Origin of the sequence: Paraburkholderia sp. J63 (genome assembly GCF_905220245.1) — a bacterium.
Taxonomy (GTDB): Bacteria; Pseudomonadota; Gammaproteobacteria; order Burkholderiales; family Burkholderiaceae; genus Paraburkholderia.
The window spans coordinates 1-57,671 of sequence record NZ_CAJMZF010000047.1 but is presented as its reverse complement, the minus strand read 5'-3'; the positions used below and the strand labels follow the sequence as shown (position 1 = coordinate 57,671).

The following is a 57,671-nucleotide window of genomic DNA, read 5'->3' as shown; positions in this document are numbered from 1 at the left end:
AGGAATTTGCCGCGATCCTGCTCGATACGCCCGAACCCCAGGCGCGCATGGTCGCCGAACGGATTCGGCAAGCCCTGCAGGACACGTCCATCGAACTCGATACGGGCGCAACGCTATCGCAGACCTGCAGCATCGGGATTGCCAGCCATGAGGAAGCGGAAGACAACCTCGACGCCACGCTCAAACGCGCAGATGCGGCGCTCTATGCGGCCAAGCACGCGGGGCGCAATTGCGTCCGGCTCTGGCGTGGCGAGTCCTGAGCTTGCCCAAGGCCGTCCGGCGAGCCGAGCCGGGGCCGATCATCAGAAACTGAGCGCGAGCCCAAGCGAGGCGCCGGAAATGTCCTTGCCGAACGCATAACGCCCCACGATCCGCAGCCGCGAGAACAGCTTCGTCACCGCCCCCGTATCGATCTCGATGCCCGCGCCCAGTGAGGTCAGATGATTGAAGCCGAGGATATCGGCCTGGCTGCCGAGATAGGTCGAATGCGAGAGCTCGAGCACGTAGCGCAGCGGCCGGTGCAGCACCAGCAGCCCCGTCGGCGCGCGCCAGCGTGCATACAGGTTCGTCGATTCGGCGTTGGCCGATCCGCGCACGCCGCTCGACGAGCCGAAGCTCTGCAGATAGATGTCCGTAAAGCGCAGTTCGAGATCGAACTCGTAGGGCTCCTTGCGCGGATACCAGCCCAGCATCAGCGATCCGCCAAGACCATAGGCGTTGAGCGAACCATCTTCGATGAACTGAATGTTCTTGTCGACGCGGCGGTTGATCAGGAACTGGGCCGCCGTCGCGTCGCTCAGCACTTCGCCGAGCGAAAAGTTGAAGATCGGCCGGATCACCAGATTCTTGCTCTCGTTGAGCGGAAAGTCCCAGCCGATGCCGCCCGTGGCCGCCACGTTGGTCCAGCGCGTGGGCAGCGCGCGCTGCTGCTGGCCGTCCGAGACGAGAAAGGTCGGATCGTAGCGCGAGCCGCCGATCGCGCCTTCCAGATAGAGCGGAAAGCTCTGGCTCAGCGTGAAGCCGCCGCCGAGCTGGGTCATGTTCAGCGAGGGATTGCCGGTGTTGCCATTGCGGATGCCCAGCGAGCTCGCGGTCAGGTCCGGCGTGACCGTGAAGCTCAGTAGCGCGAGAACGGCGTTCGCGCGCTTCTGTACGTCGGGACCGGTAATGACCGGCGCCGACGGCAAGATTTGTGCACGGGCCGCCACGGGGAGAAACCACAACGCGCTCGCCAGCAGGCCGCCGAGCGCGGCGCGCGCGGCATGGAATCGCCCGCGCCGCGCGCGGGGCTGTCGAGAGCCGCGTCTCGACCTCACTCGCATGATGGTCCTCTCCCCTGAACGCCCAGGCAGGCACGGATGGCGTCTGCGGCCGCAACGCGGACGTGCGCCACCCCGCGCCTTGCCTCGACCTTACAGATCCAGCTGCGTGATCTTGGTGCTCGAAACCGAAAGGTCGCCCATCAAGCCGCTGTTCGTCAGGACGAAGACCTCGACCGGCTTGGTCGTGGTCGTGGTGTCGATCTGGCCATTGGCGCCCATCTTGACGACGGCAACCGAGGCGTCGCCGCCCGCCGACCAGCCATTCGAGTTGCGGAATTTATCGAGTGCTTCCTGCGTCATGAACAGATAGACCACTGCTTTGGACTGCACACCAAGTTGCGCGCCCACCGATGCCGACGAGAGGCTGTAATAGCCCGCCGTGCTGCCGCCCACGCGCAGTGCGCCGTCGCCATGCTCGCCGCCGATCACGACGCCGGCCTGCACGACGGACGGGAACACCAGCACGCCCCGGGCTTTCGCGACCAGCTCTTGCGCGCCGGGGGTCGTCTGATAGAGACGGGAAAGCGTGCCGTCGACGCCGGCGTCGATCGACTGGCGGCGCGACTCGGTGGAGGCCTGCGTGGCCGGTTGGTTACCCGTCGTCGTGCAACCCGAAAGCACCGTGCCCAGCACCCCGAGGGCAATGGCGGTCTTCAGCATCAAGTGACGTGCTTGCATTTTGTTCTCCGTTCGCGATTGAAGCGCCGGGCGCGGTGCGCACCGGCCATTTATCCGGGAGTTTCGTATGCGCCGCCATGCGATACCATAGGGGCACGGGGCAATCTGGATTGCCCCGGAGGGCAATCGGGCTTCCTCAACTCCGAATGGCAAGGCTGCCGCGACCCGGCAACAATCGGGCATGGGCCATAGAGATCCCTCGCAAGCTCGCCTGCCCGCATGACGTCTGCGTGCCCCCTGCGCGACGCTCGTTGAGATACTGGGAACAGCCATGCCGGACCACGACTCAGCCGGAACTGCGGGACGCAGCGCGCACCTGGCCGCGCTCGGCGTCTTGCTGCTCGCGCTTGCCTCGCCGCTGGCCTGGGCGGCGTCGGCCGGTTATCTGGGCGGCACGCGCGTGAGCCGGATCGATCAGAAAGACATCGACGCGCTCAACAGCACGGCACTCGTCGTACTGAACACGAAGAACGACGGCGAGACGAGCCAATGGACCCGGCCCGCGTCGCCCGATCATCCCGAGGTGAGCGCGACCCTCACGCCCGAAGGCACCTCGATCAAGCACCGAAGGACCTGCCGGTTCGTCGCCGTGACGGTGCAGGCCGGCCCCCACGCCATCAAGCTGCGTCCGCAATATTGCCGGACCGCGAAAACGCCTTGGGAGCTTCAGGGCGCGCAGTAAGGCCGGCGGCCAAACTTGCAGATACGTTTCGCTGCGGTACGCGAATATTCGCGAACAGAAAGGCCGTTGTATTCCTGATTGATTATTGCCCGATGGGGCAATCAGATTGCCCGAACTCCCTATAGTTTCGCCATGGCCGCTATGAGACAACGACCCCAGTCGGAATCGACGATCTGAAAACATCGTTACCAAACAACTGGAGGTGATCGTGTCTCAACCCGAAGATCCGGCAAAGACCGGTGGACGCAGAACTTTCCTGAAGAACGTTGCTGTCGCCGGCGTGGCCACCGGGCTTTCGGGCGTGGTCGGCGAGACGCTTGCGCAAACGGAGAAGCCGATGAGCGCGACGACGCCGCATTCGAAGCCCGCGACGGGCGCCACGATCGCGCTGAACCAGCGATACGCGGACTTCCTCTCGTTCGCTGACGCGCAGGACTTCGAAGACGCCAGCCGCGGACTCGTGGCCACGCTCCCGGAACCGGTCGTCATCAAGGGGCAAGGCGATATTCCGGCGTGGAATCTCGAGCAATTTGCCTTCGTGAAAGGCGGCCCGGAAAACAATTCGCCGCCGACGGTCAATCCGAGCCTTTGGCGCAACGCCAAGCTGAACATGCACCACGGCCTGTTCAAGGTGGTCGACGGCATCTGGCAGGTTCGCGGTTACGACCTCTCGGTGATGAGCATCATCCGCGGCGACAAGGGCTATCTCGTCGTTGACCCGTTTATCACGACCGAAGTGTCCTCCACGGTCTGGAAAGAACTCGTCATTCCGCATCTGGGCGACAAGCCGATCACCCACATCATCTACACGCACAGCCACGTGGACCACTACGGCGGCGTGCGCGGACTCGCCAGCGACGAAGACCTGGCCTCGGGCAAAGTGCAGGTCGTGGCGCCGGTGGGCTTTACCGAAGCCGCGGTCGGCGAAAACGTGATCGCCGGCAACGCGATGGGGCGCCGCGCGAGCTACATGTATGGGTCGCTGCTGCCGCGCAGCGCCACGGGCATCGTCGATGGCGGCCTCGGCAAGACCACGTCGGTCGGCACCATCACGCTGGCCCTGCCGACGATATACGCCGAAAAAACCGGCCAGAAGATGACGCTCGACGGCGTGGAGATCGAGGTGCTGATGGCGCCCGAATCCGAGGCGCCCTCCGAGTTCATGTTCTACATCCCCAAGTACAAGGCATTCTGCGCGGCCGAGGACGCCACGCACACGCTGCACAATCTCTATACGCTGCGCGGCGCCAAGATGCGTGACGGGCTGCTCTGGTCGAAGTACCTCCAGGCCGCGCACGACATGTTCGGCGGCGACGCCCAGGTGCTGTTCGCCTCGCACTACTGGCCGACCTGGGGCAACGACCGCATCGTCGCGTTCCTGCGCGCGCAGCGCGATATGTACCGCTATCTGCACGACCAGACCATGCGGATGGCCAACGAAGGCCTCACGCCGCTCGAAATCGGCGAGGCCATGCGCCTGCCGGACAGCCTCGCGAAGCACTGGTATTGCCGCAGCTACTACGGCACGGTGTATCACGACGCCGTGGCCCAGTACAACCTGCGTCTCGGCTTTTTCGACGGCGTGCCGGCAAATCTGCACCGGCTGCCGCCGACCGATGCTGGCAAGCGCTATGTGGAGTTCATGGGCGGATCGTCAGCGGTGCTAAAGAAGGCCCACGACTACTACGAGAAGGGCGAGTATCGCTGGGTTGCGGAAGTCACGAACCACGTCGTGTTCGCGGAGCCGCAAAACACCGCGGCCAGGCAGTTGCTCGCCGACGCCTACGAGCAGCTCGGCTACCAGTCCGAATCGGCGCCGTGGCGTAACTTCTACCTGACCGGCGCGATGGAGCTGCGTGACGGCGTCAGGAAGCTGCCCACTCCGCAGCCGCAGAGCCCGGACACCATCCAGGCCATGCCGCTCGACATGTTCCTCGACTATCTCGGCATCCGCCTGAACCCCGAACGCGCGGCCGGAAAGACTGTGAGCTTCAATCTCGCGCTGACCGACACGAAGGAAAATCGCGTGCTCGGCGTCGAGAACAGCGCGTTGCATTACTCGACCAGCAAGAGCTCGGGCACGCCGGACGCAACGATCACCATGAAGCGCTCGGACCTCAACGACATCATGATGGGCAAGACCAACATGCAGAAGCTCGTGATGGCCGGCAACGTCAAGATCGACGGCGACAGTCAGAAACTCGGCGAGTTCGTTTCGTGGCTCGACAACTTCGACTTCTGGTTCAATATCGTCACGCCTTGAGGTGCGAATATGTGCGCGGTCTGCGAATTCAAGATCGATTTCGGCGTCAGCCACCCGTCCGCGCTCAGCGTGGCGGTGGCGGCCCGAAAAGCCATCGAGTCGGGGCTGATTGCGCCCGTCGAGGCCAGCGAGGGCGCGCTCTCCGCGGCGCGCCTGCGCATGGCCTCGGTCGAGACGCTGAACCGGCTGCAAGCGCGTATCGAGGAAGCCCATAGCGAGGACGCGCTGCTGACGCTGCCAGACTTCTACGTTCTCCTGATCGAAAACGATACGTGGGGCTTCTTCCACGCCACCACGGAGGGTTTCGATCCGGACATCGTTCCGGAAATACCCGACGTGGCGACGGCCGATGAGGCGAAGCGCAGCCATATCCTCATCATGTCCGAGGCCGCGCTGCACGGCTGGCTCGATGGGAAGTTCGACACGCTCGCCGCCTTGCGCGATTCGCTCTTCATGGTCGACGCGCCCGAAGCTGCAACGGCGGCGCTGAAGCAGATGCTGGCCACGGCGGAAGCGAGCGTCGTCGCCTGACGCCGGAAGCCAGGCGCGGCGCCTGCGCGCCGCGCTCGACACGACAAACAGCCGGCCTGATGCACACGCCGGTTGCCGCTTCATGCAGGCTCAGAACATGTGCCGCAAGCCCACCATCATGCCGAGCTGCGTCGTCTGCGCCGCCGCGCTCAGGCCCACGAAGCCCTGCAACTGCGCCCCCACGAGCCCGCCGCGATACAGCGCGTAATCGCCTTCGAGATAAACGTCGGTGGCGCGCGACAAGCTGTAATCGGCCACGAGCTGAAACTGCGTGGCGTTGCCGTCGCCGCTCTGGGCCTTGCCGTCCTGCAATGTGCGCCACACATTGGCCGCCAGGTGCGTCGAGTTGCCGATCAGTTGCGAAACGCCGCCGAAGAACATCTCGCGCTCCGAGAACGTGTTGAACTTCAGCGCGCTCAGTTGCGGCGCCGTGAACGGGCCATTCGGGAAATTGCCCACGAAGCCCGGGTCCTCGCGGTTCATCGCCCATCCGAAGTTGACCGAGGTATCGCCGAACGTATAGGCGCCGCCAGCGGTCCAGGCCTTGAAGTGCGCCGAGGTGTTGACCGCGTCGCGCGCATCCAGATAGCCGGCCGCGAGGCGCAGCGGCCATTGCGGAATGTACGTGATCGACGCGCCGATCTGGCTACCCGCGCCGAATGCGCCCGCCTGGCCGCCGAACGCATACGAGAGTTCCAGCGTGATGTCCTTCCAGCGCGCCGCATACTTGGCCATGTTGCTGGTCCACACGCCCTCGGCCATCGCGACTTCGGGGCGGAACTGATACACCGTCGGCAGCCACGGCGAAGTCACGAAGGTCTTCAGCACGGCGTCGGCGAGCGGATTGGTTTGTCGGCCCAGCGTGAGGCGCCCGAACGTGGACGACACGAGCCCCACGTAGGCGGTATTGAACATCGGGTAGCCGGGGTCGGTTACGCCGGAGTTCGGGAAAAAGCGGTTCTCAAGCTGGAACACGACGCGGCTGCCGCCGCCGAGGTCTTCCGAGCCGAGCATGCCCCAGACGCTTTCGCTCAGGCCGCCGTTCGAGAGCTGGACCTTGTCGTCGCCCGCGGCGTTGGCGTGCGTGGTGTAGCGCACCGCCGTGTCGACGAGGCCATAGAGCGTGACCGACGACTGCGCGTGCGCCGCGGCCGCTGCCCCGCCGAGCGCCATGGCCACGGTGACGCGCGCCGCCGTCCGGTATTTGTTTCGCAGTGCTTTTCTTTTCAGCATGTCTCCCCCGTCTTGATCATGGGATTTATTGGCCGGAGCCGGTTGGAATGGAATTGCGTATCTGGCGGTGCTGGAGCGGCTTCACGCCGTGAGGCGGCGTGTCAGCCGCTCGAGCGAGCGCTCGGGGTTCAGCACCTTGAGGCCGCCCACGCCGAGCACCACGAGCAGCGCGCCCGTCAGCAACAGCCCTTGTTCGAAGCCCGCCGCCACGTTGTTGTGCGCGGCGCGGATCATCCAGCCCACGGCCGGCGGCGCGACGATACCGGCAATCCAGGCGACCGAGTATTCGATCGCGAGCGCCGCGCCGCGCTGCTCCGGCGGCGTGATCTGCGCGATCATGGCCGGGCCGAGCGAATAGATGATGGGCGTGGTGGAAATGGCCAGCGCGATCAGCACGACCTTCACGGCCGGGCCGATGTCGCATACGGCGGCCGCCACGAGCAGCACGCCGCCCACCGCGAGGCAGCCGCACACGAAGGCGCCGCGTGCGATGCGCGACGGCACGCCACGCGTCATGAGCCGCTGCGAGAGCGCGGAAAGCACGATCCCCACCGGGGCGCTCGCGACCAGCAGCGCGGCGAACAACTGGCCGGCGCGGCGCGGCGCATACCCGAGTCCTTCGCTGAGATACGCGGGCAGCCACGTGAGCACGAGTGCGAGCGTGAGGAACGCCGCGAAGTGCAGCGCGATGATGCAGATCACGGTACGGTCGGAGAGCAGCACGCGATAGCGAATGCGCGCACCGGCACCGGCCATGCCGCTGCGTTCCGTGGGGGATTTAGTTGCGCGCGCATCGAGCGGCCCTTCGCGGCCCGCCACGAGCCACAGGATCGCCCATGCGAGACCGAGCACGGCCAGCACGAGGAAGTTGGTGCGCCAGCCCCAGGTGGCGTCGATCCACGGCACGGCGATGCCCGCCACGACCATGCCGAGCACGGCGCCCTGCTGGAATACGGAAACGGGCAGATTGCGGCGCTCGTCGGGAAACCACTTGTAGCAGGCGTGAATCGCGATCGGCTGCGCGGGGCCCTCGCCCGCACCTAGCAGCACCCGGCAGGCCACCAGCATGCCCAGCGACGAACCATAGGCGATGGGCAGTTGCACGACGGCCCACAGCAAGGCCATCACGAGCAGCAGCCAGCGCGTGGGCAGGCGATTCGAGAGGAAGCCGCCCGCCACGCCGGTCAGCGCAAACAGAAAGAAGAAGCTTCCCGCGAGGAATCCGTACTGGGCCGGCGAGAGGCCCAGCTCTTTCATGAGCGGAGCGGCCACCAGGCCGAGCACGACCTTGTCGATGAAGTTGATGGCGACGAGCAGAAACAGCATCGCCGTCATGAACCAGGCGCGCGCCGGTTGATAGGTGGGTTGCATGCCAGAGATTTCCCGTGTCAGGACGCGCACGCCGCGAGAGGCGGCGTGGCGCATATCGAAGGACCGGTTGCCCGGTTCAGGGCCGCGCGCCGAAATACCAGCGCAGCACCGCGCGCTGCACGACGCGGCCATAGGGCGGATGAAACAGCTCGATGGGAAACCAGCGGTGCTCGGAGAACACGGCCTTCGCGTGCGAGAGCTCGCGAAAGCCTTCTTCGCCGTGGTAATTGCCCATGCCCGACGTGCCCGTGCCGCCGAAAGGCAGCGCATGATTCATCGCGTGCCAGCCCCAGTCGTTGAGCGTCACGCCGCCCGCGTGGGTTTCGCGCAGCACGCGCTTGCGCTCGCCGCCATCGGTGCCGAACCAGTACAGCGCGAGCGGCCGCTCGCCGTTGCGGACCCAGGCCAGCGCGGCGTCGAAGGTGTCGTATTCGATCACGGGCAGGAGCGGCCCGAAGATCTCTTCGCGTGCGATGCGCATCTGCGGACGAACGCCCGTGATGATGTGCAGCGGCACCTGCCGCGCGCTGCCATCGTTGCCCTCATCGCCCGCATTGTTCCCCTCGCCCCCATACGATCCGCACACCGTGACGGTCGCGCCCAGCGCGCGGGCATCCTCGATCAGCGCGAACATGCGGTCGCGGCCACGTGCGTCGATCATCGAGGTGTAGTGCGCGCCGTCTCCGGCGAGCGCGCCGAAGGCCTGCGAGGCCGCCGCCACGAACGCCTCCACGCGTTCGTGCGGCACCAGCGCGTAGTCGGGCGCGACGCAGATCTGTCCCGCGTTCACGGTCTTGCCGTGCACGATGCGCCGCGCGGCGCGCGGCAGATCGGCCGAGCGCGAGACGATGGCCGGCGACTTGCCGCCCAGTTCGAGCGTGACAGGCGTGAGATTCTCGGCCGCGGCGCGCATGACCTGGCGCCCCACCGCCGGCGATCCCGTGAAGACGAGATGATCGAACGGCAATGCGCTAAAGCGCTTCGCGCACTGAGCATCGCCCTCCACCACGCAGGCCAGATGCTCGCCCAACGCTTCGGAGAGCAGCGCGCGCAATGCGCGCGAAGACGCGGGCGCATACTCCGAGGTCTTGATCATGCAGCGATTGCCGGCGGCCAGCGCCGTCGCGAGCGGACCGAGCGCGAGATAGAACGGGAAGTTCCACGGCACCACGATGCCCACGACGCCCTTGGGCTGATACTGCACCGCCGCGCGATTCGTGCTGAACAGCAGCTCCGGCGAGCGGCGCGAAGGCCGCATCCAGCGCCGCAAATGCCGCAGCAGATGATCGATATGGAGCAGCGAAGGCAGCAGGTCCACGAGCATCGTCTCGGCGGTGGCGCGCACGCCGAAGTCCGCGGCCGCCGCGGCGGCGCAATCGTGCGCATGTTTGCGCAACGCCGCGCGCAGCCGGCGCAGCGCGTCGCGCCGCTGGGCGTACGAGGGAAACGGCGCTTCGGCAAACGCGGCGCGCAGCGCCGAAAATCGCCACGCGGTCTCGTCGCCGTCGCGCGCGGCGGGGAGCCATTCCTGTTCAGTCAGATTCATGAGATTCGCTCTGTACACTGAAAGGTCTACGCTACTCACACCGGCGTGTCGCCGATGATCGTCGCGCGCAGCATGCGCCGGCGCGCCGGGAAGTAGTCCTGAATGGCGTAATGCTGCGTCGAGCGGTTGTCCCAGAACGCGATCGTATTCGGACGCCACTTGAGGCGCACCTGATACTCGGGCGCGGCGGCCTGACGATAGAGGTATTGCAGCAGATCCATTTCGGCGAGGCGGAAGTCGAAGCCGAAGCGCACTTCGCTCTTCTCCATGAAATTCACCAGATGCGTGGTGAACGCCTCGTTCACGTAGAGCACGCGCTCGCCTGTTTCGGGGTGCGTACGAACGACCGGGTGAATCGCGGGCGGGAACGCAGCCCGGCGCGCTTGGCGCTCTTCGGGCGTCATGCGCGTGCCGAATGCCGGCAGCAGGTCATGCACCGCGAACAGACCTTCGAGCTGCTCGCGCACCGCTTGCGGCAGCTTCGCATAGGCGGCGGCCATGTTCACCCAGATCGTGTCGCCGCCTACCGTGGGGCACTCGATACAACGCAGCATCGAGCCCATCGAGGGCAGCGCGCGCCAGCTCACGTCCGAGTGATAGATGTTCTCGCGGCCCGGGATCTTGCTGTCGCCGCCCAGCACCACCAGCTCCGGATGATCGGGATGATGCGGAAACACCGGATGCACTTCGAGCTCGCCAAAGCGGCGCGCGAGCGCCACCTGCTGCTCCGCCGTGATGTCCTGATCGCGGAACACCAGCAGCTTGTGCTTGAGCAGCGCGGCGCGCAGCTCGGCGTACTGGTCGTCGTCGAGCGCAACCGTGAGGTCGATGTTGCCGATCTCCGCGCCGATCGCGGGCGCGATCGGCTCGACGCTAAACGAAGTCTTCAGGATGCCTGAACGCATGATCGAGGCGCCTTCGGCAATAGTGTGCCCGCTTGCTTGCATGACTCTCTCCAGAATGATTTGAACCGCAGGCTTAAAAGATACCGACGGGTATCGTTTTAAAAGATGCTATCGGGTATCATTTAGCGGGTCAACCGAGGGTTTTCCCATGTCGAATCCAATCGCCAAGCCACTGTCCGAATCGCTCGAAAGCAGGGACGGATTTGTGGCGCCCCGCTACCGCAGCGGCCAGCGCTCGGCGGACGCGTTGCTGGAAGCCGGACGCGCCCTGCTTGCCGATATCAGCTACGAGGCGCTGAGCATCAACGACCTGTGTGCCGAGGCCGGTCTCACGAAGGGCGCGTTCTATCGCCGCTTCGAGAGCAAGGACGCGTTTTTTCTGGCGTTGCAGCGGCTCGCGCTCGATGACGCGCAACGCATCCAGCAGGAACTCGTGGGCGCGATGGAGCGCACGCCGGCGACGCTAGCCGAATGCGCGCACGCGGTGGTGGACGCCATGCGCTTGTGGCATCTGCGCCATTGCGGGGTCATCCGCGCGTCGCTGCAACGGCGCGATCACACGTCGGACGGGTGGCAGCCGTTCAAGGAATACGCGCGCGGCTTCGTGAAGGACGTGGTCGCGCACGTGACGCGCTTGCCCGAGCTGCGCCGCAACAAGCGCGCGCTCGAACGCCTCACGGTGGCGTTCCAGATGGTGATCGCCACCATGATCAACGCGGCGCTCAACGATCCGGGGCCGCTCGGTCTCGCCGACGCCGCGATGACCCAGGCGCTCGCCGAGATGCTGGTGCTCTACGTCGCGAGCAATGCGGCCGATGCGGGGAAAGGGAGCGCTTCGGGCGCGTCTTCGAAAGCCTGATGGTTGGGGCGGGGCCGGTTCGTGCCGAGGCGCAGATTCATCCGGCCTCTTCGGCAGCGCGCATGCTGGCGTTCAGGACGATGACCGCTCGCCCGCGACCTTGGACGCGGGGGTGACGGCCGTCTCGCCTTGTCGCGCGACGTCGTCGGCCGAAGCAACAGCCGAAACACCCGCCGAAACCGCCGTGCGATGCGCCCCCTCCACAAGCGGCAGCCAGACGACGATCTGTGCGCCCCCGCCCCCGCCTCCGCGCAGCGCGGCGCTCACGCGTCCGTCGTGCGCTTCGACGATCGAGCGCACGATCGACAAACCGAGCCCCATGCCGTGCGGCTTGGTCGTATAGAACGGTTCGAACAGCTGCTCGGGGCAGACGACGCGAAAGCCGCTGCCGCGATCGGCGACAACGATCTCCACGCCTTCGCCCGCCCGCCTCGTCACGAGCGTGAGCACGCGATCGTCGGGCGCCGATTCCTGCATGGCGTCCATCGCGTTCACGGCAAGATTGAGCAGAACCTGCTGAAGCTGGACGTGGTCGCCCATCACCTCGAGATCGGCGGCCGCGAATTGCGCATCGATGCGGATGGTGCGCCGCCGCGCTTCAGGCTCGATAAGCGGCAGCGAATGCTTGAGCGTGGCATCGAGCGGGAGCGGCGCGAAGACAATGCTCTGCTTCTGCAGCAGGGCCCGCAGGCGCTGCACGACGTCGTTGGCGCGCAAGGCGTCGCGTTTGACGTCGGAGAGGATCTCCTGGAGCTCGCTCACGTCCAGGTGCTGCGAAGCCACGAGCAGCTCGGCCGCGTCCGCATTGCTCAGGATCGCCCCGAGCGGCTGGCCGACCTCGTGCGCGATCGAAGCGCTCAGCTCGCCCGCGGCGGCAAAGCGGGCCGCGCGCGCGAGCTCGCTGCCGCGCTCGGCGGCCACGGCTTCGGCGCTGCGCCGTTTGCGGCGTTGCGCGAGCAACGCGACGATGGTGAGCGCCTGCGTGAGCAGCACGCCCAGCAGCGTCAGCATCGTGCCGCGATACTCGCGAAAGATCGACGGCGGAAAATTGATGAGCTGGCAGCCTTCGGGCAGACCCGAAATCGACAAACCATAGCGCTCGGCCTCGGTGACGTTCGCCACGCAATGAGCGGGCATCGGCGGCAGATCGACACCCGCGGCGCTCCCGCCGTTCTTCAGGATGGCGACCGCCGCTTTCCCTGTATTGATGCCGTTTTCGGCAAGATCGTAGACGGCCCCGCCGGTGATGCCGCTCTCCACGTACGTCGAGTACCAGCCGTAGATGGGCGCCTTGCTCGCCCGCACCATGGGCTGCAGCAGCTGATACGGGAAGTAGCGGTGCCCCTCGCGGTCCCGGTAGACCGTCGTGTAGATCACTACGTCATGCTTTCCGAGTCCCGCTAGCCGCTTCTCCATCTCGCCGAGCGTGAGCCCTTCCCATCGCTCCACGGTTTTCCAGCGCCCCGGATCGCGGCCCGCCGCTTCGACCACACGCTCGATCATTTCCGCATCCACGTCGGTCACGCCGCCCACGACGATGAGGCGCCGCGCCTCGGGCTGGAGCGCCTGCGCGATCGCGAGGGTCTTGCCGACGTCGGTCGGGAACGGCAGCGCCGCGAACCCCGGCGGCAACGCGTGCTGCGTCATCCACTCTTCGGGCACGCTCGAAAGCAACACGGGCGTGCCGGGCCAGAGCGCCGCGCGATACTTCAACGCGAAGTCCGCGGCATGCACGCCGAGCACGATGATGAGGTCGATGTGCTGGCCGTTGTACTTCTTTTCCAGCAGCGCGAGGAATTCCTGCGTGAGATGCTCGTCGCCGAAGCGGAATCCGTCGATGGCGTCGAGATAGACTTCCGCGCCGCCCTGCAATTCGGCGTCGAGTACGCTGCGAATGGCGCGGATCTGCACGAATGCCGCTGGCTGGCTGGGATCGGCGCCCGTCAACAGCAGCACGCGCGCGGACTCGACGGCAAAGCTGGCCGATGCGCCGCCCATGCAGAAGAGAAAAAGCCCGAGCCGGATTGCGCTCGTCAGCGTCCAGGCCAGGCCATCCACGCGCGCCCGGACGCGCATCGTGCATAGCATGCCCCACTCAAGTGCGTGAAGCCGCACGCACGCGTGATACGTGCGCGCGAAACGCGCTTCAGCGGAATATCCGGGGCTCGTCTTCATTCGGTCAGTTTGGATATTGGCGCTTGTCCAGTTCGATCCGAAGCCCAGGCAGTCTAATTGAATAATGCTTCAAAAATTGCTTGAGCAATGAAATATCGGGAATAAGTCGTGCCAATGCCGACTAGCGTAAACCTGCGCCCCGCGAGCACCGTATGCGTAATGCGCGTTACATTAAACTTCGACTGAAATCGTGTCGAAATCAGGCAATTGCTGAACAGCTTATTCCGTATGCCGATTAGCGGCCCGGAATCATGGCGCAAGAACGCTATTGGAGGACCGGCAATCTCACCATCGATTCAGTGCGGCGCAGCAATTCGGCCAGCGTGGTGGCCTTGAACTTGTGCATCAGTCCCGCGCGGCAGCTTTTTATCGTGCGCTCGGAAAGTCCGAGCTGAGCGGCGATCTGCTTGTTGCGCAGCCCGGCAACGATGCCGCGCAAAACGGCCTTCTCGCGATCGCCGAGATCGACGGGCCGGGTTTCCGCGGGCGGCGGCGCGTCGGCCGCCGGTGCGCTCAGCGCCGCGTCGAGCGCGTCGAACAACGTATGACGGTCGAAGGGCTTGAGCAGGAAGTCCACGGCGCCCGCCTTCATGGCCTTGACCGTTCTGGGCACGTCGCTGTACGCGCTCATGAAAACGACGGGCAACGCGCGCGGATGGCGCAGCAGCGCCTGCTGGAGCTCGAGCCCGCTCGGCCCGCCCAGTTCGAGATCGAGCAACAGGCAGCCCGCGCGCGCATCAGGTTCGCTAACGAGATATTCGCCGGCAGACGCATAATCGCGCACGTCATAACCGGCGCCATGAAGCAGGCGCCTTAATGCAACTCGCATTGCCGCGTCGTCATCGACGACGTGAATCACCGTATTTTTATGCTCGATCACGGCACTCTCCAATTTCATGCGATCAATCCATTGCCATTCGGATCCCGACGCAATCTTAGACGATAAACACGCGAGTTGTAAGCTAACATCGCTTCAACCCGGTATTCGCCGCTGCACCTCATATTTATATCAGCAATTCAAAAAACAGGTTTGCCCGAGTGTGCATTTCCTCATGCGCTTTTTGCTCTGCACAATGCCTATGCCACATAGTGTAAGCGTCGATTGTGAACAATCGGAATCTTTCGCGCAAAAAGCGTCAATTAAGGGAATAAGAAAAGGGAATGCGCCGCGCTATTCGAATGAGCGTGCGGGAATTGAATCGAGGCGGCCGCCAGCACGGGCGAGCACCTCGCGTCACGGCGCGATTGCCGTGAAGAAGCGCACCGGAAGGCGGCGCGCCTGAAGTGGCATTTAGTTTGCGCCGCTGCGCAGCGCCGTCTTGGCCAGCTTCCCCGTGGGCGTACGCGGCAGCGATTCGCAGACGACATATTCGCGCGGCATCTTGTACTTCGCGAGCTGCGAAGCGAGGAAAGCGCCGATGTCCGCTTCGTCGAGCGCGGCGCCCGAGGCCGGCACGACGAAGGCCACGACGGTTTCGCCCCACTCCGGATGCGGGCGGCCGACCACGGCCACGTCGCGCACCGAAGGATGCGCGATCAGCACGTCCTCGACCTCCTTCGAGTACACGTTCTCGCCGCCGGTCACGATCATGTCCTTGCTGCGATCGACCACGAAGAGATAGCCGTCCTCATCCATGCGCACGAGATCGCCGGTCCGGTACCAGCCGTCGACGATGGCCTCGGCGCTCGCCTCGGGCGCATCGAGATAGCCCTGCATCAGCGAGGCGGCCTTGAGCCAGATTTCGCCGACCTCGCCGGGGCGCGCTTCTCGGCCGTTCTCGCACACCACGCGCATTTCGACGCCGGGCGTGGGCTTGCAGCCGATCGAGCCCGCCTTGGCGACCTGCTCCTCGGGATGGAGCACGGTGCCGGCCGGCCCGGTCTCGGTCATGCCGAACACCTGATAGAACCGCTCGCTGCGATAGGCGGCCATGAGCCGTCTCGCGGTCTCGGCCCCGATCGGACCGCCGCCGTAGACCCACGCGCGCACGGAGCCCAATTCGTAGTCCTCGATCTTCAGGCCCATGTGCAGCGGCAATAGATAGGACACCGGAGCGCCGAAATAGAGCGTGACGCGCTCCGCCTGCACGGTCTCGAGAAACACCTGGGGATGGTATTCGCGCTGCAGGACGAGCGTGCCGCCCATGTAAAGCGTGCCCAGCATCCAGTTGTTCAGCGGCGAGGAATGCCATAGCGGCATCGCAATGAGCGTGCGCTCGTCGTGCTTCATGCCCACGACTTCGGCGGCCGTCGCGGCCGCGCTGCAGGCGCTATGGTGGCTCAGCAGACAGCCCTTCGGGCGCCCGGTCGTGCCGGACGTGTAAAGCACCTCGGCGATCGAATGGTCGTCGGGAACGACGCCTTCGAACGGCGCAGCGGCCTCTACGAGCGCGTCGAACGACGCGTGCCCCGGCAGCGCGCTATCCGTGCCGAGCCGCACGCCCGGCGTGGTCAGCCGCTCGACCACGGGGTGCAGCGCACCATCGAAAATCGTCACGCCCACGCGCGCATGCGCGAGGATGTAATCGACTTCGGGCGCCTGCAGCTTGTGGTTGACCGGCACGACCGCCGCGCCCATGCGCCAGGCCCCGAGCATCGCGAACACGAAGCCTGGCGTATTGAAGCACATCATGGCGACGCGGTCGCCCGCGCCCACGCCGTGCTGGGCGAGCACGCGCGCGGCGCGGCGTGCGAGGTCGTCGGCCTGGGCATAGGTCCACGTACGCCCCGCGTAGCGCAGGAAGGGCTGGTCCGGTCGCGTGCGGACCTTGTCGTCGAAGAGGGAAACGATATTCATGAGTAAGCAGATCGATCTAACAGGTGCCGGGGCGCGTGCGCCCCGACGTTTTCAAACCGGCCACGCGCGGTCGATGATGGCCGCGCTGGCCACCTGACGCGGCAGCAAACCGAAGGTGCGCCCCCACTCCGGATCGAAGCGGCTCGCCATAAACGCGTCGCTCACCGCCGGTGGCGCGTATTCGCTCACGAGCCGCGCCTGGATCAGCAGGATGAGGCGCTGCGCCTCGCGCCGCGCCTGGGCCTCATAGGACGCATCGTCGAGGCCGAGCGCCGTCACGAACGCATCGAGCTGGCGCCGCAGCGCCGGTTCCGCGCCGCATGCGCCGCGCAGGTCGTCGACGAGCGCCGCCATGGCGTCGGGCTCGCGCCGCATCGCCCGCATCATGTCGAGCGCCATGACGTTGCCGGAGCCCTCCCAGATCGAAATGACGGGCGTCTCGCGATAGAGCCGGCCCGTCGGGCTGTCGTCCATATAGCCATTGCCGCCGATCACTTCCATCGCTTCCGCCGAGGCCTCGATCGAGCGCTTGGCCACCCAGTACTTCGCGGCCGGCGTGACGATGCGCTTATAGGCGCGTTGCAGCGGGTCGTCGCCGGCATGCGCGAACGCCTGCGTGAGCCGCATCATCAGATGGGTCGCCGCCTCGCTCTCGAGCGCGAGATCGGCGAGCACGTTCTGCATGAGCGGCTGCTGCACCAGGGTCTTGCCGAACGCCGCGCGATGGCGCGCGTGATGAGCGGCCTGCACGAGCGCCTGGCGAATCAGGCCCGTGCTGCCCATCACGCAGTTCAGGCGCGTATGCGTGGCCATTTCGATGATGGTGGGCACGCCGCGCCCCTCCTCGCCGACCATGGTGCCCCACGCCCCCAGAAACTCGACCTCGCTGCTCGCGTTCGAGCGATTGCCCACTTTCTCCTTGAGCCGCTGGATCTGGACCGCGTTCTTGCTGCCATCGGGCCGAAAGCGCGGCACGAAAAAGCACGAGAGGCCGCCGTCCGTTCGCGCGAGCACGAGATGCGCGTCGCACATGGGCGCCGAGAAAAACCACTTGTGGCCGACGAGCGTGTACTCGCGCCCCGTCGCACTACCCGCGATGGGCGTCGTGACCGTCGTGTTCGCGCGCACGTCCGAGCCGCCCTGCTTCTCGGTCATGCCCATGCCGACGAGGATCGAGTCCTTTGCCTCGAGGGGCACGTCGCGCTCGTCGTAGCGCGTCGAATAGAGCTTGCCCGCCAGGCGTTCAAAGAGCGCCGGCTCTTTCTTCAGCACCGGAATGCACGCGAAGGTCATGGAGGTCGGGCACTGCGAGCCCGCCTCGATCTGGCCGTGCATCGAAAACCCGGCCGCATAGGCCGCCCACGCGCCGGCGCGGCCATCCGAAAACGGCTGCGAGACCAGATTCTGCTCGCGCAGCATCTTCATCATCGTGTGCCATGCGGGATGAAATTCGACGCGGTCGATCCGGTGGCCCTGGCGGTCGAACGTCTGCAATTCGGGCTTGCAGCGGTTCGCGAGCTCGGCCGCCTGCAAGGTCGAGGCGCTGCCGAGCCGCGCGCCATAAGCGACGAGATCGGGCTCGTGCACGCCGCCTCCCGCGCGCCGCACGGCCTCCTGCAAGGCCAGGTCGCGCGTATAGAGGTTGTAGTCCTGCAATTCGGGCACGACGTTCACGACGTCGTGTGTGCTCCAGTTCATCGTCCGGGATCCTTGAATCGGTGGTGGTCGTCGGCCGCCGGTTGCCGATTTCGGCAAACGAAGCGGCCGGGCCATATAATTGATACTATTGGGTATCAATTCATGAGTCAACCGGGGTTTTCCCACGCAGGGGCCCGACCCGGCCAGGCCGCATCCCCAAGTACACCGAAAGAGTTCGATGCTAGACTTCATAGCGTCGCTTCCAGCCTGTCGAAGGACGCAACATACCCCCAGTGCTGCAAGGCACGACCCTACCGCTCGCGCTTCAACGCTCTTCAAATTCAAAACATAAAGGTGCGCTCATGGCAGAGATTCAAAGTTTGGAAACACGGCAGGCATTCGGCCGCGCGGCGCGCGAGCAGGCAAAGCGCTCCCTGCATGCGAAAGTGGGCAATGTCGATCGCGATCCGGTGGAATTGCTCCAGCAAAACAGCGCGGGACGTGTGGAGGCGCTGGTCCCCTTGCGCTATGGGCGCATGTCCGTTTCGCCGTTTACCTTCTTTCGCGGCAGCGCGATTCTCCAGGCCCACGATCTGGCCGAGACCGTCAACACGGGCATTGTGTTTCCCATTTGCGGCGACGCCCACCTCATGAATTTCGGCGGTTTCGCCACGCCCGAGCGACAGCTCGTGTTCGACCTCAACGACTTCGACGAAGTCGCGCCGGGCCCCTGGGAATGGGACCTGAAGCGGCTCACGGCGAGCCTCGCGATCGCGGGCGAGCATATGGGCATCGGCCGCGGGCCGGTCAGCGACTTCGTCGCCACGGCCGTGCATGAGTATTGCGATCGCATGCGCGAGTATTCGCAGTACAGCACGCTCGATCTCTGGCACGAGATCGTCACGTTCGAGCGCATGATCGAGAACGCCGAATCGGACGAAGGCCGGCGCTTGCTCCTCAAAGCCAGGGAAAAGGCCGCGACGCGAACCAACGAAAGCATGCTGGCGAAGATGGCGGCCGAGCAGGAGGGCCGCTGGGTTCTTCAAGACGCGCCGCCGGCGCTGTTTCATCCGGGCGGCCCCAATTCGCTGCTCGGCGAGCACGAAGCCTGGTCGAACACGCACGCGTGGCAGAACAAGCTCGACGCCGCGTTCAACGCCTACCTCGGCACCCTCGCGCCCGAGCGCCGCGCGCTCCTCGGCCAGTTCGCGCTTCAGGACGTGGCATTCAAGGTGGTGGGCGTGGGCAGCGTGGGGACGTTCTGTCTCGTGCTGCTCCTCATCGACAGTCACGGCAAGCCGCTCTTCCTTCAGGTGAAAGAGGCGCGCGAGTCCGTGATCGCGCGCTACTTCACCTCCGATGTTCCCGCGCACCAGGGCCAGCGCGTGGTGGCCGGGCAACGGCTGCTCCAGGCGGCCAGCGACGCGTTTCTCGGCTGGACCACGGGGCCCGCGAAGCGCAACTTCTACTTCCGCCAGTTGCGTGACATGAAGATTTCGGCCGAAGTCGAGCGCATGAGCAACACCGTCCTCCAAGGCTACGCGCGCCTGTGCGGCTGGGCGCTCGCGCGCGCCCATGCGAAGGCGAGCGGCAAGGCGGTCGAGATCGCGGCTTATGTCGGCAACGGTGATCGCTTAGCCGATGCCCTCACCGAATATGCGTTCGCGTGCGCCGCGCAAAACGAGAAGGACTACGACACGTTCATGCACGCATGCCGCTCGGGCAAGCTCGAAGCGCGCAGCGACGAAGACATGGCCGCGGACTTCCGCGTCTGAGGTCAGATACGAGAACTCGCCCGGCTGCCGCTTCGCGACAGCCGGTTTGCGTTTTTACCGGTCAGCCCGAATGCGCAGCGAGCTGCCGGAGCATCGGGCCCGCGTGATCGTGGAACTTGCGAATGCCGGCGCACAAATAGTTGAGCCCCGCCTCTCCATCGGGACTCCGAATGAAGCGATTCTTCGGGCACTCGCCCCAGCACAGCTTCAGGTGCTTGCAATCGCGGCAGTAGGCGGGCAGCGTATCCCGCTTCGCATAGCCGAACTTCTGCTGACGGGCCGAGAACGCCATCTCGCCGATATGCGTCTCGCCGATGTTTCCTAACGCATAGTCGGGATAGACGTAGTGATCGCACGAATACACCTCGCCATCGTGCTCGATCGCGAGCGCCTTGCCGCAAAATTCGGCGGTGATACAGGTTTGCGACGGGCGCCCCATCGTCTGGACGACGGCCGTCTCGAAGAGATTGACGAGCACGCGCCCGACGTCTTTTTTGTACCACTCGTCGAAGGTTCTCGAAAGGAAGTAGCCCCAGTCGTCGGGATCGACCGACCAATCGGTCACGACCGAGTCATCATTGCCGGGCTTTGCGGCACGGCTTCCCAATAGCGGCTGCGCCTGCTCGGGCCAATGCTGCGGCGCCACGCTGCGAAAATCCTTGGGCTCCACACAAGGGATGAACTGGATATAGGTCGAGCCGAGCTCGTTGCGCAGGAAGCGATAAACGTCGATGGGCCGCCTGGCGTTGATCCGGTTCACGACGGTCAGCGTATTGAACTGCACGCCGTGCTTGCGCAACAGGCCCGCGCCGCGCATCACGCTGTCGAAGGTCGGGCGGCCCTTGCGGTCCACGCGCATCGCATCATGCAATTCGCGCGGACCATCGATGCTGAGGCCAACCAGAAAGTCGTGTTCCTTGAGGAACGCGCACCACGCATCGTCCAGTAGCGTGCCGTTGGTCTGGAGGTCGTTCGAGATGCGCCGGCCCGGCGGCGTATAGCGCTTCTGGATCTCGACGATGTCGCGGAAGAAGTCGAGGCCGAGCATGGTCGGCTCCCCGCCCTGCCACGAGAAAATGACCTCGTCGCCGTTTTGCGCTTCGATGTACTGCCGGATATAGCGCTCCAGCGTGGTCGGGCCCATGCGGCGCCCGCGATGCTGTTCGAGCAGATGCTCCTTGTGCAGGTAATAGCAATACGTGCAGTCGATATTGCACGTGGAGCCGATCGGCTTGGCCATCGCATGGAAGCGGCCCTTCTGTGCGGGCGCGACGGGTTCGGGGGCCTGCGGACGCTCCGCGAAGAAGGTAATGGGGAGTTCCACCGCTGTTTCACCGCTTTCACGCATTTGATGTCCCCGCTATTCGTTACATTGCATGCACCAAGGCATCCTACCCCGGCCTGGCCGTGGCGATCACTGCCCATTCGCCTTCTGCGCGGGATAGACGGTCTTCCAGTCCTGCTTCATGCTGACGACGATCCAGCCGCGCGTCTGCGCTTCGTCCCATGCCTTGTCGAGCCGCGCCGATCCGGCGTTGCGATCGTAGGCGAATTCGCGCGCCGCATCGTCGTGATGCAGCAGCAGCCCGAGCGATGGCCCCGCGCCGCCCGTCGTGTATTCGAGCATCTCGCGGTCGCCATCGGAATTGCCGAAGGCCAGAATCGGGCGCTGGCCGATCGCGCGGAAAATACCCACGGGCTTGCCCGCGCCGTCGTCGATGAAATCGAAGCCCGGCTCGCGAATCAACACCGGCTTGCCGTCACGCATCGCGTACTTCAGCTTCTCCTCGGTGCCGACCATGTGCTCCGGCGCAATGCCATAGGCTTCGCTCGCCCAGACGCGCATGAATTCCGTGGTCCCGCCCGAAACGATCCAGACCGTGAAGCCGTTCGCCTTCAGCAGATCGAGCAGCTCCAGTTGCGGCTGATAGACGAGATCCGTATAAGGCCGGCCCAGTGTGGGATGTTTCGCGCTCGCGAGCCACGTGCGGATCGACTGGTCGTATTCATCGGTACTCATGCCGCTGTTGGATTCTTCGAGCAGTTGCAGCAGCGCTTTCTGATTTTTCGCGAGCGCGGCGCTGTCGTGCGCCATCAATGCCTTGAAGGCGGGATTGCGCTGCCATTCCGGATGCCGGGGCGCCGCCGCCTTCAACTGATCGACCATGAACAGCACCTGGAACGGCATCGGCTGCTCGCTCCAGAGCGTGCCGTCGTTGTCGAACACGGCGATGCGCGCTTCGGGCGGCACGTAGGTGGGCGAGCCCTGCTCCGTGACCCCGGCCACGAACTTGAGAATGGCGACGCGAGCCGCGCTGTCCTGCCACGAAGGCAAGGCCGCGGCCGTCGGCACACCGGCTGTGACCGCGGCCGGCGGCGCGGCTTGCGCGGTGGCGGGAGGCTCGTGGCTGGCGCAGGCGCCAAGCGCGAAGCACGCGCAGAGCGCGAGTCCTGCGAGGCGCTGCCATGCGCCACGCGGGCGCGCGCCGGGCTGACTGTCATGCATGATGAATCCGTTTTTTCAAATCAGCAGAAGACAATGCGGACAACCGCCGCGCGCCGCCTGGGCGACATCGTCAGTTATCCGCAACGATCGAGCGATTGATTAAAGCTCAGTCCATCAGTTTCCGCTCGGCATGGGAATATTAAAGCCGTTCTTGCTGAGCTGATCGCGCACGTACTGGAAGCGCTCGTATTGCGAAAGCGTGATCGGCCCCGAATACGCCTCGCTTTGCGCCTTGCGCGGCGGATACTGCACGTAGGTCTTCATCAGGTCCTTGATCGCGCCCGCGAACGCCGGGATGGTCCAGGTGTGCTCCGTGAAGTTGTTCATGTAGATATCGTAGCGCTCCTGCGGATCCTGCCAGAGGTCGAAGACCTGCGGCACGGTCGCGACGTAGCTCTCCGGTCCCTTCCAGCCGAGGTTCGAATCGACCGCGAGGCCGCCGGTCGCTTCGCCGCCATCGCCGCGCAGGTTGAATTCCGCCTTGAAGCGACCGACACGCACGGCGCCCGGCGTGAGTTCGTTCTCGGTGAAATAGAACCACTCGTTGCGCTTGCTCTTGCCGGTGCCGAACAATACCGGCGTCATGTCGTAGCTGTCGAAGATGATCGGCTTGCCCTCGCGATCGTTCTTGGGCAGGTCAATGCCGGCGAGCTTCGCGAAGGTCGCCATGAAATCGAGGCCGCCCAGGATATCGTAATTACGCTGGTGAGGCTTGATCTTGCCCGGCCACCATGCAATGCAGGGCACGCGCGCGCCGCCTTCGCGGTCGGTGCCCTTGGTGCCGCGGAACGGCGTATAGCCCGCATCGGGATACACGTCCTGCCATGCGCCGTTGTCGGTCGTGAAGATCACGAGCGTGTTCTTGTCGAGGCCCTTCTGGCGCAGCTTGTCGAGCACGTGACCCACGCGCGCATCGAGCTCGACCAGCGAATCCGCATATTTGGTCTTCGCCATCGACTTGCCGATGTACTCCGGAGCCGGCAGGTTGGGCTGGTGGACCTTCATGAAGTTGATGCTCACGAAGAAAGGCTGGCCCTTCTTCGCGGCATCGTCGATGTCGTCGAGCGAGGCTTTCTCGATGTAGCGGTCCAGAAACGGTATGCCCACGACCCCCTTGTCCGGGGTATCCACGTACTCGCCATTGACCTTGAAGTCCTCATGCGGCTTTTCCCCGGCCTTGCCCGAGAGCATGCCTCTCGTGACCTTGGCGAACATCGCCCGGGTCTGCTCGTCCATGTCCGGGAACCATTTTGGATCGGCGTACGTATAAGCATTCAAGTGATAGAGGCCGACATATTTCATGTCGTCGTAGCCCTGGGCGTTGGGCAGTGCGTAGTCCGCTTCACCCAGGTGCCATTTGCCCGTGAAGTAGGTGTTGTACTTCGCCTGCTTGAGCACGGAGGCGAGCGTCCATTCGGCATGCGGCAAGCCTCCGCCCTGCCCCTGGAACGACACCGTGGTCATGCCGCTGCGGTTCGGGTTGCGGCCCGTCTGAATGGCGGCGCGCCCCGGCGTACAGCTAGGCTGGCCGTAGAAGTCGAAGAAGGTGATCCCCTCGTCGGCCATGCGGTCGAGATTGGGCGTGGGAATGCCGCGCCCTTCGCCGCCGCCATAGACGCCGAGATCGCCCCAGCCCACGTCGTCGGCCACGATCAGCACGATGTTCGGGTGCGCGTTCTGCTGCGCTTCTTTCTGTGCGTGGCCGTTCATCGCCAGCGCGAGCAGCCCCGCTGCGGCGAGGACGAAAGGCGCCCGCTTGATAGGCTTGGCAAACCGCCCCAAGCGTGATTCAGGATTCTTGCCGGATTGCATATGTTTCCCCTTGTGTCGCTCGATTTAAAGCTGGACTGGATTCAACGTGGAGCGCCCGTTGCCTTCAGAATCTCGTCGATCAGCGCTTCGCCGAGAAAAGGCTTGATCAGCACCGTATGCGCTCCGGTACTTTCGATGGTGCGGCGCATGCACCCGCCTTCGTAGGCCGTCATGAATACGGCGGGCGGACGCGGCACATGCAAGGTTCCGTAGAACGCCGGCCCGGAAATGCCCGGCAATTGCACGTCGATGACGAGGCAGCGCGCAGTGGACGCGAGTTCGAAAACATTGGCGTCCTCCGCGCTATGAAACGAACGCGTGCGAAAGCCCGATAACCGGAGCAGTCGCTCGACGGCGCGCCGCAGACCGGAATCGTCTTCCACTATCACGATCAATTGCCGCTCCTCGTCCATGCGCTGCCCACCTGGCTGTTTGACGAGTTTTGAACAGATGCATGCGCAACGCCATAGGGAGTCGGGGAAATTCGCTTTCACCTTCGGGCAAGAACCCTCAGCGTCGCTCAGAAACCCCATTCGTTCCATAGGGACTCGGGGCAGCCTCATTTCCCCTTCGGGCAATATCGGGCAGAAACCTTTCCTTTCCCGAAAGCGGCCAGTACATTAGGCACTGCAAGTGCGCTGCCCCTACTGCTACGCGCGTGCTACGACGACGCTTTCGCGCGGGCAGCGCCACTCGTTCACACGCATGGAGAACACGATGAAAAGAAGGGTTTCATGCATGCTCATGCTGGCCGCGGCGCTGGTCACACCGCAGGTTTTCGCGCAGGCATCGGCGCCGGTTGCGGCGAGTGGCGTCGCCAATCCCGTCGATCCCGCCGCGGTCGCGGCGCTGCAGAAGATGGGCACCTATCTCCAGTCGCTCAAGCGCTTTAGCGTCTCGACCGAGCTCACCGGAGAGCGCGTGCTCGAAGACGGCCAGAAGTTGCAGCACACCGCGACGGCCGAGCTCGACGTCGATCGCCCCAACAAGATTCACGCCGTTCTGTCGAGCGCGCGCAGCGAGCGCGAGATCGTCTTTAACGGCAAGAACGTCACGCTCTATACGCCGGCGCACAAGTACTATTCGACGGTCCAGTTCGACGGCACGATCGGCGCGTTGATCGACAAGCTGCGCGATTACTACGGCGTGGATTTCCCGCTCTCCGATCTGTTCGTGTGGGGCACGCCCGAGGCGCCGACCGATCAGTTCGAATCGGCGATGTTCGCGGGCCAGGACTATATCGGCTCCGTTTTATGCGATCACTACGCATTCCGCCAGAAGGCGATCGACTGGCAGATCTGGATCAGCACCGGTGCCAATCCGCTGCCACGCAAGATCGTGATCACGCGGCGCGACGACGATGCGCGTCCGCAGTCCGTTTCGATTCTCGACTGGTCGGTGCACGCCAACTTCAAGGGCTCCGAATTCACGTTCCGGCCGCCGGCGGGTGCGAAGAAGATCGAGATCGTTCCCGTTGCCAACAAGGGGTAGGCCCATGAAGAACATCAACAGGCACATTCCCGCCCGTCTTGTCGTCACCGTATTCGCTGCCTGCGTCGCTCTTTCCGTACCGCCGCTCGCGAACGCCGTCGGGCGCGGCGGCGGTGGCGGCCACGTCGCCCGGGAGCGCCCGGCCGGCGGCGGCGGTGGCGGCGCACGCGCCAACCGGCCCGCGATGAATAACGTCAACGCCGACGCCCGCACGCGCAACGTGCGCAACACGAGCGTGAACAACGTCAACGTGAACCGCAACGTCAACGTGAATGCAAACGTCGACCGTCATGGCGGCTGGGACGACGACTATCACCCCGTTGCCACGGCCGCCGCCGTCACGGCCGCGGTCAGCGTGACGTCCGCGGTGGTGGGCTCCATCGTCCGCTCAGTGCCGTCGAACTGCGTGCCGGTCAATTACGGCGGCATGGTCTACCAGCAATGCGGCAGCACCTGGTACCAACCGCAGGGGGCGCAGTACGTCGTGGTCAACGCGCCTTACTGATATCCTGCCCTTGCCGCCCGCGCACGGTGCGCGGGTGAACGCCGCTTCGCGGGCGCTCGCCTGCGAAGCGGCGTAGTTGCGAATCTCGCCGACGACCGGAGAGCACCATGAGCAAGTTCACGGAAAAGGCCAAGGAAGAATTCAAGAAGGTGCTGCCTCCGACGATCTTTTTCTTCGTCATCCTGCATATCGTCGCGCTGATCCGCTCGCTGATGGTGAGGGAGACCGGCATCTCGCTGCCCACGTCAGCATCGGTACTGCTCGCGTCGCTGATCCTCGGCAAATCCGTGCTGCTCGCGGACATGCTGCCCTTCATCAACCGCTTTCCCGACAAGCCGCTGGTCTGGAACGTCGCCTGGAAAACGCTGATGTATACGCTGGTCGCGCTCGTGATCCATTATCTCGAGCGGCTCTACGACTACTGGAAGGAAGCGCACACGCTGGTCGCCGCGAATCACACGCTGCTCACCCAGATCAGCTGGCCGCGCTTCTGGGCCGTGCAGATCCTGCTGCTGACGCTAATCTTCAACTATTGCGTGATTGCGGAACTCGCACGCGCACTCGGGAAAGGCCGCCTCAAGGCGATGTTTTTCGGGCCGCTGCCCAGGTCTTCGGACCGCCCGCGCCCGTAGCACGTTTCAGACAAGTACGCTCCTCGCCATTACGCGCCGCCGTCTCGCGGCGCGTTCTCTTTCCCCAGCCTAGAACGCCTTGCGCAACTGCAGCCAGCAGTGCACCGACGTATTGGCATTCGCGCTGAGAATCTCCGGCGTCCGTCCGAACGGGAACGCCACGCTCGCAGTGACCAGCAGCTTGTACGGCCCGTTCCACTGCACGCCAAAACCGGCGCTGCTCAACTGCCCCGTGTTGGGCCCCGGCACGAACGCCTCCTTGTATTGCTGCACCCAGCCCGTATCGACGAATGCGGAAAACTGGAAGATGCCCGGGATATTCTGGAACGCCGCGTCGTGCCGGTATTCGAAGGTCGCCAGATAGCCCCGCGAACCGGACAGCACGCCCACGTCATAGCCCCGCACGCTATCGGGGCCGCCCAGGTAGAACTGCTCCGAGGTGTCCAGGTTCTTGCTCGCGGTCTGCCCCGAGAAGCCGAAGTAAAGCGCGTCCCGGTTCGTGAGCTGCTGGAGCCGCGAGAGCGACAGCGACAGCTTGACGTAATGGCCCGCCGTATCCGCGCCGAGCTGGTCGATGATGTCGGTCTGCCAGTTGTTCGCGGAGAGCACGCCCCAGGTCATGGCAAGGCGCGCATTGGAGACGCCCTTCGCATCGAGCTCGTCGCCCGCGAGCGTACTGGTCAGGCTGTTGGTATGACGATCGTTTTGCAGTCCGATGATATCGATGTTGTCGTTGAGCCGGCGGAAGTCGTATTCGAGCTGCCCGTAGAGGTTGCCCGCCGTATTGCGGATCAGCGGATGCGCCAGCACCACGCCGGTGGTGAACGCCGAGCCATGCGAATCGAGGTCGGAAAGATCGTTGCCGAGCCGATAGTCGAGCGCCGACACCGTGGCCCCGAGCGTCGTGCCCTGACCATTGAGCAGATACCGGTAATCCATGCGCCCGTAGTTCATGCCGCCGCCCGAGGTCAGGCCGCTGAAGTCGAGCAGATCGCCCTGGTTGAACAGCCCGTTGATATAGACGCTGCCGCTGCCGCGCACGCGCCCGCTATAGGGGTCGCCGAAGTTGTCCACGCCCGCGTCGCCGGTGACGCGCTGCTGCGGCGTCACGTCGACGAGCAGATCGGACGTGCCCACCTGCTGCCCCGGGCGCAGCGTCGAGCTCACGAGCGCGCCGGGAATGTCCTGCATCAGCAGCAGCGTGCGCTCGAGCTCGAATTCGCTGACCGGCTGCCCCGACTGCAATGCGGCGAGCGTCTTGTCCAGCACGCGGCCCGATACCTGGCTCTGGTTGTTCAGCGACACGGCGCCGTAACGCGCTTCGGCCACGTCGATGCGCACGACGCCGCTATCGATCGTCTGCGCGGGCACATAGGCCGTGGCGAGCGGATAGCCGTGCTGGTGATACAGGTCGCTGATGCGGTCGGCCAGCGCGTTCAGGTCGGCGAGCGTGAGATTCTTGCCCTCGCTCGGCGCCACCACCGCATGCAGCATGTCGGTGGGCAGCTCGGTGTTGCCCGTGATCTCGATCTGGCGGACCGGGAAGGTCTTCGTGTTGTCGGCCGGCGCTTCCTTCGGCTGCTGGATCGTAAGACCGAGGTCGGAGGACGGCGGCTGCAACGTCGGCTGCGGCACCTGCTGAAGCAACTGGCCGCTGCCGCTATTGACGGGCGCCGTGCCCCGGACTTGTGCGTGCGCCGCCAGCGCCGCGGTGGCGAGCGTGATAGCGAGGCAGATTCGTGTCTTGCGCAGGCGCTTCGAGCGAGTCTCGATCATGGTAGGTAAGGTCGTGGCCGCGCTGCCGCGCGTGCGTTGTGCTGCGTGGTTCGTGTCCTCCACCGGAGGCCTCAGTTCGCGGGCAGGCGCACGCCTCCGTTGAGCACCGTGAGCGCCAGTCCGGGATGGAAGTCCGAGCGCGCCACATTGCGCTCGTTCGGGTGGTCCTCCTGTTTCTGGTTGCCGGCGTAGTTGCCCTGCGCGGTGTCCGCGGCGGTGCCATAGGGCGTCGTCACGTCGTCGGGTCCAAGCGGCGCCTGGACGCTCGTCAGCGTGCCCAGCGGCACTGGGGGAACCGGCGCGATGATGTCGGCGCTCAGGTCCGATGGTTGCGTGAGCACATAGTTGCCTGCGTCGGCGCCGTCGATCGTCATCGCCGTATGCACCGGCTTGCCGAAGCCGACGGACGGATTGTTGAAATAGCCCACGGTGTCGTTGCCGAGCGTCACGCTGTCCGCGCCCAGCACGCCGGCCAGCATCGCCCCCGAGAGCGGGTCGGACGCGTTGCCGTCATAGACCTTGTTGCTCGTTAGCGTGCCCACCACCGCGAGCGGCGCGGGCGTGACCGTGACCCAGTCCACGCCGCCCGCCAGCGTGTAGTTCCCGGCGAGCGCCGCGCCGTTGCCGCTCAGCGTGTAGCCGCCCAGTCCGCCCGCCGCGAAGCCGATCTGGTTGCCGACGTTCTTCGTCGCGAGCGTCCCGCTGCCCGAGAGCGTGAGCGTCTCGCCGTTCACGCCCTGGAGCACGCCGTTCGTGCCGAACAGGCTCGCGGCCGCGCCCGGGGTCGCGTCATAGACGCGGCTGCCCGTGAGGCTCAGGACGACCGGCGCGATGTTGGCCGATGTACCCGCCACCGTATTGAACGTGTAGTTGCCAGCGTCCGCACCGTTGCCCGTGATGCCCGTGACCAGAATGGGAATGCCAGTGCCGGCGTTCGGCGTGGCGAAGCCGGAAGACCCCGCGCTGAAGCTCACGTTGTCGCCGGCGAGGATGCCGCTGCTTCCCAGGCTGACCGCGGCCGCTCGCGTGCCGTCATAAACCTTGTCAGTCCCCGTCGCCGTCACCGTGATGGCGAGCGGCGTGATGGTCACCCAGTCGACGCTGCCGAGCAGCGTGTAGTTGCTCGCAAGCGTCGAGCCGTTGCCGGTCAGCTTGAAGCCATCGAGCGCGCCCGGCGCGAACGGCTTCTGCGTTCCGGCGTCGCGGTCCAGCAGATTGGCGGAGCCGGAGAGCATCAGCGTCTGGCCGGCCACGCCCGTGAGCTGGCCGCCGTTGCCGAAGAGGTTCGCGTCGGCCCGGTTCGTGCCGTCGTAGACGCGGCTACCCGTGAGGTTCAGGACGTATGGCGTAATGTCGGCGAACGTCGTGGCCGCGGTGTTGAACGTGTAGTTGTCGAGGCCGCTGCCGGTGATGCCCGTCACGTCCACCTCAATGCCGTTGCCCACGTTCGCCGTGACGAAGTTCGCGCTGCCCGCGGTGAAGGTGGCGGTGTCGCTGCCCATGAGGCCGCTCACGTTCAGGCCGCCGTTGAGCGTGGCCGTGGTCGTGGCGTCGTAGACCTTGTTGTTCGCGTTGGCCGTGATCGTCAGGAGTGCTTTGGTAATGTCCGCGCTCGTCGTTACCACCTTGCTGCCGAACGAATAGTTGCCGATGTCGGCGCCGTCGGCGAACAGGTTGACCGTGATGGGAATGTTCGTGCCGACGTTGGGCGAGACGAAATTCGGCGAGCTGTAATAGACGTGCGCGTCGTCGCCGGCCACGAGGCCGTTCACGGTGAAGTTGCTGAGCGTCGCGGCCGTCGTGCTGTCGTAGACCTTGTTCTGGCCCGTGGCCGTGATCGTCAGCGCCTTCGGCGTGATGCTCACCCAGTCGGCCACGCCCGTGCCCAGCGTGTAATTGCTGGCCTGTGCGCCGTTCAGGCCCGTGAGCGTGAAGCCCGCGAGGCCGCCCGGCGTCACGAACGCCTGCTGCGGGTTCACGTTCTTGCTTACGAGCGTGCCGCTGCCGCCGAGTTGCAGGTGTTCGCCGTTCGCGCCCGTGAGCAGGCCGTTGATGCCGAACAGGCCCGCATCGGCAATCGCGGTGCCGTCGTAGACGCGCGTGCCCTGCAGGTTCAGCACGTAAGGCAGGATGCTCGCTGTGGTCGTCGCGGTCGTGTTGAACGTGTAGTTGCCCGCGTCCGCCCCGCTCGCGCTAATGCCGTCCACGGTCACCGGCTTGCCGTTGCCGGCGTTCGGGTTATCGAAATTCGCGCTGGCGTAGCTGAAGTTCACCGCGTCGCCCGACAGCACGCCCGTGCTGCCGAATGCCGACAGCGTGGCGTTGGCGTTGCCGTCATAGGTCTTGTCCTGCGCGGTGGCGCCCACCGTGATCGCCAGCGGCGTGATGTTCACGTAGTCGGTGCCGCCCACGAACGTGTAGTTGCTGGCCTTCGCGCCGTTCAGGCCCGTGAGCGTGAAGCCCGCGAGGCCGCCCGGGCTGGTCGCGAACGGCTGCTGCGCATTCACGTTCTTGCTCGCGAGCGTGCCCGTGCCGGAGAGCTGCAGCGTTTCGTTGCCCGCGCCCGTGAGCACGCCGTTGTTGCCGAACAGGCTCGCCGCGGCGTCGGTATTCGCGTCGTACACGCGCGTGCCGGTGAGGTTCAGGATGTACGCCGTGATGTTCGCCGTGGTCGTCGCGCTGCTGTTGTACGCGTAATTGCCCGCGTCCGCGCCGGTCGCGGTGATGTTGCTCACCGTGACGGTCTTGCCCGTGCCCACGTCCGGCGTGTCGAAGTTCGCGCCGGTGAAGCCGAAGCTCACCGTGTCGGCCGCCAGCACGCCGGTGCTGCTGACACCCGCCGTGGCGGTCGTGGTGGTGTCGTAGGTCTTGTCCTGCGCCGTCGCGTCGACCGTGATGGGCCGCTGCGTGATCGTGCCCGTGAGGCCGGTGGGCTGGGCCAACGTGTAGTTGCTCGCATCGGCGCCGCTGATGCTCATGGTGTCCGCCGTCACGGCCTTGCCGGTGCCCGCGTTCTTGTTGTCGAACTGGCCCGTGGTGTCGTTGCCGAGCGTGACGCTGTCGCTGCCCAGCACGCCGGACAGCGTCGCGCCGCTCAGCGTGGCGTTGGCGTTGCCGTCGTAGACCTTGGTGTCGACCGTGGTGCCGGCGACCGTGAGCGGCGCGGGCGTGATAGTGACCCAGTCCGTGCCGCCCGTGAGCGTGTAGTTGCCGGCCGATGCGGTGCCATTGCCCGTGAGCGTATAGCCCGCGAGGCCATTCGCGGCGAACTGCTGCTGCGGGTTCACGTTCTTGCTCGCGAGCGTGCCCGTGCCGCTGAGCGTGAGCGTCTCGCCGGCCACGCCCGTGAGCTGGCCGCCGTTGCCGAACAGGGTCGCGGCGGCGCCGGTGGTCGCGTCGTAAACGCGCGTGCCCTGCAGGTTCAGCACGTAGGGCGTAATGTCGGCCGTGGTCGTCGCGATGGTGTTCGAGAACGTGTAGTTGCCCACGTCGGCGCCTGCCTCGGTGATGCCCAGCACCGTCACCAGCTTGCCCGTGCCGACGTCCTTCGTGCCGAAATTGGCCGACTGGTCGCTAAAGGTCACCTCGTCGCCATTCACGACGCCGGCGCTGCCGAGCTGTACGGTTGCCGTCGTGTTGCCGTCGTAGACCTTGTTGCTCGCGGTGGCCTCCACCGTGACGCCGAGCGGCGTGATGTTGGCGGTGAGTCCCGTGGGCTGCACGAGAACGTAGTTGCCTGCGTCAGTGCCCGAGGTCGTCATGCTCGTCGTGACCGGCTTGGCGTTGCCCACGTTCTTGTCGTTGAACTGGCCCAGGGTATCGTCGCCCAATATCACGTTATCCGAACCAATCACGCCCATCAGCGTGGCGCCGGACAGCGCGGCGTTGGTATTGCCGTCATAGGTCTTGTTCTGCGCAACCGTGTTCGCCACGGTCAGGGTCGCGGGCGTGATCGTGACCCAGTCGCTTCCGCCCGCGAGCGTGTAGTTGCTCGCCTTGGCCGAGCCGTCGCCGGTCAGCGTATAGCCATCGAGCCCGTTCGCCGCGAACGCCTTCTGGCTGCCCACGTTCTTGTCCGTGAGCGTGCCGGTGCCGCTGAGGGTGAGCGTCTCGCCGTTCTGCCCCTGCAGCACGCCGCCCGCGCCGAACAGGGTCGCTTCGGCGCCTGCGGTCGCGTCGTAGACGCGTGTGCCCTGCAGGTTCAGCACGCGCTGCAGGATGTTGGCCGTGGTGTCCGCTATCGTGTTGCTGAAGGTGTAATTGGCCGCATCGGCGCCGCTCGCGGTAATGCCGGTCACGTGCACGCCGAGATTGGTGCCCACCTCCGCCTGCGAGAAGTTGGCCGTCTGATCGCTGAACGTCACCTGATCGCCCGCCACCACGGCCGTGCTGCTCAGGCCGACCTGCGCCGTGGTCGTGCCGTCGTACTGCTTGTCGATGCCGGTGGCCGTGATCGTCGCGCCCAGCGGTGTGATGCTCGCGGTGATGCCGGACGGCTGAACGAGCGTGTAGTTGCCGGCGTCGGTGCCGGAAATCGTCATGCTCGTCGAAACCGGCTTGTTGGTGCCAACGTTCTTGGTGTCGAACAGCCCCGTGGTGTCGTTGCCGAGCGTGACGCTGTCGCTGCCCAGCACGCCGCTGAGCAGCGCGTTGTGCAGCGCCGCGTTGCGGTTGCCGTCGTAGACCTTGTCGTCGGCGGTCGTGTTGAGCACCGTGAGCAGCGCCGGCGTGATGGTCACCCAGTCCACGCCGCCCACGAGCGTGTAGTTGCCCGCGAGGCCGGTGCCGTCGCCGAGCGCGAGCGTGCCCAGATCCGCGAACGGAATCTGCTTGCCCACGTTCTTCGTGTTCAGCGTGCCGGTGCCGGTGAGCGTGAGCGTCTCGCCGTTCACGCCCGCGATCGAGCCGGCCGGCGCGAACAGGTTCGCGCCCGCGTTGGTGGTGGCGTCGTAGACGCGCGTGCCCGTGAGGTTGATGACCTTCGCCGTGATCTGGCCGAGCGGTCCCGTGGCCGCGGTCGGCAGACTGTAGTTCGAGAGGTTCGTGCCGAGCGCCGCCGTGTAGTCCGACGGCTCGAGCGTCGCGCCGATGCCGATGTTCGTGCCCACGTTCGGCGAGAAATAGCCGCTCGACGCGGTCTGCGTGACCGTGGCGCTCTGGTTGCCCACGAAGCCCGTGATCGTGAAGTCCGACGCGCCCAGCGCCACCGACTTCGTGCCGTCGTACTGCTTGACGGGGTTGCCCGTGATGCTGACCGTGAGCGGCGCCGGCGTGATATCGGCCAGCAGGTTCTGCGGCTGCTGCACCGTATAGTTGCCCGCCTGCGCGCCGCCCAGCGTGAAGCCGTTCGCGGTGACTTCCAGGTTCGTGCCCACGTTCGCCGTGATGAACTGGCCGTTGGCGGCGCCCGAGGAGAGCGTGACCTGGTCGTTGCCGAGCACGCCCGAAAGCGACGCGTTGGCAGTGCCGATCGTGGCGGCCGTGGTGCTGTCGTAGACCTTGTTGTTCGCCACGGCGCCGTTGACGATCAGCTGTGCGGGCGTGATGTTCGCGGTGAGCCCCGTGAGCGGCTGCAGCGTGTAGTTGCTCGCCGCGGTGCCCGAGATGCTGAAGCCGCTGGCTGTCACGGCGATGTTGTTGCCGACGTTGGGCGTGGCGAACGTGCCCGTCGTGGACGTGTTGAGCGTGACGTTGTCGTTGCCGATCACGCCCGAGAGCGTAGCCTGGCTGACATCGAGCGTGTCGGCGGTGGTCGTGTCGTAGACCTTGCTGGTCGCGTACGCGTTGAGCACGTAGAGCGGCGCCGGCGTGATCGTGCCGGGGCCCGACGCCGAAGTCGCAAGCTGGTAGTTGCCGAGCAGCGTGCCGCTGCCGGCCGTGTAGTTGCCCGGCACGAGCAGACCGCTGATCGTCCAGTTCCCCGCATGCGCCAGCGCATAGTTGAACTGCGTGGTCGGATTGACCGTCATGCTCTCGCCGGCAACGAGGCCATTGACCTGCAAATCGCCGCTGGTGACCCGCGCGACCGAATCGCCGTTGTACACCTTGGTCGGGTTGTTGAGGATGGTGACCGTGATCACGGCCGGAAGAATCGAACCCATCCCGGAAGCCGCGACCGGGAAAGAGTAGTTGTTCAGGTCGGTGCCCGCCGTGGGCGTGAGGTCGGACTGCGCGAGGCTCGCCGTCACCGGCTGGTTCCCGACGTCCTTCGTCGCGTAGCTGCCGGTGATCGTATGGTTCACCGTCGCGCCCTGGCCGGGGACGAATCCGCTGAACGTGAAATCGCTGGCGGGAATCGTGGCAATGTTGTTGCCGTCGTAGGTCTTCGACGGGTTGTTTGTGATGTCCGCCGTCAAGGTGCCGGGGTTGATCTGCCGCTTCACGATCGTGCCCATGCCCGTCGCCGTGGTGGGCAGGAGATAGTCGGACAGCAGCGTGTTCGGGCCCGCCTGGAAGTCGCCCGCCGGCAGGCTCGCGGTCACCACCCAGTAGCCGACGTTGGATGACGCATAGGTGCCCGATGCCGGATACGGATTCAGGGTGATGGACTCGCCCGGAATCGCGCCGTTCACCTGATAGTTGCCGGCGCCGAGCGTGGCGACGTCGTTGCCGTCGTAGGTCTTGGTCGGGTTGTTGACGATGCTGACCTGTACCGGCTGCGGCGTGATGATGCCGGACGTGCTCGTCACGGAGCCGGAAAACGTGTAGTTCGACATCGACGTGCCGGTAGCCGGCACGAAATCCGAGGGCTTGAGCGTCGCGGTGACGGTCTTGCCCGTCCCCGCGTGCGGCGTGTCGTAACTCCCGGTGACCTGTCCGATCGTCGCGCTCTCTGCGCCCACGAAACCCGAGATCGTGTAATTCGACTGGTTCAGCGTGACGCCGACGGTACCGTCGTAGACCTTGGTCGGCGAGCCGAGGAAGGTGATCGTGAGCGGCGCCGGCGTGATGTTCGCGGTAAGGCCCGTGATGCCCGTTACGGTGTAGTTGCCGGCCGCCGATCCGCCAAGCGTGAAGCCATTGACCGAGACCGCCAGGTTGTTGCCCACGTTGGACTGGCTGAAGGTGCCGGTGACGCCGCTCGTCGAAAGCGAGGCGTTGCCGCTGTCGGAGGCGATGAGGCCGTTGACCGTGGCGTTGCTGAGGTTGAGCGTCGCCGTCGTGGTGGCGTCGTAGACCTTGTCGTTGGCGCTCACGCCCGTGATCGTCACGGGCTTCGGCGTGATGTTGGCCGAGAGATAGAGCGGCGGCGAGACCTGGTAGTTGTCGGCCTTCGCGCCGGTCAGCGCGAAGCCCGTGGCCGCCACCGCAATGCCGTTGCCCGCGTTGGGGGTGGCGAAGGTGCCGGTCGCGCCGCTCGTGTCCAGCGCGACCTGCCCGCTGTCCGCGCTGATCACGCCGAACAGCGACGCGCCGCCCACGTTGAGCGTGTCGGCGCGCGTGCCGTCGTAGACCTTGTTGGTGGCAATGAGCCCGCTGATCAGCAACTGCGCGCGCGTGATCGTGCCGGTGCCGGCCGCCGAGGTCGGCAGCGTGTAGTTCGCGAGGTTCGTGCCGCTGTTCGCGACGAAATTGGTCGACGTGAAGGTCGCGTTGACGGGGATGCCCGTGCCCGCGTTCGCACTCGCGTAGGAGACCGAACTGGCCTGGTTCACGCTCATGCCCTGCCCGGCCACGAAACCCGTGAAGCTGTAGTTGCTGGCCGCGAGCGACGCCGAGGTCGTGCCGTCGTAGACCTTGGTCGGGTCGTTGACGATGCTGGCTGAGAGCGGCGCGGGCGTGATCGTGCCGATATCGGCCGAGGCCGAGCCCGTGCCCTTGTAGCCGTAGACCGGAATGCCGGCCGCATTGGTGAGGAGCGCCCCCGCGAACGAGGTGGGCGAGTTCACCGTGATGTCCGAGCCCGCGTTGGCCGTGGCATAGGTGCCCTGCGCGCGGACCACCACGTCGCCGTTGATGAGGCCCGAGGTCTGGATCTGGGCGCCGGTCAGGTCCGCCGTGGTCGTGCCGTCGTAGACCTTGCTCACGCTGCCCGTGAGCCCCGTCACGGTGATCGTGGGCGCGACGCTATAGAGCAAGCCGTTTCCCGAGACCGCTGCCGCGGTCCCATAGGGCGCGTCGTACTGGATGAACGCGGGCGTGAGGCCGCCCGTGGTGTCGCGGCGCGGATCCGTGGAATAGATCAGCCAGGGCGCCGAGGTCCCGGTGCTCACGGCCGAGCTGCCCGCGTTGTTCACAAAATTGGCGTTCGTGGCCAGCGTGACGCCCGCGCCGCCGATCACCGAAGCGCCCGCCGCGATCGTGAGATTGCCCGTGCCCGCCTGCATGGTCACGGCGCCCGCGCCGCTCACGGCCGCGTTCACGTTGATCGCGTTGTACGCCTCTAGCGTCAGGCTCGCAGCCGAGTTGGTCCAGCTGATGGGCGAGGCCACGGTGATGTCGCCATTGCCCGGCGTCTGCACGCCCGCGCCCGTCGCGCCCGATGCCGTGGTCTGCTCGACCACGTTGGTGCCGCCGTTCAGCGTGTTCGAAATCTGCGTGGCCGCATTGGCGTCGATGGTCAGGTCGGTCGGGTCCACGAGCCAGGTGCCGGCGCGCCCGAGGGGCGCCGCCGCCGTGATGTGCGTGTCCGGCGCGATGCTGAACAGCGCCGCCGACGTTTCGATCGAGCCGCCGTTGCCGCCGTTGGGCGCGCTCGCGTCGAGCGTGCCGCCCACGTTGACCTGGCCCCCCTCCATGCCGCCCAGCAACACGATCTTGCCCTCGTGGTCCTCGACGGTCTGCGCGCGAATCTTGCCCGTGTTGTTCACGGCGCTCGCGAGCAGCGCATCTTTCGCGCCCGCAGTCATGATGACCTGGCCGCCATCGGCCACCAGCAACTGGCGGTTCTCGGCCAGGTTGTCGAGCGTGCTCGCATCGACCTGGATATGGACGAGCCGCGCGCCGTCGAACGTAAGCGTGGCCGCGCTCCCGCCCGCGAGCGCGATCGTGCCCAGGCGCGCGCTGACGACGCCCTGGTTGGAGACGCGATTGCCCAGCAAGGCGACGTAGCCGCCCTCGGCCGCCGTAATCGTGCCCTGGTTGACGACGCTGCCCTGCCCGTTGCCGCTGAAGCGGCGCGTACTGCTGCCAAGGCTGTTCGGATCCACGTCGAGCGTGGAGGCCACGATGCCGCCCACGTTCACGCGCGCGGACGGCCCGAACAGCACGCCGTTGGGATTGATGAGCCAGACCTGGCCATTGGCGTTCAGCCGGCCCATGATCGCACTCGGCGTGCTGCCGAAGATGCGGTTGACCGCAAGCGCGTTGCGCCCCGGCTGAACGAAATCGACCGTCTGTCCGGCGCCGACGTTGAAGCTCTGCCAGTTGAGCTGGAGCGTGGGGCTGCGCTGCTGGATCGTGGTGAGCGCAGCCGACTGGCTGATCGAGCCGACACCCGACACGATCTGGCCGCCGCTGGGTCCGCCCGCGCCATAGGCCGGGGCGATCAACAGCACGGGCACGCCCGCGAGCAGCCACGCCACCATGCGCCGGACGCCTTTTCCGGCGCGGCTCGCGCCCCTGCCAGCACGCCGCGTGGCAAGCTCCGACGCCACGACCCACTGCCTGAGCGACCGATTCCAGCACAAACGGTAAATGTGATTCATGGCATCGCCCAACGTATTCTGGAAAACGAGCGGGGAAACGAGCTATATCGACTCGGCCCGAAGACCGGGCGGACAGCGAATCCCAAAGCGCCGCGCATGCGGATGCTCCCATGCGGGCAAGCCCGCCGGGTCCATTCATGTCGCCTTTCGATTCACTGTGTAAGTTTTGGTAATTCGGCGGGGATCTGCCATAGGGATTGAGGGAAATCCGATTGCCCTTTGGGGCAATATTCAATCGAGAAGCCCGCCCAATATCCGGTTCGAATCCATGGCTTTATGCATAACGTTTTCTGCATAACGAATCGATAACCCGAAACCAGCGAGTTGCCGTAGAATCTCCGGGCCCCACCGTTATTACCCTCATAAAACATAAGGAATGGAGATGGAGCAACTCGTTCACCACCCGGCCTACTTGTTCCTCGCACTCATCGCCCTGCTCTCCATTGCCGCCATGGCCGGCGCGATTTTCATGCAACGCGCCTTTCCCCTCTCGGGAGATGCGCGGGAGAACTACAACGTCATCCAGGGCGCCACGCTCACATTGCTCGCACTCCTGATCGGTTTTACGCTCTCGATGGCCGTGGGCCGCTATGACCAGCGCAAGAACTACGAGGAAGAAGAAGCCAACGCGATCGGCACCGAATACGTGCGCGCCGATCTGGTGGGCGACGCCGACGCGCCCAGAATAAAAGCGCTGCTCGCGCAGTATCTCGAGCAACGGATTGCCTGGTACAAGACACGCAATGCGCACGAACTCGACACGATCAACCGCACGACCACGGATCTGCAGGCGCAATTGTGGACGAGCGTGCGCGGCACCGCGCTCGCGCGGCCCACGCCGATTTCGGCACTCGTGGTATCGGGCATGAACGATGTGCTGAACACGCAGGGCTATACGCAAGCCGCGTGGTCCAATCGCATTCCGCTCTCCGCCTGGGGATTGATGATGGCGATCGCGTTCTTCAGCAACCTGATGCAGGGATACGGCTCGCGCGGCACGACCGGACGCCGCGTACTGCTGTTCGTACTGCCGATTACCGTGGCGCTTTCGCTTTCGCTGATTGCCGATATCGACAGCCCGCGCGGCGGCCTGATTCGCGTCGTGCCGATCAACATGATCAGCCTCCAGCAGTCGCTGGCTTCGCTACCCTGAGCCGGTTCCGGCTTATATAAGGCAAGCGCATGGCCCGTGCAGGGTCACCGGCCGGTCGCCAGACCTTGCGCGCCTACGCGCAGCCGGCTCTCCCTCGAAGCCGCGCGCGGACGATCGAACGCCTGCCCGACGAGCGGCACGGCAATGCTTGATCGTCCGCTCCGATAACTGGAGCTCGTGGGCAATTTCCTTATTTCTCAGTCCGCTGGCGATGGCGCTCAGGACGAAGCGCTCGCGTTCGCTCAGGCTGACCGACGGCGCGCGCGGCGCCACCCGGCTTTCGCGCAACGAAAGCGCGGCTTCCAATGCGCACAACAGGACATTCATGTCGAACGGCTTGAGCAGAAAGTCCACGAACAATTGATCGGGCGTGATGCCGTAATCGCGAATTTTCTGGCGCATATCGGCGACCACGTCCGGCAATTCCCGGCGACGCAGCGCTTCAGCCTCGGCTTCCAGCGCGCAAAGCCGCGCTTTCATCATCCGGCAGGTTTCCGTCATTGACTCCACCTTCACGCCGCATGGACATAAAATAATCGACGATGGGAAAAAGCGTTATCCGAAAAGCGAAATCTTTCAGGAGAATTCGACGTGTCGTTTCAGTCCGCTTATCTTCGGCACACCTATTCGGGTTTCGAGCCGTCACAGGCGTTCGATGTTGTTTATGGCCGAGCGATACCTTGAACCGTTCGCGCCACTGAATACGGCTACGCGGCGCACACCCTGCCGGGGCCGGGCACTCTTTTTGCCTCCCTTCCCTGCGCAACGAGTCCGTGCAGCGGCCGGCAAAAGGCGGGCCACGCGGGCGCAGCCGCCACGAGCGGCAGGGAGGCGCGATGCGAGGAATCGGCAACGGCGTTCAGGCTGCAGTTTCTGCAATCCTGTTTGCACTGCTTGCGGCTTGCGGTGGTGGCGGCGGCAATGGCAACGGTAGCGGCGGTGGCAGCAGCGCCAATAATCCGCCAGGCGGTGTGCATCTGCAGATCGTTTCTTTTGGCGACAGCCTTTCCGATGTCGGCACCTATGCCCCGATCGCGGGCGCGGTGGGCGGCGGACGCTTTACGACCAATCCGGGCCAAGTGTGGACGCAGGATGTCGCGCAATACTACGGCGACACCTTGAGCGCCGCCTACACCATCGGCGTCGATCACAAACTGAGCGCGCAAGGCGGCTTGGGCTATGCCGAGGGCGGCTCCACGGTCGCTACACCGGCGGACCAGTACGACTTTCTCACCGACGTGATCGGCAACATCGAGATGCCCGTGAATCAGCAAGTTTCGAGCTATGTGTCCGCTCACGGCAGCTTCAATGGCAATCAGCTCGTGCTCGTCTGGGCCGGTGCGAACGACGTGCTGCGGGCCGGCACGCCGCCGGCCGCCAACACGACCGTGGAGCAGGCGGCCACCACGCTCGCCCAGATCGTCGCACAGATCGTCCAGGGCGGCGCCACCCATGTCGTGGTGGTCAACGTGCCGAACGTCGGCCTCTCGCCGAAGGGCCTCGCCTCGGCCGACGGCGGCGCGAATCTCAGTCAGTTGTCCCAACTGTTCAACACGACCTTGAACGCCGCGTTGCAGAGCAATGGCCTGCAAGGCAAGGTCATCGAGATCGATTCGTACACGTGGGTCACGCAGGCGATCGCGAACTACCAGGCGAACGGCTTTACGGTGTCCAACACGGCGCAGGCCTGCGATCCCTCGAAGACGCCCGATGACACGTCGCTGCTATGCTCGCCCGCGACCTATGTCGCGCCCAATGCGGACCAGACCTATATGTTCGCCGACGACCTGCATCCGACGACGCATCTGCACGCCCTGTTCGCTCAGTTCGTCGAGCAGCAGATCGCCCAGTCGGGGCTCGGGCATTGAAGGCGAAGCATGCCGCTAGATCAAACAACGATCAAGCGCTGTCCGTCGCGACGGGCAAGCCTTCGGCCTTCCAGCGCAGCATGCCGCCCGCGAGATTGGCCACCCTGGCGAAGCCCGCCTTGGTCAGCAGCACGCTGGCCTGGGCCGAGCGCACGCCCGAGCGGCACACGGCCACCACGGGCCGCTCGCGGTCGAGTTCGTCGAGCCGCCCTGTCAACTGCGAAAGCGGCACCAGCTTCGCATCGGGCAGATGACCGAGGCGGTCGATGAATTCGGGCGCCTCGCGCACGTCCACGATCTGGAAGTTCGCCGCATGCTCGAGCAGCGCCATCGGCTCGATCTCCCATACGCCGCTAAAGCGCAAGATCAGTGGCGCCCAGTCGGGCGTTTCCGTCACCGGCCCCTCTCCTTCGGGCTGGCCGCAGCGCAGGTTCGCGGGCACCGCAATGGCCATCTGCTTCGGGTGCGGCAGATTCAGGTTGTTCATATAGCCCGCGAAGTCGCCGAGATCCACGTCGCCGCCCAGGCGCGGATTGAAGCGCCGTTCCTCGGCCACGCTCGTCACGGTGATGCCGCGATAATCGTGCGCCGGATAGAGCAGGCAGTCGCCGGGCAGCGTGAGGATCTGCTCGCGCACGGAAGCAAAAAGCTGCTGCGGACTGCCGCCCTGGAAATCGGTGCGCCCGCAGCCGCGAATCAGCAGGCAGTCGCCCGTGAAGGCCATGCGCTCGTCGTCGAGCACGTAGGTCAGGCAGCCGCTCGTATGGCCCGGCGTCGCGCGCACGCTCAAGTAGCGCTTGCCGAAGGCCACGCGCTCGCCGTGCCGCAGCGGCCGGATCACGCCTTCGGCGCCCACCGTCGCGGCCAGTGCGATCTCGCTGCCGCAACGCTGGCGCAGGCGCCACGCGCCCGTCACGTGGTCGGCGTGCACGTGGGTGTCGAGCGTCGCCCGCAGCCGCAGGCCCAGCTCCTGCAAGAGCGCGAGGTCGCGCGGCACGTGCTCGTAGACGGGGTCGATCAGCAGCGCCTCGCCGCTTTCGGCGTCGCCGAGCAGATACGTGTAGGTGGACGATACCGAGTCAAACAACTGACGAAAGATCATCGCGGACCTCGCAGGCAAGAAAGTGCGCTCGCAGCACGTGCCGCCAGCCCTTTCCCTCCGGCGACGGCTCCAGTCTACGCGCCGTTATTCTTCGTCGGCACGTTTTGCACCAGCAGCGTACGCGGATTCGAAAGCGTGATCCCGGCCGCGCGCAATTGCTTGAGGATGGCAAACAGCAGATCGCTCCTGGTCGAGGTCGCGATGCGCGGGCTGCCCACATAGCCCGTCACGCTGAGCGTGATGCCCTCCGGCGTGAGCTGGCTGAACGTAACCGAGGGCGCGGGCGTCTCCAGCATCGCGGGATGCTCGCGATAGACGCCGAGCAGCAAATCGCGCACTTGCTCCGGATCCGTGTCCAGCGGAAACGTCAGCACCAGCGTGGCCACGCCCTGGGTGCTGTCGCCCATGGTGACGTTGCGCACGTTCTGCGAAATCAGTTGCGAATTGGGCACGATCATCGTCGAGCGGTCGGGCAACTGGATTTCGGTCGCGCGCACGTTGATGCGGCGAATGTCGCCCTCCACGCCCGCAATGCTGATCATGTCGCCCACCTTCACGGGGCGCTCGGTCAGCAGGATCAGGCCCGAGACGAAGTTCTTCACGATCTCCTGCAGGCCAAAGCCGATACCGACCGAGAGCGCGCTCACGATCCACGCGAGGCTGTCCCAGCGCACGCCGAGCAGCGAGAGCGTCATCAGCACCAGCAGCACGTAGCCCACGTTCGTGAACAGCGTGATCAGCGACATGCGCATGCCGGTGTCCATGCCAAGCGCGGGCATGAATTCCCGGTCGAGCCAGCGGCGCACCGAACGCAGCAGATAGAGGCCCACCGCGAGCCCGATCACGGCGTTCGTGATGCGCGCGGGCATGATGTTGAGGCTCTTGAGCCGCTGGCCGCCAATGATGCCGATGAAGCTGTTGAGCAGGTCCGCGGGAGTGGTGCCGAAGCCGCCCGTCAACAGCGCCACGACCGCGAGCAGCATCAGCAGGCTCGTGCCGAGACCCGAGAGCACCGTCTGCACCTGTTCGAGATGCTTGTCGTCGAGCCCGAGCAGATTCTTCAGTTGCTTGCCGGTCGCGAGATTCACGCTGAAGAGGCTCGCGCAGATGTCGCGATTCAACTGCATGAGCACGTAAATGCTGCACAGCACGATTTCGAACCAGACCAGTTCGTAGGTAATGAAGCGTGCCACCGTGATGTAGCCCACCGCCAGCGCAGCCAGCGAGACCACGATCGCGAGCGCCGTGCCCGCATGAATCAGCCCCGCGACCGTGGAATGCGACTCGGGCGCCTCGCCCGCCGCCGCGAGTGCGCTGCGCACGCGGTTCGCGCGCAGCAGCGCCGCGCCGATGGTCAGCGCGGTGACGAGCGAGACGATGCCACGGCCGAGCAGCGTGACCGAGAGGCTCGTGTCGACGATGCGATTGATCGCCTCGACCGTGCCCGAGACCAGCAGCAGCGCCGCGAGCGTGCTGGGGAACGGCCGCAGCGCGCGGGCCACCGGGTCCGCGAGCGAGGGCAGCCGCCACGACGGGTGATGCGTGCACAGCAGCGCGCGGCCCAAGCCCGAGATCAGCGCGCAGGTGAGCGTGAGCTTCGTGAGCTCGTCCCACAGATCGCTCAGCGCGGGCGTGGGCTCGAAGTGGCGCGCCACGGCCAGATAGAGGACCTGCAGCGCGACGCCCGTCGCCAGCAGCGTGGCGATGGCCGTCGACAACGCGAGCGCGCTGCGGCGCAGCCGCGTCGCGGGCAGCCGATGCAGGCAGAACCACGCGAGCCCGCGCTGCACGAGCTTGCGCCCGCCGAGCCAGATCAAGAGCGCAGCGCCCAGCAGCGCGAGGGTCAGCGCACGCTGACCCGGTGTCCAGACCGATTGCAGCATGGCGCGCACTTGCGCGTCGAAGGCGTCGAGGCGCTGGCCATCTTCAGGAGAACGATGCAAAAGCGGCGCCCAGAATGGCGCGCTGAAAATGCCGCCCGAGCGCAGCGCGAGCTGATTCTTGAGCAAGCCGCGATGGAGCTTCGCGAACTGCGCGGTGAGAATGTCGAGATTGCTCTTCTGGTCGTCGGCCAGCTTCATCACGGCGTCGATCTGCGCCTTGCGCGCACCCAGGCTGTCGCGCTGGCGCGCGACCGCCTGGGTGCCTGGCGTCACGCCGGAGGTGGGCGCCGGCCCGAGCACGTCGAGCTGGGCCTGAACCTGCGTGCGCAGCGGCACGAGCTGGCTGCGCAATTTATCGACGTCGGTGCTCAGTTGCTGGGTTGCGTCGGCGAGCGCGTCGAGATCCTTGCTGTTGGTCGCCGCCGAGGTCTGCTGCTTGATGCTGTCCTGCTTGACCTGCATCTGCTTGAGCTGGGCGAGCGCTTCGCTCAGCGAAATGGGGGTCGGCGTGGCGTCCACCGCGCTCGCGCTCGTGGCGCTCACGGTGGTCGAGAACGCCTGCGCCGTGCCGGCCGATACGAGCGACAAAAGCGGGGACAAAAGCGCAACCAGCGCGAGCTGGCGCGCGAAGGCGGAAAGTCGTTTTAAGGCCATAAAGCTTTCAAATATTACGGTAAGTCCGCGTAGGCGAGATTATGCCTTGAGTGTCTCGCGCACTACGGCTTCCTGGCCGTCATGCTTTCGTTGGCGCGGCTGTCGCCATCGTTCACTTTTTTCGTCGGGGAAGGTGGACGCACTGGTTCGCGCGCGTGCGTGAACCAGCGCGCACGCGCGGCGATCAGGCGATTGAGGAACGCGAACCGCAAGCGATCGATTCGCTATGGCATGGCGCCCGCTCACGATCGCGACATTGCACTATTCAGGAGTGCTGCCCGATGGACTTTTCCTCGCGGGACTCAGGTGCGCGACAGCGCGGCCGCCGTGCTGCCACCGGCCCGGCTCGCCGGAGCTTTCTCCCCCGCCCGGCTCGCGACCGCAAGCCCGGCCTTCGCGAGCGCGTCGCGCGCATGGGCGCGCAGGTCGTCCGCATAGGATGCATCGGCCTTGCGCACCCACGCGGCAATGCGCAGCCGCGCGCCGCCCTCGGGCGGGTAGCCGTCCACGGCGACCGTGGGCGCCAGCGTGGCCCCCGTCAACACGCGCGGTTCGGCGGCGACCATCTTCGTCATCTCGGCGATGGCTGCGTCCACCTGGTCGCGGCGCGCGAGATCGACCTTCACGTCCACGCGATGCGTGCCGCCGCTGCTGTAATTGATGACGGGATTGCTCCAGATCTGGCTGTTCGGCACGAAAACGACATTGCCGTCGCCGCGCTCGATGCGCGTCGTGAACAGTCCCACTTCGCAGACCACGCCCGCCGCCGCGCCGCTGCCTTCGATCACGTCGCCGGCGCGAAACGGCCGCAGCAACAGCAGCATGATGCCGGCCGCGATGTTTTGCAGCGTGCCCTGCAGCGCGAGGCCGATGGCGAGACCGGCCGCGCCCAGCGCGGCGAGCACGCTCGCGGTGGCGATGCCGACTTCGCTCAGCGCCGCGACGATCGCGATGATGCGCACGGCCCACGCGGCGATGCCGGCGAGCATCGGCGCGAGCGTGGGGTCCGCGTGCGAGCGCAACAACAGCCGCGCGAATAGCTGCGCGATGCGATTGGATACCCACCAGCCGATCACGAGGATCAGCACCGCGGCAATGAGATGAATGACGTCGTGCGTCAGCGAGTCGAGCAGCGACGGTTGAAAATGGAAGAGGCGATTGAAAAATTCGTCCATGATCGAGGGTCGGGAGTGGCGATGGACACGCGAGACAACGGGGCAACGGCACAACGGCGTAGCGTGCGAAGAAGTACGAACAAGCGCACGCGTTTCTCGCGCGTGGTATCTGCCGCAGCAGGCGCCATGCCCGGCCGCCATGGCCGCGCCCTGCCGCACTGCACCATCCCGCACCGCTCAGGCACCATTCGGGCACCACTCGGGCACGGCGGCGCGGGCATCGACCGGTTCGCCGGCACCGGCCTATCATGCAAATATCCGCTATCGCAAGGGAGCGCGTCAGATGAACCGTTTCCTGATCGTCGCCGGCATCGTTTGCCTGCTTGCCGGCCTCGGGTGGCGCTGGCTCCTGCGCATCCCGTTCGGCCGGCTGCCCGGCGACATCCACATCGTCACGGACGGCCTCGACTTTTATTTCCCGATCGTCACCGGGATCCTGATTTCGGCCGTAGGCTCGGTGCTGCTCTGGCTGGTAAAGCGTTGAGCATTGCCCCTATACTCCCCAGCAGTATTGTCCTATACTGCCTCCCAGTATCATGCTGCCAGTGACGTCATGCCCCATTCGCCCGAAGAGAAAAAACGTGTCCTCACCCGCGTGCGCAAGGTTCGCGGGCAACTGGACGCGCTCGAGCGCGCGCTCGAAGACGGCGCCGACTGCGCGCCGGTGCTCCAGCAACTGGCCGCCATCCGTGGCGCCATCAACGGCGTGATGGCCGGGGTCCTGGAGAGTCATCTGCGCGAGGAGTTCGTGCAATTGACGGGGTCCGCGGAATCCGCGTCGGGATCGATCGACGATGTCGTGAACCTCGTCCGAACCTATTTACGCTAGCTCGCGGCGGCACAGACCCTCCGCACGCAGTTTCGACAAACGCGAAAAACGCGTCGACAACCTGTTCGACAACCATTTGCAAGGATTGCTATGAAATCACGTGCCGCAGTTGCATTCGAGGCGGGCAAGCCGCTCCAGATCGTCGAGATCGACGTCGAACCGCCCAGGAAGGGCGAAGTGCTGGTGAAGATCACGCACACCGGCGTCTGCCACACCGATGCCTTCACGCTCTCCGGCGACGATCCCGAAGGCCTCTTCCCCGCCGTGCTCGGCCACGAGGGCGCGGGCATCGTCGTGGAAGTGGGCGAAGGCGTGACGAGCGTGAAGCCCGGCGACCACGTGATTCCGCTCTACACCGCCGAATGCGGCGAGTGTCTGTTCTGCAAGAGCGGCAAGACCAATCTGTGCGTCGCCGTGCGCGCCACTCAGGGCAAGGGCGTGATGCCCGACGGCACGACCCGCTTCAGCTATAACGGCCAGCCCGTCTATCACTACATGGGCTGCTCCACGTTCAGCGAATACACCGTGGTGGCCGAAGTTTCGCTCGCCAGGATCGACCCGAACGCGAATCCCGAGCAGGTTTGCCTGCTGGGCTGCGGCGTGACCACGGGTCTGGGCGCGGTGAAGAACACGGCCAAGGTCCAGGAAGGCGATACGGTTGCCGTGTTCGGCCTCGGCGGCATCGGCCTCGCCGTGATCCAGGGCGCCAAGCTCGCGAAGGCGAGCCGCATCATCGCCGTCGACACCAACCCCGGCAAGTTCGATCTCGCGCGCGCCTTCGGCGCTACCGACTGCGTCAATCCCAAGGACTCCGAAAAACCCATCCAGCAGGTGATCGTCGAGATGACGGGCTGGGGCGTGGACCACAGCTTCGAATGCATCGGCAACGTCAACGTGATGCGCGCGGCGCTCGAATGCGCGCATCGCGGCTGGGGCCAGTCCGTCGTGATCGGCGTGGCCGGCGCGGGCCAGGAAATCTCCACGCGTCCGTTCCAGCTCGTCACGGGCCGCCGCTGGCTGGGCACGGCCTTCGGCGGCGTCAAGGGCCGCTCGGAGCTGCCGGGCATGGTCGAAGACGCCATGACGGGCAAGATCCAGCTCGCGCCGTTCGTCACGCACACGAAGCCGCTCACCGGCATCAACGAAGCCTTCGACCTGATGCACGAAGGCAAGTCGATCCGCACCGTGGTGCACTACTGAGGATCGCGACGGACGCGGCGTGCCGGGCAAGCGATGGCTCCCGGCACGCCGCAACGTTGCTTCAGCCTCCCGCCGAGGCGCCGGCTCCGTCGGCATAGCCGCGCTCCGAACGCGCCCACGCCACGAGCGCGCCCATGCCGAGCACGGCAAGGCAGACGATGGGCACGATCATCGGCCCGAACGCGGTGCCCGTGGCCTTGCCCGCGAGCGGCATCAGGTTCTGGCCGAAGAAGCCGCCCAGATTGCCGATGGAGTTGATGGCCGCGACGCTGGCCGCCGCGCGCGCGCCGGTGAAGTAGCGCGGCGGCATCGACCAGAAGCACGGGTAAAGCAGCGGAATGCAGGCGCCGCCGAGCACGAGCGCGATGAAGCGCAGCGGCGTGGAGGGCAGCAAAAGGCTCAGCAGGAAGCCCAGCGCCCCCAGCGCGGCGACGATCGCGATCGCGCGCAGGATGCTCTTCGCGCGGCGCAGCTTACCCGGCAGATACAGCAGCAGCAACACCGAGAGCGCCCACGGCAGCATGCTCAGCATGCCGTTGGTGCCGCTCGACACGCCGAACGACTTCACGAGCGTCGGCAACCAGTAGGTCACGCCGTAGAGCGACGTCGACATCAGCATATAGGTCAGCGCGAACAGCATCACGCGCGGATCGAGCAGCGCCTTCCAGGGCTCTCCATGCTCGGCGTGCTCGGGCTTCTCGCGCTCGAGCGCGGCCGCCACGAGCGCCTTCTCGTGCTCGCTCAGGAAGCGCGCCTCGCGATACGAAGCCGGCAGCAGCCTGAACACCATGACGCCCACCAGCACGGCGGGCAGCCCCGTGGCGATGAACACCCATTGCCAGCCCGCGAGACCCCAGACGCCGTTCAGGCTCAGCAGCCAGCCGCCCACGAGCGAGCCCAGCATGTTGGCGAGCGCGCTGCCGAGCGTGAAGACGCCGAGCACGCGGGCGCGATAGCTCTGCGGAAACCACAGCGTGAGGTAGTAGATCACGCCCGGATAGAAGCCGGCCTCGGCAATGCCGAGCGCGAGGCGCAGACCGCAGAACACCTGCATCGACGTGGTGAAGCCCATCAGCACGGTAATCACGCCCCAGGTAAGCATGATGCGCGCGAGCCACACGCGTGCACCGAAGCGATGCAGCGCAAGCGTGCTGGGCACCTCGAACAGCAAGTAGCTGATGAAGAACAGCGAGGACGCGAGACCGAACGCCGTCTCCGTCATGTTGAGGCTGTGCACCATCTGCAGCTTCGCGAAGCCGACGTTCTGCCGGTCGATGAACGAGATCAGGAACATCACCACGAGGATCGGCATCAGGCGCCGCGCGATCTTCGACATGACCTGCCGTTCTTCCGCGGGCGGATGCTCGAGGGTGGTTGAGGCGGCGTTCACTATGGACTCCTTGGCGTGCGGGGAATCGACGTACTTTATCAACAGGCTGGCCTAAACCGCCAGGTCCGAAAGATGCGTCGCTGGGCGGGAACGAGCGGAAAACCCAGGAACAAGCGGAAAACCCCGCTGGGGCAGGGAAATCACCAATACGAAATCGTCCTATGACATCGGGAAACCAATTTGGGCGGGCTACCTTGATCGTTCCAGCGGGCCATTCGGACCGCGACTCCAGATTAAGGACGTTCTTATGCGATACGCCGAATCCTGGCCCACCCATTCCACGGGTCCGTCCCCCTGGGACAGCGAGGGGTCTTCCGGGCGCGATGCGCAAGCCGAGCCGCGCCACACGCTGCCCCGCCAGGCCATTGCCGCCGCCGCGCTGGGCAACGCGACCGAATGGTTCGATTACGGGATCTACGCCTATGGTCTCGCCTATATTTCCGCCGCGCTCTTTCCGGGCAGCGCGGCGAGCGCAACGCTGTTCGCGCTCGGCACGTTCGCCATTTCCTTCCTGATCCGCCCGCTCGGCGGCCTGTTCTGGGGGCCGCTCGGCGACAAGCTCGGCCGCAAGCGCGTGCTCGCGCTGACCGTGCTCATGATGTCGGGCGCGACCTTGCTGGTGGGCCTGCTGCCCACTTATGCCCGGGCCGGCTGGATCGCACCCGCCGCGCTCATCGTGCTGCGCATGATCCAGGGCTTCTCCACCGGCGGCGAATATGGTGGCGCGGCCACCTTCATGGCCGAGTATGCCCCCGACGAGCGGCGCGGCTTCTGCGGCAGCTTCCTCGAATTCGCCACGCTCGCCGGCTTCTCGTTCGGCGCGCTGCTGATGCTGGCGGCTTCGCTGCTGCTCGGCAGCGACGCGATGCACGCATGGGGCTGGCGCCTGCCGTTCCTCGTGGCGGCGCCGCTCGGCCTCGTGGGCTTCTATCTGCGCTCGCGCATCGAGGACACGCCCGTGTTCCGCGAACTCGAGGCGAAGCTCGAAGAAGAGGCGCATGCGCGGCCGGCCATCTCGCTGCGCACGCTCCTGCGCGAACATCGCGTGCCGCTCGTGCTGCTCGGCGGTCTCGTGGTGGCGCTCAACGTCGTGAACTACGTGCTGCTCGCCTATATGCCGACCTATATGCACAAGGAGCTTGGCGTGAGCGAGAACATGTCGCTGCTGATTCCGCTCATCGGCATGCTCACGATGATGGCGCTGCTGCCGTTCGCAGGCCATCTTTCGGACCGCGTGGGCCGCAAGGCGCTCTGGTGGTTCTCGCTCGTCGGGCTGTTCGTGGCCGCCGTGCCGATGTTCCAGCTCATGCACCACGGCGTGGCCGGCGCGCTGATCGGCTTTGCCGTGCTCGGGCTGCTTTACGTGCCGCAACTCGCCACGATTTCAGCGATGTTTCCGGCGATGTTCCCCACGCACGTCCGTTATGCCGGGATGGCGATCGCCTATAACCTCTCGACCTCGCTGTTCGGCGGCACCGCGCCGATCGTGAGCGACTGGCTCGTCGATAAAACCGGCAGTGCGCTCGTGCCTGCTTATTACATGATGGCCGCGTGCGCGGTGGGCGCTGTCGCGCTGTTCTTTGTGATCGAGACGCGCGGGTGTTCGCTGCGCGGACATGAGGTGCCGGGGAAGGCACGGTGAGGGGGGCGTCTCCGGCCGCGATTTTTGACCGATTGGATACAACGCCAGATTAAAAACTAGTGCAATAAGCCACAAGCCTTGCGCTGCAATGCCGTTCAGCTAAACCCTGAACGGCATTTTTCTTTGGTGAAGACTGGCCGCCACAGTGCCGGGCAAACCGTTACCTCCGCGTTTCCTGCCGTTTTCAGAAAAGTCCCATATCGCGCAGCCCCGGGCTGCGTGATCATCGCCTGATCGGGATAAAACTTCGCCCGCCGGCCTTATTCCAGGCCAACGCAAACTGAAGCACTGAAAATGCCGGACGATACTGAGTGGTTAACGATTCACGATACGGCAGTAACCAACACAACGCCCGGGTCGATGGTTACCGTGACGCTCGACCCAACTCCGATATGCTCAAACATGAGCAATAAAGCATTCCGAGACTCGATCATAAAATCACGCGACGAAGCTTCTGCATTGATCCAGACACGTATGGCGGCGCTAGAAAGATGGGAAAGCGGTGAGCAAATGCGTGCGAAAAGATGGTTAGGCCGTGCCGATACAACGACGCGGAGCGTATTACAAGTCGGATTACCGCGGCTGCTTCAGGTTATGAAGGAATTAAAGCCGGAGAATATTATTCGTTGGGATCAACAGCAGAAACGCAACATCACTTGCACGATCTTTCCAGACAATGGGGCTACTGACGCGGCCGACTGTAAACCCGATACGGCAAAGCGCATCATCGCGATATACCCGCATTTTTGCACTTCACCAAGATCGCAGCTTTGGCACGGATGCCAGGTCCTGACACTGATTCACGAGTGCACGCATTTCACGGATGTATTCGATTCAACGGATGACATGTACGGCGTCACCGTCGGACTTTCGCTCTGGGCACAGGACAACCCTGAGAAGGCAATCCGGAATGCGGACAGCTTGACGTGCTACATCGGATTCAAAGACTAGGAAAGTGATATGCGACCGGGGAATTTTTCACGCGAATTTGTATTTCATATCCTTGCACTATGCTTGGTCGCGAGTGTCGGCCAAGCAAGCGCCTGCAATATTTCTGAAGACATGACAAGCAGCTTGCCAATCAATTCGACGGATATTTCAAACACGGATCGCATCAAGATAGCCAATATGATGCTTTCCGCGAGGCAATGGCCGAACGTCGAAATTAGAGGCATTGTCTATGCGGGCGGCTATATAAAAGAACGAAACCCGAAGGCTGTGGCGGCAAAGCGCGCGGCTGTCCTTAAGAGCTATCTGGTACAACTTGGCGTAAAGGAAAGCAACATCTGGGTCGATACGAGAATCATCAAAGAGCCAGATGTCGATGACAAAGGCAACGCTACGCTCGATCAGATTTCAGTCACTCTTGTGCCCATATGCGAAGGCGGGTGCGAGCGCCTTTGCAACGACCCGCGAGTCATACCCACCAGCAAAGCCGTCAAGTAGGACCACATAGCCACCAACACGCTGCACCGCAGCACCGCGCCCCCACTTCCCTTCCCCCCAAAACCACCTACTCTTAATTAAATATCGGGCCATTTGCCCGTCCGGACGTCCCGATGCGCGCTCATCGCCCCACCCGGGCGGCGGAGCACGACGCGCCTCCGCCCCATGCCCGCCAGGCACGCCACCCGTTGCCGGCGCGGATCGCACGCGCCGCGGTATTCGCGGCGCTGCTGGTCGTGTGCGCGGCGGTGGCGGCGCTCAACGCCGTGGCTCAGGCGCAGCAGAGCGCCCCGGCGGCGGCGCAGCGCGCGGTCGTCGTCATGACCGTCAATGGCGCCATCGGTCCCGCGAGCGCCGATTTCATCGTCCGGACGCTCGCGCGCGCGGCGCAGCAGCACGCGCAGCTCGCGATCCTCCAGCTCGACACCCCCGGCGGCCTCGACACCTCGATGCGCCAGATCATCAAGGCGATCCTCGCCTCGCCCGTGCCGGTGGCCGCGTTCGTCGCGCCCGGCGGCGCGCGCGCCGCGAGCGCGGGCACGTATATCGTCTACGCGAGCCATATCGCGGCGATGGCGCCAGGCACCAACCTCGGCGCCGCGTCGCCGGTGCAACTGGGGATCGGCGGCGGCGGGCCGCCCACTCCTGCCGCCGCGCCGGGCGCCGCCTCGGACGCCAGGCCCACCCCCGGCGACAACGCCTCCACCGAAGCCCGCAAGGTCATGCACGATGCCGCCGCGTACATCCGCGGCCTCGCGCAGCTACGCGGGCGCAACGCCGCGTGGGGCGAGCGCGCGGTGCGCGAAGCGGTGAGCCTGTCCTCCAGCGAGGCGCTCGACCAGCACGTGATCGACCTCATCGCCGAGGACCCCGTCGACCTCGCGCACAAGCTCGACGGCCGCGAGATCGCCACGGCGGCCGGCACCGTGCGCCTCGCCACCGCGCACGCGCCGTTCGTGTACGTCGCGCCCGACTGGCGCAACCGCTTCCTCTCCATCGTGGCCGATCCGAACGTCGCGCTGATCCTGCTGACGATCGGCATCTACGGGCTCTTCTTCGAGTTCGCGAATCCCGGCTTCGTGCTGCCCGGCGTGGCGGGCGGGATCTGTCTGCTGATCGGCCTGTTCGCGATGCAGCTGCTGCCCATCAACTACGCGGGCTTGGGGCTCGTGATGCTGGGGCTCGCCTGCCTCATCGCCGAGGCCTTCCTGCCCACGTTCGGCGTGCTCGGCTTCGGCGGCATCGTCGCCTTCGCCGTGGGCGCGCTCATGCTGATCAATACCGACGTGCCCGGCTACGGCATTCCGATACCGCTGATCGCGGGCCTCGCGCTCGGCGGCGCGGCGTTCGTGGCGGTGGTTTCGAGCGTCGCGCTGCGCGCGCGGCGGCGCCCGGTGGTGACGGGCTCGGAAGCCATGGTCGGCAGCATCGGCGAAGTCATGGACGATGGCCTGAAGCCCGCTCCGCTTTCTGCCGATGGCGATAGAGATGGCGATGCCGTTGCAGCGCTCGCCCAGCCGCCAGGCGCCGCCAGCCGCGCAGCGTTTGCCTCGGGTTGGGCGCTCGTACATGGCGAACGCTGGCGCGTGGCTTGCGCGGTGCCGCTGGCTGCGGGCAGCCGCGTGCGCGTGACAGCCCGCGAGGGCCTGACGCTCACCGTCGCGCCGCTGGAGGACGCGCCGACGCAGCCGCTCGAACGTGGCCTCAAGCTGGGTCTCAAGCGCGGCCGATGGAGAACCCAACCCGCGAACGAAAAACACGCACACGAAGCGCATCAGGGAGGACATCCATGATCGGCTACACCTTCGGCTTCACGAGTCTTTTAGTCGTGCTGGTCATCCTGCTCGTCGTCTCGGCCATCCGCATCTTCAGGGAGTACGAGCGCGGCGTCGTGTTCATGCTCGGCCGCTTCTGGAAGGTCAAGGGGCCGGGGCTCGTGCTCATCATTCCGGTCGTGCAGCAGGCGGTGCGCATCGATCTGCGCACGGTCGTGTTCGACGTGCCCTCGCAGGACGTGATCACGCGCGACAACGTCTCCGTGAAGGTCAACGCCGTGGTCTACTTTCGCGTCGTCGATCCGGAAAAGGCCGTGATTCAGGTCGCGAAATTTTTCGAGGCCACCAGCCAGCTCGCGCAGACGACGCTGCGCGCGGTGCTCGGGAAGCATGAGCTCGACACGCTGCTCGCGGAGCGCGACCAGTTGAACGCCGATATCCAGAAGACGCTCGATGCGCAAACCGACGCCTGGGGCATCAAGGTCTCCACGGTCGAGATCAAGCACGTGGACCTGAACGAGAACATGATCCGCGCCATTGCGCGCCAGGCCGAAGCCGAGCGCGAGCGCCGCGCGAAGGTGATTCACGCGGAAGGCGAACTTCAGGCGTCCGAAAAGTTATTGCAGGCCGCACAGCGTCTCGCGCTACAGCCGCAAGCAATGCAGTTGCGCTATTTGCAGACGCTCACCACCATCGCCGCCGACAAGAACTCGACCATCGTGTTCCCGCTGCCGATCGATCTGCTCACCGCGCTCGTGGAACGCTTCAACGCGCCGCGCGAGCCTTGAAGGGGCACAGCCCGCTTAGCGGAACAACGTGCCGATCAGCTCGGTGCGGCTCGATACGCCGAGCTTGCGGAACATCCGCAGCAGATGGGTCTTGACCGTAGGCTGGGACAGTTCGAGATCGCGCGCAATCGCCTTGTTGGAAAGGCCGTTGCGCACGAGCCGCGCAATCTGCTCCTCGCGGTGCGTGAGACGCGGCGCGGCGCTCGATGCCTGCGCCGCATGCATGGCCGGTTCGGCGCGCCATGTTCCCGCCAGCGCGACTTCGAGCAACGGTTGCAGCAGTTGCGCGCGCTCGATCTCGCCGCTATCGAACGGTGCGTCGGGCGCGAAGCGCAGCAGCGAGAACGCCGCGGCCACGCGTCCGTCTTCGCGCAGCAGCATTTCCATCACGTCGACCACGCGGTAAGGCTGCAGAAAGCGTCGCCAGTAAACCGAGGCCTCGCGCAGCGCCTCGGGCAATTCGCCGGCCAGCGTCAGCACGTTGGCGCGCTGGGCCGCGTAGCGCGACGGATGCAGCGGGTCGAGCACGCCATAGCGCTGCAGCCAGGTGCGATGCATGGTCTCCGCGAGGCCGAACAGTTCGAAGCCGGACGGCTCGTGATCGGCGCCGATGCGGTAGAACACCGTCGCGCCGGGCCGGATGAGTCCCGCCAGCGTGGCGACAGCCGTCTCCAGCGCGGCGCGGCTCTCGCTTTTCTTCTCCATGGTCGGCTTTCCTCCCCCACTTCCGCGGCTGTTCGATGATGGCTGTTCGATGACGATGGCAGGCCTGGCTGCCCGTCGCACGTTAGCCCGATTCGGCTAATTCGGCAAATGCCGCGCGTGGGGGCGCGGCGCTATGCGTTGTCATCCTTTTGCCCGATAGGCCGTTGCGCGCGCATTGCCTATGCTCGGCGGACATTCATCGGCACATTCAGGAGGCATCGGCATGACCCACACTTTCCCGCCCGCCGAGGGCCATATCGTCATCACGGGCGCCGGCACTGGCATCGGCGAGGCGTGTGCGCGCCGGTTCGCCGCGCAAGGCGCACGCGTCGCGCTGATCGGGCGGCGGCGCGAACCGCTCGAACGCGTCGCCGCTGCCACCGGCGGCCTCGTGCTCGAAGGCGATGCCGCGAACGCCGCCGACTGGGCCCGCTTCACGGCGCAACTCGAAGCGCAAGGCGGGATTGCCGCGCTGATCGCCTGCGCGGGCGGCCTGGGCGCGGGCGGCGCGACCGATACCGGCGACGCCGCCTGGGCCGCCGCGATGCGCGCGAACCTCGACACGGCCTTCGTCAGCGCGCGCGCCTGCCTGCCGCAACTGATCGCGCGCCGGGGTGCGATCGTGCTGGTCGCGTCGATCGCGTCGCTGGCCGCGGGGCCGTCCGTATGCGGCTACACCACGGCCAAGCACGCGCTGCTCGGGCTCACGCGCTCGCTCGCGCGCGACTACGGCCCGCAGGGCGTGCGCGTGAATGCCGTGTGCCCCGGCTGGGTCCGCACGCCCATGGCCGACGAGGAAATGCAGCCGCTGATGGCGCATTACGGCGATACCCTCGACGAGGCCTATGCGCGCGTCTGCGCCGACGTCCCGTTGCGGCGTGCCGCGAGCGCCGACGAAATCGCCAATGTGTGCGCATTTCTCGCCTCGCCCGCGGCGTCGATCGTGACCGGAGCGACGCTCGTCGCGGACGGCGGCTCGTCGATCGTCGACGTGCCGACGCTGGCCTTCGACCGGCTGTGATCTCGCGTGCGGTGCCGTTGCTACGGCGCCGCTTTACGCGAACGCGGCGGACACCTCAGGCAGCGTCGCGCCGCCATCCACCACGATGGTCTGCCCCGTCACATACGCGGCGTGCGCCGACGCCAGATACAGCATCGCGCCCGCTATATCGGCGGGCTCGCCGAGCCGCCCGAGCGGCACCGCAGCGGCGATGCGCGCGTTCAATGCCGCATCGCCGAGGTTGTCCATCGCGGGCGTGCGGATCATGCCGGGCTCGACGCCGTTCACCGTGATCCGCTGCGGCGCGAGGTGTGCAGATCGGCGAGCAGTGCGAGGAGCGCCGCATCGGGCGACATGACGGCATCCGCGAGGCCCGCATCGACGCCCGCCGCGCCGAGATACGTGAGCGCCGGGGTGGCGCGGACCCTGGCGGGCGGCAGGTTGCGATTGCGCGCGACGGTTGCCACGAACAATTCGCCTACGGTGTTCACGTCGGCCTGCATGCGTGCGCGGGCGGCGTCGCCCAACGGCTGTACATCGTTGCCGTCCGCCTTGTGCTCGCCATAGGTTATGAGCGTGACCGTGATTCCGGCGCTCGTGAGCGCTTTGGAAAAATCGACGTGCGCGACGACGACGCCAATGCTGCCGGTGCCACCCGTGCGCGGAACCGTTATTGAGTCGCAGGCCGACGCAATGGCGTATGCCGCGCTATAAGCACATTCCGCGAGGATGGCGTGGATAGGCTTGATTGCGCGCGCGGCGTGGATCGCGTCCACGAGATCGAAACAGCCCGCCACCTCACCGCCTGGGCTTTCGATATCGAGCACGGTAGCGCGCACCGCGTCATCTACTAGTCGACTGCGTCATTGAAATGGCACTGGTCGAATTCGCCGCGATGGATCGTCGTACTTCCATTA

Annotated in this window: 43 protein-coding genes and 2 pseudogenes (1 of these 45 running past the window's edge); 20 read left to right on the top strand and 25 right to left on the bottom strand. The window is 65.5% G+C overall.

What is annotated here, in order from left to right:
* Positions 1–260, top strand: the 3' end of a protein-coding gene (locus U5775_RS32900) for a sensor domain-containing diguanylate cyclase (protein ID WP_322062307.1). Its footprint begins 1,507 nt before the window's first position; 260 of the gene's 1,767 nt are visible here — the last part of the coding sequence; the start codon falls outside the window, past its left edge; its stop codon occupies positions 258–260.
* A 42-nt stretch (positions 261–302) separates the two neighbouring features.
* Here the strand turns inward: U5775_RS32900 and U5775_RS32895 are convergent, their stop codons facing one another.
* A complete protein-coding gene (locus U5775_RS32895; RefSeq protein WP_322062306.1) occupies positions 303–1,322 on the bottom strand; it encodes a hypothetical protein in 1,020 nt (339 codons plus the stop codon).
* A 90-nt stretch (positions 1,323–1,412) separates the two neighbouring features.
* The gene (locus U5775_RS32890) at positions 1,413–2,000 is read right to left on the bottom strand and encodes a YSC84-related protein (RefSeq protein WP_322062305.1); all 588 of its coding nucleotides are present in this window, start codon (positions 1,998–2,000) and stop codon (positions 1,413–1,415) included.
* A 271-nt stretch (positions 2,001–2,271) separates the two neighbouring features.
* Between U5775_RS32890 and U5775_RS32885 the strand changes: the two genes are divergently transcribed.
* The 3 genes from U5775_RS32885 (at position 2,272) to U5775_RS32875 (ending at position 5,476) form a co-directional block, all read left to right on the top strand.
* Positions 2,272–2,682 carry a hypothetical protein gene (locus tag U5775_RS32885; protein WP_322062304.1) on the top strand — a complete coding sequence of 137 codons (411 nt, stop codon included), beginning with the start codon at positions 2,272–2,274 and terminating at the stop codon, positions 2,680–2,682.
* 208 nt (positions 2,683–2,890) lie between these two features.
* The gene (locus U5775_RS32880; protein ID WP_322062303.1) at positions 2,891–4,945 is read left to right on the top strand and encodes an alkyl/aryl-sulfatase; all 2,055 of its coding nucleotides are present in this window, start codon (positions 2,891–2,893) and stop codon (positions 4,943–4,945) included.
* Between the two features lie 9 nt (positions 4,946–4,954).
* Entirely contained in the window at positions 4,955–5,476 is a 522-nt protein-coding gene (locus U5775_RS32875) for a hypothetical protein (RefSeq protein ID WP_322062302.1), read from the top strand.
* 90 nt (positions 5,477–5,566) lie between these two features.
* On the opposite strand, the gene U5775_RS32870 is transcribed toward U5775_RS32875, so the two are convergent.
* The 4 genes from U5775_RS32870 to U5775_RS32855 all read right to left on the bottom strand — a co-directional run bounded on the left by U5775_RS32870 (position 5,567) and on the right by U5775_RS32855 (position 10,531).
* A complete protein-coding gene (locus U5775_RS32870; RefSeq protein ID WP_322062301.1) occupies positions 5,567–6,709 on the bottom strand; it encodes a porin in 1,143 nt (380 codons plus the stop codon).
* A gap of 81 nt (positions 6,710–6,790) precedes the next feature.
* Positions 6,791–8,080, bottom strand: a complete 1,290-nt coding sequence (locus U5775_RS32865; protein WP_322062300.1) for an MFS transporter — start codon at positions 8,078–8,080, stop codon at positions 6,791–6,793.
* Positions 8,081–8,156: 76 nt separating this feature from the next.
* Positions 8,157–9,626, bottom strand: a complete 1,470-nt coding sequence (locus tag U5775_RS32860) for a coniferyl aldehyde dehydrogenase (protein WP_322062299.1) — start codon at positions 9,624–9,626, stop codon at positions 8,157–8,159.
* 35 nt (positions 9,627–9,661) lie between these two features.
* Positions 9,662–10,531, bottom strand: coding sequence for a TauD/TfdA dioxygenase family protein (locus U5775_RS32855; RefSeq protein WP_322062311.1), 870 nt, complete (start codon positions 10,529–10,531; stop codon positions 9,662–9,664).
* A 148-nt stretch (positions 10,532–10,679) separates the two neighbouring features.
* On the opposite strand from U5775_RS32855, the gene U5775_RS32850 reads away from it, so the two are divergent.
* Complete coding sequence (locus U5775_RS32850; protein ID WP_322062298.1) at positions 10,680–11,390, top strand: helix-turn-helix domain-containing protein; 711 nt, start codon at positions 10,680–10,682, stop codon at positions 11,388–11,390.
* A 72-nt stretch (positions 11,391–11,462) separates the two neighbouring features.
* On the opposite strand, the gene U5775_RS32845 is transcribed toward U5775_RS32850, so the two are convergent.
* The 4 genes from U5775_RS32845 to U5775_RS32830 all read right to left on the bottom strand — a co-directional run bounded on the left by U5775_RS32845 (position 11,463) and on the right by U5775_RS32830 (position 18,060).
* On the bottom strand, positions 11,463–13,478 hold the full coding sequence (locus U5775_RS32845; protein ID WP_322062297.1) for an ATP-binding protein: 2,016 nt from the start codon (positions 13,476–13,478) through the stop codon (positions 11,463–11,465).
* A 352-nt stretch (positions 13,479–13,830) separates the two neighbouring features.
* Positions 13,831–14,463 carry a response regulator transcription factor gene (locus tag U5775_RS32840; protein ID WP_322062296.1) on the bottom strand — a complete coding sequence of 211 codons (633 nt, stop codon included), beginning with the start codon at positions 14,461–14,463 and terminating at the stop codon, positions 13,831–13,833.
* 393 nt (positions 14,464–14,856) lie between these two features.
* Positions 14,857–16,362, bottom strand: a complete 1,506-nt coding sequence (locus tag U5775_RS32835; protein ID WP_322062295.1) for a class I adenylate-forming enzyme family protein — start codon at positions 16,360–16,362, stop codon at positions 14,857–14,859.
* A 51-nt stretch (positions 16,363–16,413) separates the two neighbouring features.
* Positions 16,414–18,060, bottom strand: coding sequence for an acyl-CoA dehydrogenase family protein (locus tag U5775_RS32830; protein WP_322062294.1), 1,647 nt, complete (start codon positions 18,058–18,060; stop codon positions 16,414–16,416).
* Positions 18,061–18,362: 302 nt separating this feature from the next.
* Between U5775_RS32830 and U5775_RS32825 the strand changes: the two genes are divergently transcribed.
* Complete coding sequence (locus U5775_RS32825) at positions 18,363–19,775, top strand: DUF2252 domain-containing protein (protein ID WP_322062293.1); 1,413 nt, start codon at positions 18,363–18,365, stop codon at positions 19,773–19,775.
* A gap of 61 nt (positions 19,776–19,836) precedes the next feature.
* Here U5775_RS32825 and U5775_RS32820 read toward each other — a convergent pair whose 3' ends face one another.
* From U5775_RS32820 to U5775_RS32805, 4 genes are all read right to left on the bottom strand, one after another.
* Positions 19,837–21,099 carry an anaerobic sulfatase maturase gene (locus U5775_RS32820; protein WP_322062292.1) on the bottom strand — a complete coding sequence of 421 codons (1,263 nt, stop codon included), beginning with the start codon at positions 21,097–21,099 and terminating at the stop codon, positions 19,837–19,839.
* Between the two features lie 90 nt (positions 21,100–21,189).
* Positions 21,190–22,281, bottom strand: coding sequence for an HAD family hydrolase (locus U5775_RS32815; protein ID WP_322062291.1), 1,092 nt, complete (start codon positions 22,279–22,281; stop codon positions 21,190–21,192).
* Positions 22,282–22,395: 114 nt separating this feature from the next.
* Positions 22,396–24,093, bottom strand: a complete 1,698-nt coding sequence (locus U5775_RS32810) for an arylsulfatase (protein WP_322062290.1) — start codon at positions 24,091–24,093, stop codon at positions 22,396–22,398.
* Between the two features lie 41 nt (positions 24,094–24,134).
* The gene (locus U5775_RS32805; RefSeq protein ID WP_322062289.1) at positions 24,135–24,506 is read right to left on the bottom strand and encodes a response regulator; all 372 of its coding nucleotides are present in this window, start codon (positions 24,504–24,506) and stop codon (positions 24,135–24,137) included.
* Positions 24,507–24,810: 304 nt separating this feature from the next.
* Here U5775_RS32805 and U5775_RS32800 point away from each other — a divergent pair, with 304 nt between their 5' ends.
* From U5775_RS32800 to U5775_RS32790, 3 genes are all read left to right on the top strand, one after another.
* Positions 24,811–25,584 carry a DUF2092 domain-containing protein gene (locus tag U5775_RS32800; RefSeq protein ID WP_322062288.1) on the top strand — a complete coding sequence of 258 codons (774 nt, stop codon included), beginning with the start codon at positions 24,811–24,813 and terminating at the stop codon, positions 25,582–25,584.
* 4 nt (positions 25,585–25,588) lie between these two features.
* Complete coding sequence (locus tag U5775_RS32795) at positions 25,589–26,089, top strand: hypothetical protein (protein WP_322062287.1); 501 nt, start codon at positions 25,589–25,591, stop codon at positions 26,087–26,089.
* 107 nt (positions 26,090–26,196) lie between these two features.
* On the top strand, positions 26,197–26,721 hold the full coding sequence (locus U5775_RS32790) for a hypothetical protein (protein ID WP_322062286.1): 525 nt from the start codon (positions 26,197–26,199) through the stop codon (positions 26,719–26,721).
* A gap of 69 nt (positions 26,722–26,790) precedes the next feature.
* Here U5775_RS32790 and U5775_RS32785 read toward each other — a convergent pair whose 3' ends face one another.
* The 3 genes and pseudogenes from U5775_RS32785 to U5775_RS39590 form a co-directional block, all read right to left on the bottom strand.
* Positions 26,791–28,497, bottom strand: a complete 1,707-nt coding sequence (locus tag U5775_RS32785) for a ShlB/FhaC/HecB family hemolysin secretion/activation protein (RefSeq protein ID WP_322062285.1) — start codon at positions 28,495–28,497, stop codon at positions 26,791–26,793.
* 71 nt (positions 28,498–28,568) lie between these two features.
* Positions 28,569–38,024 carry a YDG domain-containing protein gene (locus U5775_RS32780; RefSeq protein WP_322062284.1) on the bottom strand — a complete coding sequence of 3,152 codons (9,456 nt, stop codon included), beginning with the start codon at positions 38,022–38,024 and terminating at the stop codon, positions 28,569–28,571.
* A 9-nt stretch (positions 38,025–38,033) separates the two neighbouring features.
* Positions 38,034–38,144, bottom strand: a pseudogene (locus U5775_RS39590) (ESPR domain-containing protein); the annotation flags it as partial.
* A gap of 382 nt (positions 38,145–38,526) precedes the next feature.
* On the opposite strand from U5775_RS39590, the gene U5775_RS32775 reads away from it, so the two are divergent.
* Positions 38,527–39,297, top strand: coding sequence for a hypothetical protein (locus U5775_RS32775; RefSeq protein WP_322062283.1), 771 nt, complete (start codon positions 38,527–38,529; stop codon positions 39,295–39,297).
* Between the two features lie 12 nt (positions 39,298–39,309).
* Here the strand turns inward: U5775_RS32775 and U5775_RS32770 are convergent, their stop codons facing one another.
* A complete protein-coding gene (locus tag U5775_RS32770) occupies positions 39,310–39,798 on the bottom strand; it encodes a LuxR C-terminal-related transcriptional regulator (RefSeq protein WP_322062282.1) in 489 nt (162 codons plus the stop codon).
* Between the two features lie 335 nt (positions 39,799–40,133).
* Between U5775_RS32770 and U5775_RS32765 the strand changes: the two genes are divergently transcribed.
* Positions 40,134–41,165, top strand: a complete 1,032-nt coding sequence (locus U5775_RS32765) for an SGNH/GDSL hydrolase family protein (protein ID WP_322062281.1) — start codon at positions 40,134–40,136, stop codon at positions 41,163–41,165.
* A gap of 31 nt (positions 41,166–41,196) precedes the next feature.
* On the opposite strand, the gene U5775_RS32760 is transcribed toward U5775_RS32765, so the two are convergent.
* The 3 genes from U5775_RS32760 to U5775_RS32750 all read right to left on the bottom strand — a co-directional run bounded on the left by U5775_RS32760 (position 41,197) and on the right by U5775_RS32750 (position 45,979).
* On the bottom strand, positions 41,197–42,267 hold the full coding sequence (locus U5775_RS32760; protein ID WP_322062280.1) for a rhodanese-like domain-containing protein: 1,071 nt from the start codon (positions 42,265–42,267) through the stop codon (positions 41,197–41,199).
* Positions 42,268–42,341: 74 nt separating this feature from the next.
* Positions 42,342–44,804, bottom strand: coding sequence for a DUF3772 domain-containing protein (locus U5775_RS32755; RefSeq protein WP_322062279.1), 2,463 nt, complete (start codon positions 44,802–44,804; stop codon positions 42,342–42,344).
* Between the two features lie 302 nt (positions 44,805–45,106).
* Positions 45,107–45,979, bottom strand: coding sequence for a mechanosensitive ion channel family protein (locus U5775_RS32750; RefSeq protein WP_322062278.1), 873 nt, complete (start codon positions 45,977–45,979; stop codon positions 45,107–45,109).
* A gap of 283 nt (positions 45,980–46,262) precedes the next feature.
* Here U5775_RS32750 and U5775_RS32745 point away from each other — a divergent pair, with 283 nt between their 5' ends.
* From U5775_RS32745 to U5775_RS32735, 3 genes are all read left to right on the top strand, one after another.
* Positions 46,263–46,463 (top strand): DUF2905 domain-containing protein, encoded by a 201-nt coding sequence (locus U5775_RS32745; protein WP_322062277.1) that lies wholly within the window; start codon positions 46,263–46,265, stop codon positions 46,461–46,463.
* A gap of 69 nt (positions 46,464–46,532) precedes the next feature.
* Positions 46,533–46,808 carry a formaldehyde-responsive transcriptional repressor FrmR gene (frmR, locus tag U5775_RS32740; RefSeq protein WP_322062276.1) on the top strand — a complete coding sequence of 92 codons (276 nt, stop codon included), beginning with the start codon at positions 46,533–46,535 and terminating at the stop codon, positions 46,806–46,808.
* A 90-nt stretch (positions 46,809–46,898) separates the two neighbouring features.
* Positions 46,899–48,008, top strand: a complete 1,110-nt coding sequence (locus U5775_RS32735) for an S-(hydroxymethyl)glutathione dehydrogenase/class III alcohol dehydrogenase (RefSeq protein WP_322062275.1) — start codon at positions 46,899–46,901, stop codon at positions 48,006–48,008.
* Between the two features lie 61 nt (positions 48,009–48,069).
* Here U5775_RS32735 and U5775_RS32730 read toward each other — a convergent pair whose 3' ends face one another.
* Positions 48,070–49,344 carry an MFS transporter gene (locus U5775_RS32730; RefSeq protein WP_322062310.1) on the bottom strand — a complete coding sequence of 425 codons (1,275 nt, stop codon included), beginning with the start codon at positions 49,342–49,344 and terminating at the stop codon, positions 48,070–48,072.
* 301 nt (positions 49,345–49,645) lie between these two features.
* Here U5775_RS32730 and U5775_RS32725 point away from each other — a divergent pair, with 301 nt between their 5' ends.
* The 5 genes from U5775_RS32725 (at position 49,646) to U5775_RS32705 (ending at position 55,049) form a co-directional block, all read left to right on the top strand.
* Entirely contained in the window at positions 49,646–51,040 is a 1,395-nt protein-coding gene (locus U5775_RS32725; RefSeq protein WP_322062274.1) for an MFS transporter, read from the top strand.
* 294 nt (positions 51,041–51,334) lie between these two features.
* Positions 51,335–51,991 carry a M35 family metallo-endopeptidase gene (locus U5775_RS32720; RefSeq protein WP_322062273.1) on the top strand — a complete coding sequence of 219 codons (657 nt, stop codon included), beginning with the start codon at positions 51,335–51,337 and terminating at the stop codon, positions 51,989–51,991.
* Positions 51,992–52,000: 9 nt separating this feature from the next.
* The gene (locus U5775_RS32715) at positions 52,001–52,486 is read left to right on the top strand and encodes a hypothetical protein (RefSeq protein WP_322062272.1); all 486 of its coding nucleotides are present in this window, start codon (positions 52,001–52,003) and stop codon (positions 52,484–52,486) included.
* Positions 52,487–52,599: 113 nt separating this feature from the next.
* The gene (locus U5775_RS32710) at positions 52,600–54,279 is read left to right on the top strand and encodes a nodulation protein NfeD (RefSeq protein ID WP_322062271.1); all 1,680 of its coding nucleotides are present in this window, start codon (positions 52,600–52,602) and stop codon (positions 54,277–54,279) included.
* A complete protein-coding gene (locus U5775_RS32705; RefSeq protein ID WP_322062270.1) occupies positions 54,276–55,049 on the top strand; it encodes a slipin family protein in 774 nt (257 codons plus the stop codon). Before U5775_RS32710 ends, U5775_RS32705 begins: the two co-directional genes overlap by 4 nt.
* Before the next feature lie 15 nt (positions 55,050–55,064).
* Here the strand turns inward: U5775_RS32705 and U5775_RS32700 are convergent, their stop codons facing one another.
* On the bottom strand, positions 55,065–55,754 hold the full coding sequence (locus U5775_RS32700) for a helix-turn-helix transcriptional regulator (RefSeq protein WP_322062269.1): 690 nt from the start codon (positions 55,752–55,754) through the stop codon (positions 55,065–55,067).
* 223 nt (positions 55,755–55,977) lie between these two features.
* Here U5775_RS32700 and U5775_RS32695 point away from each other — a divergent pair, with 223 nt between their 5' ends.
* Complete coding sequence (locus U5775_RS32695; RefSeq protein ID WP_322062268.1) at positions 55,978–56,775, top strand: SDR family oxidoreductase; 798 nt, start codon at positions 55,978–55,980, stop codon at positions 56,773–56,775.
* A 33-nt stretch (positions 56,776–56,808) separates the two neighbouring features.
* Here U5775_RS32695 and U5775_RS32690 read toward each other — a convergent pair.
* A pseudogene (locus tag U5775_RS32690) lies at positions 56,809–57,129 on the bottom strand (SDR family oxidoreductase); the annotation flags it as partial.
* The gene (locus U5775_RS32685) at positions 57,039–57,530 is read right to left on the bottom strand and encodes a S49 family peptidase (protein WP_322062309.1); all 492 of its coding nucleotides are present in this window, start codon (positions 57,528–57,530) and stop codon (positions 57,039–57,041) included. The pseudogene U5775_RS32690 and the gene U5775_RS32685, both read right to left, overlap by 91 nt.
* Positions 57,531–57,671: the final 141 nt, after the last annotated feature.

Excerpts from the sequence above, each read along its gene's own strand:
- U5775_RS32730 (WP_322062310.1), bottom strand. The coding sequence starts at position 49,344 with ATGTCGAAGATCGCGCGGCGCCTGATGCCGATCCTCGTGGTGATGTTC.
- U5775_RS32775 (WP_322062283.1), top strand. The coding sequence starts at position 38,527 with ATGGAGCAACTCGTTCACCACCCGGCCTACTTGTTCCTCGCACTCATC.
- U5775_RS32825 (WP_322062293.1), top strand. The coding sequence starts at position 18,363 with ATGGCAGAGATTCAAAGTTTGGAAACACGGCAGGCATTCGGCCGCGCG.
- U5775_RS32845 (WP_322062297.1), bottom strand. The coding sequence starts at position 13,478 with ATGCTATGCACGATGCGCGTCCGGGCGCGCGTGGATGGCCTGGCCTGG.
- U5775_RS32705 (WP_322062270.1), top strand. The coding sequence starts at position 54,276 with ATGATCGGCTACACCTTCGGCTTCACGAGTCTTTTAGTCGTGCTGGTC.
- U5775_RS32870 (WP_322062301.1), bottom strand. The coding sequence starts at position 6,709 with ATGCTGAAAAGAAAAGCACTGCGAAACAAATACCGGACGGCGGCGCGC.
- U5775_RS32770 (WP_322062282.1), bottom strand. The coding sequence starts at position 39,798 with ATGACGGAAACCTGCCGGATGATGAAAGCGCGGCTTTGCGCGCTGGAA.
- U5775_RS32780 (WP_322062284.1), bottom strand. The coding sequence starts at position 38,024 with ATGGTGGCGTGGCTGCTCGCGGGCGTGCCCGTGCTGTTGATCGCCCCG.
- U5775_RS32750 (WP_322062278.1), bottom strand. The coding sequence starts at position 45,979 with ATGGACGAATTTTTCAATCGCCTCTTCCATTTTCAACCGTCGCTGCTC.
- U5775_RS32815 (WP_322062291.1), bottom strand. The coding sequence starts at position 22,281 with ATGCATGACAGTCAGCCCGGCGCGCGCCCGCGTGGCGCATGGCAGCGC.
- U5775_RS32700 (WP_322062269.1), bottom strand. The coding sequence starts at position 55,754 with ATGGAGAAGAAAAGCGAGAGCCGCGCCGCGCTGGAGACGGCTGTCGCC.
- U5775_RS32790 (WP_322062286.1), top strand. The coding sequence starts at position 26,197 with ATGAGCAAGTTCACGGAAAAGGCCAAGGAAGAATTCAAGAAGGTGCTG.
- U5775_RS32830 (WP_322062294.1), bottom strand. The coding sequence starts at position 18,060 with ATGAACTGGAGCACACACGACGTCGTGAACGTCGTGCCCGAATTGCAG.
- U5775_RS32795 (WP_322062287.1), top strand. The coding sequence starts at position 25,589 with ATGAAGAACATCAACAGGCACATTCCCGCCCGTCTTGTCGTCACCGTA.
- U5775_RS32735 (WP_322062275.1), top strand. The coding sequence starts at position 46,899 with ATGAAATCACGTGCCGCAGTTGCATTCGAGGCGGGCAAGCCGCTCCAG.
- U5775_RS32885 (WP_322062304.1), top strand. The coding sequence starts at position 2,272 with ATGCCGGACCACGACTCAGCCGGAACTGCGGGACGCAGCGCGCACCTG.
- U5775_RS32805 (WP_322062289.1), bottom strand. The coding sequence starts at position 24,506 with ATGGACGAGGAGCGGCAATTGATCGTGATAGTGGAAGACGATTCCGGT.
- U5775_RS32895 (WP_322062306.1), bottom strand. The coding sequence starts at position 1,322 with ATGCGAGTGAGGTCGAGACGCGGCTCTCGACAGCCCCGCGCGCGGCGC.
- U5775_RS32715 (WP_322062272.1), top strand. The coding sequence starts at position 52,001 with ATGCGACCGGGGAATTTTTCACGCGAATTTGTATTTCATATCCTTGCA.
- U5775_RS32850 (WP_322062298.1), top strand. The coding sequence starts at position 10,680 with ATGTCGAATCCAATCGCCAAGCCACTGTCCGAATCGCTCGAAAGCAGG.
- U5775_RS32695 (WP_322062268.1), top strand. The coding sequence starts at position 55,978 with ATGACCCACACTTTCCCGCCCGCCGAGGGCCATATCGTCATCACGGGC.
- U5775_RS32710 (WP_322062271.1), top strand. The coding sequence starts at position 52,600 with ATGCGCGCTCATCGCCCCACCCGGGCGGCGGAGCACGACGCGCCTCCG.
- U5775_RS32860 (WP_322062299.1), bottom strand. The coding sequence starts at position 9,626 with ATGAATCTGACTGAACAGGAATGGCTCCCCGCCGCGCGCGACGGCGAC.
- U5775_RS32755 (WP_322062279.1), bottom strand. The coding sequence starts at position 44,804 with ATGGCCTTAAAACGACTTTCCGCCTTCGCGCGCCAGCTCGCGCTGGTT.
- U5775_RS32890 (WP_322062305.1), bottom strand. The coding sequence starts at position 2,000 with ATGCAAGCACGTCACTTGATGCTGAAGACCGCCATTGCCCTCGGGGTG.
- U5775_RS32745 (WP_322062277.1), top strand. The coding sequence starts at position 46,263 with ATGAACCGTTTCCTGATCGTCGCCGGCATCGTTTGCCTGCTTGCCGGC.
- U5775_RS32765 (WP_322062281.1), top strand. The coding sequence starts at position 40,134 with ATGCGAGGAATCGGCAACGGCGTTCAGGCTGCAGTTTCTGCAATCCTG.
- U5775_RS32865 (WP_322062300.1), bottom strand. The coding sequence starts at position 8,080 with ATGCAACCCACCTATCAACCGGCGCGCGCCTGGTTCATGACGGCGATG.
- U5775_RS32725 (WP_322062274.1), top strand. The coding sequence starts at position 49,646 with ATGCGATACGCCGAATCCTGGCCCACCCATTCCACGGGTCCGTCCCCC.
- U5775_RS32785 (WP_322062285.1), bottom strand. The coding sequence starts at position 28,497 with ATGATCGAGACTCGCTCGAAGCGCCTGCGCAAGACACGAATCTGCCTC.
- U5775_RS32835 (WP_322062295.1), bottom strand. The coding sequence starts at position 16,362 with ATGAATATCGTTTCCCTCTTCGACGACAAGGTCCGCACGCGACCGGAC.
- U5775_RS32720 (WP_322062273.1), top strand. The coding sequence starts at position 51,335 with ATGCCGGACGATACTGAGTGGTTAACGATTCACGATACGGCAGTAACC.
- U5775_RS32760 (WP_322062280.1), bottom strand. The coding sequence starts at position 42,267 with ATGATCTTTCGTCAGTTGTTTGACTCGGTATCGTCCACCTACACGTAT.
- U5775_RS32875 (WP_322062302.1), top strand. The coding sequence starts at position 4,955 with ATGTGCGCGGTCTGCGAATTCAAGATCGATTTCGGCGTCAGCCACCCG.
- U5775_RS32855 (WP_322062311.1), bottom strand. The coding sequence starts at position 10,531 with ATGCGTTCAGGCATCCTGAAGACTTCGTTTAGCGTCGAGCCGATCGCG.
- frmR (WP_322062276.1), top strand. The coding sequence starts at position 46,533 with ATGCCCCATTCGCCCGAAGAGAAAAAACGTGTCCTCACCCGCGTGCGC.
- U5775_RS32840 (WP_322062296.1), bottom strand. The coding sequence starts at position 14,463 with ATGAAATTGGAGAGTGCCGTGATCGAGCATAAAAATACGGTGATTCAC.
- U5775_RS32800 (WP_322062288.1), top strand. The coding sequence starts at position 24,811 with ATGAAAAGAAGGGTTTCATGCATGCTCATGCTGGCCGCGGCGCTGGTC.
- U5775_RS32810 (WP_322062290.1), bottom strand. The coding sequence starts at position 24,093 with ATGCAATCCGGCAAGAATCCTGAATCACGCTTGGGGCGGTTTGCCAAG.